A 57671-nucleotide genomic window follows, 5' to 3' on the forward strand; every position below is an offset into this window, starting at 1 on the left:
CCGTGCCAGCACCAGCACACCCACGCCCTCGGAGAAGCCGGTGCCGTCCGCCGCGGCCGCGAACGCCTTGCAGCGCCCGTCCGGAGCGAGCCCGCGCTGCCGGGAGAACTCCACGAAGCCGTCCGGCACCGGAATCACCATCGCCCCGCCGGCCAGGGCCAGCGAGCACTCGCCGTTGCGCAGCGCCGTCACGGCGTGGTGGATCGACACCAGCGACGACGAGCAGGCCGTGTCCATGCTGACCGTCGGCCCTTCCAGGCCGAGGACATAGGAGATCCGACCGGAGGCGACGCTGGTCAGCATCCCGGTCATCGCGTAGCCCTCGACGCCCGTCGACGAGGCGTCGACTGTGGAGGCGTAGCCGGTGTACATCACGCCGACGAACACCCCGGTGTCGCTGCCGCGCAACGAGCGCGGGTCCATGCGGGCCCGCTCGATGGCCTCCCACGTGGTCTCCAGCAGCAGTCGCTGCTGCGGGTCCATCGCCAGCGCCTCCCGCGGCGAGATCCCGAAGAACGCCGAGTCGAAACCCTTGACGTCGCTGAGGAACCCGCCCTCCCGCGCGTAGAACTTGCCCATCGCATCGGGGTCCGGGTCGTACATACCGGCCACGTCCCAGTCGCGGTCGGCGGGGAACTCGGTGATCGCGTCGACGCCGTCGGCGGCCACCCGCCACAACTCCTCGGGCGTGGACACGTCGCCGGGGTAGCGGCAGCCCATGCCCAGGATGGCGATGGGCTCGGACCGGCTCGATTCGAGCTCCTCGACCCGAGCGCGCGCCTTGTGCAGGTCGGCGGTGACCCACTTGAGGTAGTCGAGGAGCTTCTCGTCCTTGTTCGTCTGCCTGTCGCTCATGAGGACACCGCCCGAATCGAGTTCTCCAGTCCCGTGGCGGGACCCTGCTTGGCCAGCACCGACGAGCCGAGCCGTCCTGCCAGGTACAGCGCGAGGTGCAGGCGGAGGTGGTCCTCGCGCAGGGAACGCCCGAGCAGTTGCTCCGCCTTCTTCACCCGGTAGACCACGGTGTTCTTCGCGATGTGCAGGTGTTTGGCCGTGACGGCGACACCCCGCTCGTTGTCCAGCAGGCACCGTACGGTCTCGCGCAACGCGGCCATCGTCCTGTTGTCGGCGGCGAGCGGGCCCAGTTCGCGGCGAACGAAGTCGGCGGTGGCCTCGGCGTCGTTGCCGAGCAGGATCACCAACTCCAGGTTGCCGTAGTCGCACAGCCTGGACGGACCGGGCTCGGTGATGCGGCCGACCCGTTCCGCGGTGACCGCCTGTTCGTGGGAGCGCTGGAAACCGGCCACACCGTCTCCCGGCAATCCGGACGCGACGTGGATGTGCGCGGGCAGGTCCACCGGCTTGTCCGATCGCCCGAGCTCGCCCGGATGGTCGGTGGCGCGGCCACCCCACGCCCACAGCCGCCCCGGGCCCGCGGGGAGCAGCAACATCGACGAGCAGCCCACCTGGTCCAGCAGGCGCAGCGCCGTGGTCTCCAGTTCGCGTCTGCTGTCCGGGGTGACCTCGTCCTGCCACAGGACCAGCGCGACATGGTGCAGCGTCAGGTCGTATTGCAACCGACCCAGCGCCTTTCTCGTGTCGACGGGCTTGCCCTTCAGGATCGCCGACACCAACTCGAAGCGTTCGCCCACGGATCCGGCGAACCAGCGGTTGCGTTCGGCGGCGAATTTCTCGGTCACCGCGGCGGAGAGGGTCTCCATTCCCTCGAACAGGTCGGCCGAGATGGAGCGCATCATGGCCGGCTGGTCCTGGGCGGGGATCTGCGCCTCGCAGAACTCGAACAACTCGTGGGTGAACCGCGCATGCGTGGCCCGGACACAACGCAGCAGGAGATCGACCGTCGTGTTGTCCGCGATGCGTTCCCGAATGGCATTCGTGAGCTCTGCGGAAAGCAGACCGGTAATGGCTCGCACGCCGCTGAGCCGCAATACGACCCAGAGCGCTATCGCCTCGATCAGTCTCGTTTCGCCATACGGTCTTCGGTCGAAGCGGGCGAACGATTCCCCGGCCGGCTCGGCCGGCAGCAGGCGACTGTTTTCGATGGCCCAACCGGTCGCACCCGAACCGACGCGGACGACGACCTCCTCCACCAACTGCGCGTTGGTCGCCGGGAGGTGGAGTACGGAATCGTCGGTGGGGCGCAGCAGATGCAGCAGCGAATAGGTGGATGTGATCTGTCGTTGCGCAGGAATAGCAGCCTGCGATATCGGATAGGCCGACAACGAGTAGCCTCCGTACCGGAAAGCGAGCGCGACTGGTCGTCGGCAGCCTTACACGGTTCCATCCACGGTGGGTAATCGACCGGTAACCGCGCACCCGGGGCGAAATTACCGCCCGATGGGTGGCCGGGCCGGCGTGCGCGACCTGCGTGTCTTCGCGTTCGAGGCGGTATGCCCGGCCGATCGCCACCGGCGTGCCCCGGTCACCCCCGTCCCGCGCGGGTTCGGGCCGCGCAGGACGCGTGGCAGGCCGTGACGCTCCCCGCCGAGCCCTGCCGGCCGCCGGCGGGACGCGTCGTCCGTCAGTGTGTCGCGCGTCGGCCCTCGGCCATCACGGGCGCCGTCGCGGGGGGAGGAAGGTCCGCTCCGATCGACTTCGGTCGGTGTCGCCCGAATCGCCGTACCAGGGGCGTCTCCACGCACCGGTACAGGAGTGCGGAACACGCCAGTGCCACGCCGAGCACGGCGAGTATCAGGAGCACGCCGGTCCCCGACGAGAACGTGCGGGTGGGTCCGATCATGTCGGCGGCCTGCACGATGACGATCCAGTGGACCATGTAGAACGCGAAGGAGATCTCACCCAGGAAAACCATCGTCGGTCCGCGGAACACCGAGGCGGTGCGCTGCCGGTCCGCGACCGCGGCGGCGGCGATCAGGGGCGCGGTCCACACGGTCGCCACACCGGCCGTGCCCGCCAGGTACGGCTCGTACTGGGTGAGCACGTACCCGACGACGGCCAGGCCGAAGGCGGGGACCAGGCCGATGCGCGGCCATCGACCCGCCGCGACGATCCTGGCCAGCAGAATGCCCAGGACGAATTCGAGTGCCCGGGCCGGCGGGAAGAAGTACACGAACCACACCTGGTCGAACGACACTTCGCCGGACACGGAGAAGGCGGTGAGCCGCGGCTGGTCGTTCACCACGAAGGTGGCGACGAGGAACACGCCCACGATCAGCGCGAGTACCCCCGCGAGCGCCGGCCACAGCCACTCCTCGCGGATCCGGCGCAGGACGGGCAGCAGAGCCGGAAAGATCAGGTAGAAGAAGAACTCGCAGCACAACGACCAGCTCACCCCGTTGACCGCCGAGACGGTTCGGATGTCCGGGAACCACGACTGCTGCATGCTCGCGGAGGCGAGCCAGTCGACCATCCGGGTGGGCCGGTCCGTTTCGAGCACGAGCAGGGCCGCCAGGCCGAAGGTGATCAGGTGCATCGGGCCGATCTTCACCAGGCGACGGCGCCAGAACGAACCGGCCGTGTCGTCCGAGCGCGCGGTCCAGGTCAGGACGAAGCCGCTCAGGATGAAGAAGAAGCCGACGCCGTAGGAGCCCGACAGGGCGAATGTCTTCCTGAGTTCCGTTCCCGTGTCACCCGGGACGAGTCCGGTGTACCAGAGGATGTGCGTGGCGAAGACCATCATGGCCGCGAGGAATCGCAGTCCCGTCAACGACGGCAACCGTGCGGGCTCCGGATGTGTGGGCGCGTGCGTGCGGCCGACGCGGCTCGGGCCTGTTTCCCTGGTCACCATGTGATCGTCGGGGCTCGGAGTTCGTGAGCCGGTCCCGCGCCTCGCGGAGCGGGGCGCGTTGGATTCGATGGAAACCGGGTGGACGTGATCTGCGGACGCGCAGGAATAATAGCCTGCGATATCGGAAAGCCCGACAACGAGTGGCCTCCGTACTGGAAAACAGACGAGACTGGGAATCGGCAGCGTTGCACGATTTCTGCCGTACCGGGTAATCCTTCGGTAACCGCGTCCGTGCGGCGGAATTACCGCGCGGTGGGCGGAAAAACGGAGGCGCGCGCTATTCTGCGATTCGCAGTCCGCTGATTGGCGATGACGAGGAGTACTCGTGACCGAGCCGACCACACAAGACGTCCTGATCGGAGTCGGCACCGGAGCCGGAGCCGGCACGGTGCCGTGGGTGCTGTCCGGGCGAAGCGCGCAGGGCCTGCGTGGTCAGGCGGCACGGCTGCTGGCCCGGCTCGAGTCCGACTCGGCACTGAATGTCGTCGACGACGTCGCCGAGGTGGGCCGATCGCTGGTGGCGGCCGGCGCGGCCTTCGAGTACCGGGCCGTGGTGCTGGGGCGCGACCGGGCGGAACTGCTCGCCGGCCTGCGGGCGCTCGTCGAGGAGCGGGGCGCGCCGAACGTGATCGCCGGCCGGGCGACCCGGCAGGCGCAGGCCGATGCCCGGCCGGTGTTCGTCTTCCCGGGCCAGGGCACCCAGTGGGTCGGCATGGCGGTCGAGCTGTTGGACACCTCGCCCGCGTTCGCCCAGGAGATCGGGGCCTGCGAAAAGGCGCTGTCGCCGTACTTGGACTGGTCCCTGGAGGACGTGCTGCGGCAGGCGCCGGGAACACCGCCGCTGGACCGGGTGGACGTCGTGCAGCCCGTGCTGTTCTCGATGATGTTGTCACTGGCCCGGCTGTGGCGCAGGTTCGGCGTGGAGCCCAGGGCGACAGTCGGCCACTCACAGGGCGAGATCGTGGCCGCGCACGTCGCCGGTGCGTTGTCGCTGGAGGACGCGGCGCGGATCGTCGCCTTGCGCAGCAGGGCCCTGACGGCGATTCGCGGTCGTGGCGAGATGCTGACCGTGCTGGCACCCAACGAGCGGGTGCGAACGATGCTGGCCGACTGGGACGGCGCGCTGTCGGTGGCCGCGGTGAACGGCCCGGCCACCATGACCGTGTCGGGCGACGTGAGCGCGATGGCCGAGTTCGGCGCCGCGCTGTCCGCTGCTCGGATGATGCGCTGGCGGGTGCCGGGAGTCGACTTCGCCGCACACTCGGCGCACGTGGAGGACCTGCGGGAGACCCTGCTCGACCTGGCGGCCGGGATCCGACCGGCGCGCGGCGACGTGCCGTTCTACTCGACGGTGACCGGACAGCGCATCGACACCGACGAGCTGGACGCGGAGTACTGGTATCGCAACCTGCGCCAGACGGTGAGGTTCGACGAGGCCGTGCGTTCGCTGGTCACCGACGGCCACACGATCTTCGTCGAGTGCAGCGCCCAGCCGGTGCTCACGGTCGGGATGCAGGACATCGTCGAGGAACTGGGCCGTTCGGCCGTGCTGATGGCGACGCTGCGCAACGAGGACGGCGGGATGGGCCGCTTCCTGGCCGCGGTCGCGGAAGCGTACGTGAACGGCGTCACGGTGGACTGGACGGCGGCGTTCGCGTAACCGGTCCCCGACCCGGCCTGCCGTCTGATCCCGCGGCTGTGCCGGGCCGGGCGCGCCGACTTCGGCCCGGATCAGGTCGACGGCTCGCCGACGTGGGCCGGCAGGATCAGCCGGAAGGTGGCACCCTCGCCGGGCGCGGTACGCAGTTCCAGACGTCCGCCGTGCGCCTGGGCCAGGGACCGGGCGATGGCCGGGCCCAGGCCCAGGCCCGCGCCGGTTCCGGTTCCGCGTCCGCGCATGCTGCGCGGCGGGTCGGCTCCGTCCGGTGTGGACGAAGACGGCCCGCCGAGGTGGCGCGTGATCGGTCAGGCCGGCTCCGGGGTCACCGGGATCCGGCTGGTCATGCGTTCCATGCCGCTGACCCAGTTGTCGCGCAGCGCGGCCGTGGCGGCGGCCACGTCACCGGCGCGCAGGTGCTCGGCGATCCGGCAGTGCTCCTCCGCCTCGCGCTCCAGCAACGTGTCCTCACCGGCGATCAGGTGGGTGTAGCGGCGCATGCCCGCCTTCACGCTGGTCACCAGATCGAGCAACCGCTCGTTCGGGCATTTCCCGAGCAGCAGGTCGTGCCACTCGTCGTCGTGCCACTCGATCTCTGACTGCTCCGCCACCGGATCCGGGAAGCTGCGGGCAAGTCGTAGCAACTCCGGTGCCATCTCCCGCAGTTCATCCGGATCCGAGAGCTCCAGGGCGAGCGACTCCAGCCCCGCGACGATCTCGCACAGCTCGCGGAACTCCTTGCTGCTGACCGGCGCGAACCGGAAGCCACGCCCCTGATTGCTCTCCAGGACGCCTTCGCCGGCCAAGGTGATCAGGGCTTCGCGCAGGGGGGTGCGGCTGACGCCCAACTCGGCGGCGAGCACCACCTCGTTGATGTCCTTGCCTGCCGCGAAGTCGCCTCTGTCGAGGCGCAGAAGCAACTCCTCGCGGATCTGCTCCCGCAGAGGTCGCCGCTGGATGGCCATGTGTCGGTTACTCCTTGTGTCGATCGACGCCAATAACTGGTGCTTGACATGACGCACCGCACACACCTTGAATTATGAATACAGAATACATGAACGGGAGGTCGACGTGCGGTTGACGCGAGTGCCGGGATTGCTGTTCGGGGGTGACTACAACCCCGAGCAGTGGCCGGAGGAGGTCTGGGCCGAGGACGCCAAGCTGATGGTCGAGGCCGGCGTGAACATGGCGACCGTCGCGGTCTTCTCCTGGTCACGCCTGGAACCCCGGCCGGGGGAGTACGACTTCGGCTGGCTGGACCGGGTACTCGACCTGCTGCACGGGCACGGCATCGCCGCCGACCTGGCCACCGCGACCGCGACCCCACCGCCGTGGCTGGTCCGCGAGCACCCCGAGGTGTCGCCGGTCGACGCGAACGGCACCCGGCTCGAATTCGGCTCCCGCCAGGGCTACTGTCCCAGCTCGCCGATCTTCCGGGCGGCCGCCGTGCGACTGACCCGGGCGATGGCGCGGCGTTACGCCGAGCACCCGGCCCTGGCCATGTGGCATATCGGCAACGAGTACGCGGACCACACGCTCGAATGCTTCTGCGACGAGTCGGCCCGGCACTTCCGGCGTTGGCTGAGCGGGCGATACGAGCACATCGACGGCCTCAACGCCGCCTGGGGCACCTCCTGTTGGGGTCAGCACTACACCGACTTCGAGCAGATCGCCCCGCCGCGCAAGGCACCGGGCCCGGTCAACCCGACCCAGGTACTGGACTGGCGCCGGTTCTGCTCGGACGCGCTCCTGGAGTGCTTCGAGGCGGAGAAGAGCGTGCTGCGCGAGGTCACCCCCGACATCCCGGTGACCACGAACTTCATGAGCATCCTGCACGGCCTGGACTACTGGAAGTGGGCCGGCGCCGAGGACATCGTCAGCGACGACGCCTACCCCGACCCGGCCGACCCCACCTCGCACGTGGCCATCGCGCTCAGCTACGACCTGATGCGCTCGCTCAAGCGGCGCCCGTGGCTGCTCCTGGAACAGGCGCCGAGCGCGGTGAGCTGGCGCGAGGTCAACGTGCCCAAGCCGCCCGGCAAGATGCGCCTGGACAGCCTCCAGGCGCTCGCCCACGGCGCCGACGGAGTGATGTTCTTCCAATGGCGCCAGGCCCGCTACGGACCGGAGAAGTTCCACTCCGCCCTCCTGCCACACGGTGGTGTCCACACCCGGGGATGGCAGGACACGCTACGCCTGGGCGGCGAACTGGAAAAGCTCGCCGAGATCGCCGGTACCCACACCACCGCGGACGTCGCACTGCTTTTGGACTGGTCCTCGTGGTGGGGACTGGAGGCCCCCGAGTCGATGCCGTCCAAGCGGCTGGAGCTCAAGCGACTCCTGGACGCCTGGTACGCGCCGCTGCACGCCCGCGGCATCACCGTGGACCTGGCCCCGCCGGACCGCGACCTGTCCGCCTACCGCCTGGTCATCGCCCCCAACCTCTACCTGTGCACCGACGAACAGGCGGAGAACCTGCGGGCGTTCGACGGCGAGCTGATCGTCGGCCCGTTCAGCGGCGTGGTCGACTCGGCCGACCGGGTGCACCCCGGCGGCGCCCCCGGACCGCTGCGCGACCTGCTCGGCCTCAGCGTCGACGAGTTCTGGCCGCTGGCCGACGGAAGCACGCAGAGCGTGCGCCACGCCGACGGCACCCCGGGCACCGCGACCCGGTGGGCCGAGTGGCTGCGGCCCGAGGGGGCCACCCCGATCGCCGACTACGAGGGCGGCGACCTGGCCGGGCAGCCCGCGATCACCCGGCTCGGCCGGGCCACCTACGTGGGCTGCGCCCTCGACGACGTCACCCCGATCCTGGCCGACGTGCTGACCCGCGCCGGCGTGCGCTCCGTCGCGGACGTACCGCCGGCGGTCGAGGCATGCCGGCGGACCGGGCCCGACGCCGACTACCTGTTCCTGCTCAATCACGGCACGACCACCGCGGCACTGACCCTGCGCGCCCCCGGCACGGACCTGCTGACCGGGCGCGACCTGAACGGCTCGATCGAGATCGGGCCCAGGGACGCCGTGGTGCTGCGCACCGCTCACGAGGGAGAGAAGTGACCCACCCCTACATACCCAATGCCGAGCCGGCCGTGCGGGCCGAGATGCTGGCCGCGATCGGGGTCGAGTCCGTCGAGGACTTCTACACCGACATCCCCGCCGCGCTGCGCCTGAACCGGCCGCTCGACCTGCCCGCGCCGATGGCCTCGGAAACCGAACTGGTCCGGCACATGCGCGGGTTGCTCGGACGCAACACCGACACCACCGAGGTGCTCAGCTTCCTCGGCGGCGGCTGCTACCCGCACCACGTGCCCGCCGTGTGCGACGAGGTCAACTCGCGCGGCGAGTTCCTCACCGCCTACGCGGGCGAACCGTACGAGGACCACGGCCGTTTCCAGGCGCTCTTCGAGTACGTCAGCATGATGGGCGAACTCCTGGAGCTGGACGTCGTCAACGTCCCCACCTACGACGGCTTCCAGGCATCCGGCACCGCGCTGCGGATGGCCGCGCGCTACACCGGCCGGTCCAAGGTGCTGGTCACCGCCGCGATCGGCGCGGACAAGCTGAGCAAGCTGCACGACTTCCTCGCGCCCGACATCGAGATCACCATGATCCCGGTCACCGAGAACGGCGAGGCCGGCGCGTTCACCGTCGACGACACCGTCGCCGCGGTCTACCTGGAGAGCCCCAACCTCTACGGCGTGGTCGAGACCCGGACCGCCGAGATCGCCGAACTCGCGCACAACCAGGGCGCGTTGCTCGTGGTCAGCGCGGACCCGATCTCGCTGGGCGTACTCGCTCCGCCCGCCACGCTCGGCGCGGACATCGTCTGCGGCGACATCCAGTCGCTGGGCATGCACCAGAACTACGGCGGCGGCCACGCCGGCTACATCGCCACCCGCGACGAACCGCGCCTGGTCGCCGAGTTCCCCTCGCGCCTGTTCGGCATCGCACCGACCGCGGTGCCGGGCGAGTACGGCTTCGGCGACGTCTTCTACGACCGCACCTCCTTCGCGCTGCGCGAGGAGGGCAAGGAATGGGTGGGCACCGCCGCGTCGCTGTGGGGCATCACCGCCGGTGTCTACCTCGCGCTGATGGGCCCCGAGGGCATGCGCGAGCTGGGCGAGACGATCCTGGCCCGGACCCGCTACGCGATGGACGAGCTCGCCGCGGTCCCCGGTGTACGGGTGCGGCACGCCGCCGCCGTGCACTTCCGCGAGTTCGCGATCGAGGTGGCCGACACCGACGCGCTGCTCACCGCGCTGCGCGCACACGGCATCTACGCCGGCATCGCGCTGGATGCCACAACGCTGCTGGTCTGTGTGACCGAGCGGCACACCAAGGACGACATCGACACGCTGGTGCGAGCGGTACGAGAGGTGCAGGGCTGATGGGTGCCGTCGGAGAATCCTTCGCGAAGTTGCCGATCGAGGCCAAGCCGCCGCTGCGCCGGTTCCACCAGGCGCGCTGGGACGAGCCGATCATCTTCGACCAATCCAGCCCCGGCCGGCGCGGCATCGGGGTGCCCGAGGCGGGCGTGCCCGCCGTCGAACTGCCCGCCAGCATCCGGCGCGAGACGCCGCCCGCGCTGCCGCAGATGTCCCAGCTGCACGTGCTCCGGCACTACATGCGACTGTCCCAGGAGACCGTGGGCGTCGACCTCGGCATCGCCGTCGGCCAGGGCACCTGCACGATGAAGTACAGCCCCAAGATCAACGACCGGTTCGTCAGCGACCCGAAGATCGCCGAACTGCACCCGGCACAGCCCGAGGACAGCGTGCAGGGCGTGCTCGCGATCTACTGGCAGCTGGAGCAGATGCTCAAGGAGATCTCCGGCCTGGACCGGGTCAGCCTGCAACCGGGCTCCGGTTCGGCGGCGATCTACGCCAACATCGCGATGATCCGCGCCTACCACGCCTCCCGGGGCGAAGGCGAGCAGCGCGACCAGGTCATCACCACGATGTTCTCGCACCCCACGAACGCGGCCTCCCCCAAGACCGCCGGGTACGAGGTGATCACTTTGATGCCGGACGCCGACGGCTACCCGGACATCGAGGCGCTGCGCGCGGCCGTGGGCCCGCGTACCGCCGCGCTGATGATCACCAACCCGGAGGACACCGGGATCTACAACCCCCGGATCGCCGAGTTCGTCGAACTCGTGCACGAGGTCGGCGGGTTGGCCTGCTACGACCAGGCCAACGCGAACGGCATCCTGGGCATCACCCGGGCCGCCGACGCCGGGTTCGACCTGTGCCACTTCAACCTGCACAAGACCTTCTCCACGCCGCACGCGTCCGGCGGTCCGGCCGCGGGTGCCTGCGGAGTCGCGGAGAAGCTGGTGCCGTTCATGCCCGGCCCGACCATCGAGTTCGACGGCGAGCGCTACTTCCTGGACTCCGACCGGCCGCAGTCGATCGGCAAGAACCGGCCCTACCTGGGGGTCACCCAGAACGTGGTGCGCGCCTACGCATGGATCATGGCGCTGGGCGCCGAGGGCCTGCGGCAGGTGGCCGAGACGGCGGTGCTGAACAACAACTACCTGATGCACAAGGTGTTGCAGATCCCGGGCGCCTCCGCCCACTGGGACAAGCGCCGGCTGGAGCAGGTCCGCTACTCGTGGCAGGGCCTGTACGAGGACACCGGCGTGCACTCGGAGGAGATCGGCGTGCGCGCGTCCGACTTCGGGGTGCACTACTGGACCAGCCACCACCCGTACCTGGTGCCCGAGCCGTTCACCCTGGAGCCGACCGAGTCGTACTCCAAGGAGGACCTGGACGAGTACGCCGCGATCCTGGCGCACGTCGCGGACGAGGCGCGCAGCGATCCGGAGTTCGTCAAGGGCGCGCCGTACAACCAGACCGTGCACAAGATCGACCCGACCTGCCTGGACGACCCGGAGCAGTGGGCGACGACCTGGCGGGCGTACGTCCGCAAGCACCTGTCGTGAGAGTCGGCCTGATCGTCAACCCGGTGGCCGGCCTCGGCGGCGCGGCCGGGCTCAAGGGCAGCGACGGCGCCGACGTGCAGCGCGAGGCGCTGGCGCGAGGTGCGATCGCCCGGGCGGGGGAGCGCGCGGCGGTGGCCGTCCGCGCGCTCCTGGCCGCCCGCCCGGACGCCACCGTGGTCACCGTGCCCGGCGCGATGGGCGAGAGCTCCGTGCGCGCCGCCGGTGCGGTGCCCGAACTGGTGGCGTGCGCACCGGGGGAGCCGTCCTCCTCCGCCGACACCCGGGCCGGTGTCCGGGCGCTGGCGGCGGTGGACCTGCTGCTGTTCGCGGGCGGCGACGGCACCGCGCGGGACGTGCTCGACGCCGGGCCGACCGCTCCGGTGCTCGGCATCCCGGCGGGCGTCAAGGTCTACTCCGGCTGCTTCGCGGTCGGCCCGGCGGCGGCCGGACTGGCCGCCGCCGAGTTCACCGGGGACACCGCCGAGGCCGAGGTGGTGGACCTGGACGAACAGGCCTATCGCGAGGGCCGGGTCAGCCCCCGGCTCTACGGCACGCTGACCGTGCCTGCGGCCCGGGTGCGGCTGTCCGGCCGCAAGACCGGCTCCTCGGGCGCCGCGCCGGAGACCGTCGAGGGCATCGCCCGCGAGGTGGTCGCCCGGATGCGCCCGGGCGTGCGCTACATCCTGGGTCCGGGCACCACCACGCGCGCGGTCGGCCGCGCGCTGGGCGCCCGATCCACGCTGCTCGGCGTGGACGTGGTCGCCGACGGCGTGCCGATCGGGGTGGACCTGAGCGAGCGCGCGCTGCTCGACCTGGTGGACGGCCACGAGGTGGAGGCGGTCGTATCGGTGATCGGCGGCCAAGGCTTCGTGCTCGGTCGCGGGAACCAGCAGATCAGCCCGTCGGTGCTGGCCCGCGTACACGGTCTGACCGTGCTCGCCACCCGCACCAAGCTGGCCGCGCTGGGCGGCCGGCCGCTGTTGGCGGACACCGGGGACCCGGCCACGGACGCGCGGTTGAGCGGCTTCGTCAAGGTGGTCACCGGCTACCGCGAGAGCGTCCCCTATCGAATTGTTCCTGCGAGCGAGGAGTGCTCTGGATGAACGGGATGACTGGATCCCTGCACGGCAAGGTCGCCATCGTCACCGGCGGCGGCTCGGGCATCGGCCGGGCAACCGCGCTGATGTTCGCCGCGGAGGGCGCGGACGTGGTGATCGCCGACATCGACGCGGCGGCCGCCACCCGCACCGCCGAGGAGATCACGGCGCGGGGCGCCCGGGCGGTCGCGGTCAAGGCGGACGTCTCCGCCGAGGCGGACTGCGTGTCCGTGGTGTCCACCGCGGTGCAGACCTTCGGCGGGCTGCACGTGCTGTTCAACAACGCGGGCATCATCCGGCGCGCGGACGCGATCGGCACCACGGTCGAGGAGTGGGACCGGGTGATGGCGGTCAACGTGCGCTCGGTCTTCCTGATGTGCAAGCACGCCGTCCCGGCGATGAGCGACGGCGGGTCCATCGTCAACACCGGCTCCGGCTGGGGCCTCAAGGGTGGCGGCAACGCGATCTCCTACTGCGCGTCCAAGGCCGCAGTGGTCAACATGACCCGGGCCCTGGCGATCGACCACGCGGCGGCCGGAATCCGGGTCAACTCGGTCAACCCCGGCGACACGGACACCCCGATGCTGCGCGAGGAGGCCCGGCAACTGGCCGAGGACTGGACGGCCTTCGCGGCCGACGCGGCGGACCGCCCGATGGGCCGGTCCGGCACCCCCGACGAGATCGCCCGCGCGGTCCTGTTCCTGGCCTCGGACGCGGCGAGCTACATCACCGGCACCGCCCTGGTCGTCGACGGCGGCGGCCTCGCCTAGCAATTCCGGCCCCGCTCCCGCCGCCACCGTCGGCGACGGGCGCGGGCCCGGTCCCAGCACGTGCACGTCCCGCACCGATCCCCCCGGAGGCACATCGTGTCATTTTCCCGCGCAGCGAAGACCGTCGCCGTGCTGGCCGTCGGCGCCGCGATCGCCGCAACCACCGGTTGCGGCGGGAGCAGCGGCTCCGGCTCCGGCTCCGGCAAGACCACCGTCACCTGGTCGACCTGGGGCAACCCGGAAGAGCTCGCCCGCTTCAAGGACTTCGAGAAGGACTTCGGCAAGCGCCACCCCGACATCAAGCTGAAGCTCCAGGCGGTGCCCTCCTACAGCGACTACCACTCCAAGCTGCTCACCCAGCTCTCCTCCAAGACCGCGCCCGACGTGTTCTACGTCGGTGACGACTTCATCGGCAAATTCGTCTCCGCCGGAGTGGTCTCGCCGCTCAACGACAAGATGGCGGCCCCCGACAGCAAGGCCAAGCCGGAGGACTTCTTCGACGGCCTGTACGGCGGCGCCAAGAAGGACGGGCAGATCTACGGCATACCCAACGACGCCAACCCCGAGGTGCTCTGGTACGACAAGCAGGCGCTCAAGGACGCCGGCATCACCGAGGACCCGGCCGCGCTGAACGCCCAGGGCAAGTGGACGATGGCCACCTACCTGGAGATGAACCGCAAGCTCAAGGCGGCGGACAAGGCCGGCTCGATCTTCTACAACTGGTACGGCTCGACCTACAGCATGATCAACGGCTTCGGCGGCAAGGTCTACGACGGCGGCAAGTTCGTCGGCAACACCGACGCCAAGTCGCGCGAGGCATTGAAGACCTTGGCGGACGGCTACCAGAACGGGACCTTCCTGGTCGCCGACAACCTGCCCGAGGGCAATGGCTCGGACGTGCAGTTCATCAAGCACAAGGCCGGCTTCTCCGCGGGCGGTCGCTGGATGATCGACACCGTCAAGAAGGGACAGCAGGACAACTACGACATCGTGCCGTTCCCGTCCCAGACCGGCCAGCTGATGCCGCAGACGGTGGCCACCTCCTTCCTGGCGCTGAACAAGAACGCCAAGAACGCACAGGCGGCCTGGACGTTCCTGTCCGAGTTCGTCTCCAAGGACGGCCAGACCGTGCGCCTGAAGGGCGGCGGCAACGCGGTGCCCTCGGTCAAGGGCGCGGACAGCGTGGTGATGGAGGGCTACCCCGCGCACGCGCAGACCTTCGTCGACGCCCGTGACGGTGGCTTCGCCAACTACCCGGAGGAGGCCGGCGTCCCGGAGCTGACGGCGAGCATCAACGATCTGCTGATGAAGTTGTGGACCGGCAAGGTCGGCTTCGACCAGGCGATGAACGACCTCGGCTCGCTCGTCTCCGCCAAACTGCGCTGACCGGGGGCCGCCGTGACCACGTCCACGCTCAGCCGCACCACCGACGCACGGCGCCCGGCCACCGAAACGCCCGAACGCCGCCGGTCCCTTCGGGGCCGGCGGCGCCGGGAACGGTGGTGGGCCGCCCTCTTCCTCGGGCCGCAACTGCTCGTCCTGCTGGCCTTCACGCTGGGACCGCTGGGCTTCGCGGTCGTACTGGCCTTCATGAAGTGGGACGGCCTGGGGGAAAAGTCCTGGGTCGGCTTCGACAACTTCCAGACCCAGCTCTCCGATCCCACCTTCCGCGACGCGGTGCTGAACACGCTGACCCTGGGCCTGATCACGGTGCCGGTGGGTCTGGCGCTCGCCCTGCTGATCGCGATGGCGCTGAACAACGTGCGCGGCAAGACCATCTATCGGGTGATCTACTTCCTGCCGGTGGTGACCAGCTCGGTGGCCGTCGCGGTGATCTGGCAGATGTTGCTGGCCAGTGGTGACCTGGGGATGCTCAACAACACCGTGCACGACTGGTTCGGCATCACCCTGCCGGACTGGCTCAACGATCCGGACTGGGTGATGGTCGCGATCGCCGCGGTGACCATCTGGTCCTCACTGGGCCTGAACGTGGTGATCTTCCTGGCCGGCCTCCAGTCCATCCCGGCGCACCTGACCGAGGTGGCCCGGATCGACGGCGCGGGGCCGGTCCGCGTCTTTCGGCACGTCACGCTGCCGCTGCTGTCCCCGACCATCTTCTTCTCCTTCGTGGTCGCGGTGATCAGCTCGTTCCAGGCATTCGACCAGATCTACGTGCTGGTCGACCCGGATCACAACGAGGGTGCCCGCACGATCGTCTACCAGGTCTACGACCTGGGCTTCAAGAAGTTCGAATTCGGCGCCAGCAGCGCCGCCGCCCTGCTCCTGACGCTGATGACGATCGTGGTGACCGTCGCCCAATTCGGCATGCAGAAGCGCTTCGTCCACTACGAGTCGTAAGAGAGGAGGGTCGTGATGGTCACTGCCATCCGCCGCCGTTTCGGCACCGTCGCACTGCACACCCTGCTCATCGTGGGCGGGCTGCTGATGATGTTCCCGTTCGTGTGGATGCTGCTCACCGCGTTCAAGAGCGAGGGGCAGATGATCCAGGATCCGCTGGCCTGGCTGCCGGACCCCTGGCGCACGGACAACTTCCCCGACGCCTTCGACGCGATGCCCTTCGGCCGTGCCTACTGGAACAGCTTTTACATCGCGGTGATCACGGTCGTGGTCACCCTGCTCACCGCATCGATGGCGGCCTACGCCTTCACCCGGATCGAATTCCCCTTCTCCCGCTCGCTGTTCGTGGTCTTCCTGCTCACCCAGATGGTGCCCACCCAGGTCACTCTGGTGCCGCTGTACGTGATGTTGTCGAAGCTCGGCTGGATCGACACCCACCTGGCGCTGATCCTGCCCGCCATCGCCAACCCGTTCGCGGTGTTCATGATGCGCCAGTTCATCCGGGCGGTGCCGATCGAGCTGGAGGAGGCCGCCCGGCTGGACGGCGCGAACCGCTGGACGATCTTCACCCGGATCGTGCTGCCCAACATCAAGCCCGGCATGGCCGCGCTGGGCATCATCGTGTTCCTGAGCAGCTGGAACAGCTTCATCTACCCGTTGATCTTCCTCAACTCCGAGGACAAGTTCACCGTTCCGATGCTGCTCGCCTCGTTCAAGGGCCAGCACGGCGGACTGGACTACGGCATGCTCCTCGCCGCTTCGACGATCTCCGTGGTGCCGATGCTGATCGCGTTCGTGATCGGGCAGCGGAAGATCATCAGCAGCATGGCGGCATCCGGCATGGGAGGGCGGTAGATGTCCGCGCACGACCGCGACCCGATCGACTCGGTCGCGCTGGATCTACGCGAACGGCCGTTCACCGACCGGGGTTCACGGCTTCTGGTGTTGGCAGGGCAGGACGGCGACCTGTGGGTCGCCCGGTCCGAGTACGAGACCCGGCTCACCGACACGAGCGTGCTCACCGCGCTGCGGATCGAGTCGGCCGGCGGCGACCCGCTGCCGATCCGGGCCGCGCACCCGGACCGGATCTCCTTCGCGGGCGGCGTACACCTGGCCTTCGCCGACTCGGACACCCTGGTGCTGACCGGCACCGGCGCCCGGGCCCGGTGGACGGCCGCGGACGGCACCGAGCACGAGGCCGCGATCGAGGGCTGCCGGGTACTGGTCGGCGAGGCCGCCCCGGCGGACGGGCCGGCCGTCCTGGCCGCGGCTCGCGCGCGCTGGAGCGCCTGGTTCGACCGGATGCCGGCGGTCCGCGCGGACCTGTACGAACGGGCCGCGATGGCGTGGTGGACGCTCGGGGTGAACCTGCTGCCGATCGGCTTCGCGGGCGGCCGGGAGGGCCTGGTCCCGTCCCGGTTCGGCTACGTCGGCGTGTGGAACTGGGACTCCTACTTCCACGCCATCGCACTGCGGCACGGTGATCCCGAACTGGCCCGGGACCAGATCCGGATCCTGCTCGCACACCAGCGCGCCGACGGGTTGATCCCCGACGTCGTGCACGACGAGGGCGTGTTGGCGGAGACGACCGACCTGCCGCGCTCGGACCGGGCCCGGCTGGCCGAGCACGTCGGCCAGGCGCTGGGCGACGAAGCGGCACAGTCCGCCGCGGCGGGCGACGTGGTACCGGTGACCAAGCCGCCGCTGACCGCGTGGGCGGTCTGGAAGATCCATCGGGCGGCTCCCGACCTCGCCTTCCTGGCCGAGGTCTACGAGCCGATCGCCCGCTCCCAGGAGTGGTGGCTGACCCACTCCGACCCGGACGGCGACGGCCTGGCCGAATACCTGCACCCGTACTCCAGCGGGCTGGACGACAGCCCGGTGTGGGACTACGGCCCGCGCGCCGAGCCGCCGGACCTGAACGCTTATCTGGCGCTCCAGTTCGACGTGCTGGGCGACATCGCACAGGCCCTGGGCCGGGACCAGGACGCCGCGACGTGGCGGGAACGGGCCGCCGCGCACACCGAACTCCTGGTGTCCCGGCGGTGGGACGGCAAACGGTTCACCACCGTCTCGGCGGGCCGTGCGGTCCCGGTCCGCACACCGCTGGAACTGCTGCCGCTGCTCACCGGCCGACTGCCGCGCGAGATCGCCGACCGACTGGTCGAGGACCTGCGCTCGCCGAGCTTTTGGGGCGAACGCCCGGTGCCGACCGTGGCGTTCGACGATCCGACCTTCGACCCCGAGGCGATGTGGCGCGGGCCGGTCTGGCTCAACGTCAACTACCTGCTGATCGAGGGCCTGCGCCGATCCGGATACCCGGACGTGGCCGCGGAGTTGACCGAACGCACGGTACGGATGGTGGCCGAGGGCGGCGGGTTGTACGAGTACTGGAACCCGCTCACCGGCGGCCGGGCCGGGCGCGCGACGACCGGATTCGGCTGGTCCAGCGCGCTGTTCGTGGACCTGGCCCGGAGCTGAGCACACCGCCCGCCGTCGTCGCCGGTTCCGGCGATGACGGCGGGCGGTGTGCGCGGTTCAGCGGGTGCCGAGCACGTCGGCCAGGTCGTAGCGGGCCGGTTCGGCGAGTTGTTCGTACGTGCACTCGGCCGGGTCCTTGTCGGTACGCCACCGGCGGAACCGGGTCGTGTGCCGGAACCGGTCGCCCTGGACGTGGTCGTAGGCCACCTCGCAGACCGACTCGGGCCGCAGCGGCACCCAGTCCGAGAGCCGGCCGCCCGACCAGCGGGTCACCGCACCGGGCAGCCGATCGGCCTCGTGCGCCTCGGCCTCGGCCCAGTGCGCCCACGGGTGCCCGGTCGGATCCGCCATCCGGTAGGGCGCCAACTCCTCGATCAGTTCGGCCCGCCGTGCCGCGGTGAACGCCGCGCTGACGCCCACGTGTTGCAGCCGACCCCGGTCGTCGTACAGACCCAGCAGCAGCGAGCCCACCACCGGGCCCGACTTGTGCTCGCGGTAGCCCGCCACCACACAATCCGCGGTGCGTTCGTGCTTGACCTTGACCATCGCCCGCTCGTCCGGCAGATACGGCCCGGCCGGGTCCTTGGCCACGATGCCGTCCAGACCCGCGCCCTCGAACCGGTCGAACCAATCCTGTGCCGTCGCCTGATCGGTGGTGGCCGGCGCCAGGTGGATCGGCGCCGGCACCTCGGCCAGCGCCCGCTCCAGCGCGGCTCGGCGCTCGGTCAGCGGACGGGCCGGATACGACTCGTCGCCCAGCGCCAGCAGGTCGAATACGACGAGGGACGCCGGGGTGGTCTCGGCCAGGTGCCGCACCCGCGAGGCCGCCGGGTGGATCCGGTCCTGGAGCCGGTCGAAGTCGAGCCGGCCGTCGCGCGCGATGACCAGTTCGCCGTCCAATACGCAGCGCGGCGGGAGCAGCCGCAACACCGCGTCCACCACATCCGGAAAGTAACGATCCAGCGGCTTGGTGTTGCGGCTGCCGATCAACACCTCGTCGCCGTCCCGGAAGACGATGGCCCGGAACCCGTCCCATTTGGCCTCGTAGTGCATGCCGGCGGGAATCCGCGCGGCCGCCTTGGCGAGCATCGGCTTGACCGGGGGCATCACGGGAAGGCGCATGCGCCTCAGTGTGCGCGGGCACCGCACCGGTCGCCTCCGCAGCGGCCGAACGGCCGCACGCCATCGGGACGAAATCGCTCGAATCTGCCTACCCTGAGGAATGAGCGCTGCCGAGGAATTCGAGGTCGACGGCAGGTCCGTCCGGGTGAGCAACGTCGACAAGGTCTACTACCCCGCACGCGGCTTCACCAAGGGTGACGTGGTCCGCTACCTGATCTCGGTCGGCGACGGTCTGTTGCGCGGCCTGCGGGATCGACCCACCACTCTGCAGCGCTTCCCGGACGGCGTGGGCGGCGAATCGTTCTTTCAGAAGCGGGTGCCCAAGTCCCTGCCGGACTGGATTCCCACCGCCCGGATCACCTTCCCGAGCGGGCGGCACGCCGACGAGATGGCCCCGGACAGTGTGGCCGCCCTGGTGTGGGCGGGCAACCTCGGCTGCCTGACCTTCCACCCCTGGCCGGTCCGGCGCGCGGCCACCGAGCACCCCGACGAACTGCGCATCGACCTCGATCCGCAGCCGGGCACCGACTTCGCCGACGCGGTCCGTGCCGCACACGCGATGCGCGAGGTGCTGGCCGGCTACGGACTGACCGCGTGGCCCAAGACCTCCGGCGGACGCGGCCTGCACCTGTACGTGCCGGTCCGGCCCGAGTGGGAGTTCACCGACGTGCGGCGCGCGGTGATCGCACTGGCCCGCGAACTGGAGGCGCGGATGCCCGACCGGGTGACCACCGCCTGGTGGAAGGAGGAGCGCGGCGAACGCATCTTCGTCGACTACAACCAGATGGCCCGCGACCGCACCATCGCCGCCGCCTACTCGCCGCGCCCCACCGCCCGCGCCACCGTCTCGGCGCCGCTGACCTGGGACGAGGTCGACGACGCGCACCCCGACGATTTCGACCTCGCCAGCATGCCCGAACGCTACGCCCGGGTGGGCGACGTGCACGCGGACATGCCGGAGCATGCCTTCGACCTGCGCCCGGCGCTGGAGTTGGCCGAGCGGCAGGCCCGCGACCACGGCGTGGGTGACATGCCGTACCCGCCGGACCACCCCAAGATGCCCGGCGAACCACCTCGGGTCCAACCCAGCCGCGCCCGCGAGCACTGAACGGAAACGGAAGCAGTAACAGCAACCGGAACAGCAACGGAATCCAAGCCGGAACAGCAACGGAAAGAGCTTCTTATGTATCTGCCGCTCCGCGCCCCCGTGGCGTTTCACATCCCCGTGACGATCCGCAACCCGCTGTCCCCGCGCGCCCGATTGTCCGTACGCAAGGACGTTGGCCTGCTCGCCATGCGGGTCGGCACGGGAGGCGTGCTGTTCGCGCACGGTGCGCAGAAGTTGTTCGGCTGGTTCGGCGGACACGGCCTGGCCGGCACCGGTTCGGCGATGGAGCACATGGGCTTCCGACCCGGCCGGCAGAGCGCGATCGCCGCCGGCCTCGGCGAGGCGGGCGGCGGCGTGCTGCTCGCGCTCGGCCTGGCCACGCCCGCTGCGGGCGCGGCGGCGGCCGGCGCGATGGCGGGCGCGGTCGCGGTGCACGCGCCGGCCGGCTTCTTCGCGCAGTCGGGCGGCTTCGAATACCCGGCGTTCCTCGGCTTCGTCGCGGCCGGGCTCGGCCTCGCGGGGCCCGGGCGGTTCTCGGTGGACCACGTGACCTGCCATGCGCTGGACCGCCCGTGGGTGGTCGGCCTGGCGTTCACCAGCAGCGCCGCCGCGGCCGCCGCGGTGATCGGGCGGCGCCGGGCCGCGACCGCCGAGGCGGCGCGCGACGCGTCGGACTCGGCCTGAGCGCCGTCAACGGGACATACCACTCCAGGCGAGCAGTCGGTCGACCGGCCACGTGGTGATCACCCGGTCCGCCGGCACCTCGCATTCCTCGGCCCGGGCGCAGCCGTAGCCCTGCCAATCGAGTTGGCCGGGCGCGTGCGCGTCGGTGTCGATCGAGAAGTACACGCCGGCGGCCAGCGCCCTGCGCAGCAGCCGGGACGGCGGATCCCGGCGCTCGGGGCGGCAGTTGATCTCCACGGCGGTGTTCGACTCGGCACATGCGGCGAACACCGCGTCGGCGTCGAACGCGGACTCCGGGCGCGGCTTGCCGTTGATCAATCGACCGGTGCAGTGGCCCAGTACGTTCACACGCGGGTTGCCCACGGCGGCCAGCAGTCGGCGGGTCATCGCCGGCTCCTCCATCCGCAACTTGGAGTGCACCGAGGCGACCACGACGTCCAGGCGGGCCAAGAGGTCCGGGTCCTGGTCCAGCGAGCCGTCGTCGAGGATGTCGCACTCGATGCCGGTCAACAGCCGGAACGGGGCCAATTCGGCCGCGAGTTCGGCCACCACGTCCAACTGCGCGCGGAGCCGCTCGGCGGTCAGGCCGCGGGCCACGGTCAACCGCGGCGAGTGGTCGGTGAGGACGACCCATTCGTGCCCCAGGTCCCGCGCGGTGCGCGCCATCGCGTCGATCGGACTGCCTCCGTCGGACCAGTCGGAATGCATGTGGCAATCGCCGCGCTGGGCGTCGAGCAGCGCCGCGCCGTCGGTGGGCACGGGTGACGGGCGGGCTTCCAGATCGGCGAGATAGCCCGGCACCCGGCCGGCGTACGCCTGCTCGACGACGTCCGCCGTCTTGGGGCCGACCCCCTTGAGTTCGCCGAGCGTGCGCTGCTCGATCCGGCGGCGCAGGTCCTCGGGGGCCAGCCCGGCCACCACGGCGGACGCGGTGCGGAACGCCTTGACCCGGTACGTGGGTGCCTGGTCGCGTTCGAGCAGGAACGCGATCCGGTCCAGTGCGGCCACCGGGTCGGGGGTGGGCGGAGCGGGCGTGGGTCGTCGGGCCATGGGGGGACTGTGGCCGCGCCGGGGAAAGGTAAACCGCGCGGAGGAGCCGAGCGGCGCCCGCAGATGGATCGCCGTGTGTGGGCGCGGTCCGGCGTCGGGCGGGTGTGGTGAGCGACTTACCGATGAAACCTGGATGTGTATGTGAACAGCCCTAGCGACCGGGCTCCTCGTCCTTCAGGTACTTGCGGATCTCTTCGCGGAATTCGGGCGAGTCGGTGTGCCCGTGCACCGCCACGGCGTGCTGGGTGGCGGCCGCGACGACCTCGTCCTCGGACCCGGCGATGGTGAGGGTGCACCCGGATTCACTGGGCATGTCCCGGCAATCGGCGACCTTGCGCATGATGTCCTCCCGGACTGGGCTCTCGTCCCCGAGGGGCACGGCCCCGGACCGGACGGCGCGAGGCCATGGTCACAGTTTAGTGCGCTTTGCGCCCGGGTTCGGGGTCTGTCTCAGGGCCCTGCGCTCGGCCTCCGGGCCGCTGCGGGCGGTGCGGCGGGGCGCCTTCGGGTGCCGTCGCCGGTGCGGGTGTCGGGTGGCCGGGCGGCCCGGTCCCGATGCCGCGACCCGTGTTCGTTCGGGTCGCCGTCGGTGACCGGGCCGCCGGAGCGCGATCGGATCGGCGGGCAGCCGGGCTCAGCCGTTGGCGAACTCGTGGACGCCCCACCAGCCGGTTTCGTCGCGGTAGATGCCGATGCCCGCCTCGGTGTGGGTCGGGTCGGTCTGGTTGCGGTAGTGGCCGGGGCTGTGTCGCCACATGTCCTGGAACTTCTCGGCCGCCTGCCGGGCCGTCATCGCCGGGTCGCCCCACCACACGATGTTCTCGGACACACCGGTGCGGGCGCCGGTGACCAGGACGTCGACCTCGGCGCCGGAGTGGGCGAAGCCGGTGCGCCGCATGTGCTCGGCCCACGAGCGGGCGAAGTCGCCCAGGTCGGTGCTCGCCCGGAGCGGCCGCAGGCCGACCTTCGCGCGTTCGGCGTTGAGCAGTTCCAGGGACATCGCCTCGGCGTCGGCGATCGACTGGGACGCGGGCCGATTGCCACGCACGGTGGGATTGGCCCCGGGCGGCCCGTCCGCCGCCGACGCGGTGGTGGGGCGGGCGCTCTTCGTCGCCGAGGGCCTGCCGTCCGTGCCGGTGCCGTTCGCGCCGGCGGCCGGGGTCGGCTTGTGCGTCGCGGGCGCCGTGCCGGTGCTCGGGCTCGTACCGGTGCCGGACGGCTGCCCGGGTGCGGCCGAAGTCGGTGCCGCCGACGTGCTCGCCGCCGCCGACGCGGTGGCCGGCGCGGTGTCGGTCGGGGCCGCCGGGCGGGCCGCGCCGTCGTGCCGCTCGGCGGGCGAGCCGCAGCCGGCCAGCACGAACGCGGCCAGTGCGGCGGCCAGGGTGGTGGACACGGCCCGGTGGTGTCGGATCTGCCGGTGGTGTCGGTACTGCACGATGCGCAACTCCTCGAAAGGTACGGCTCGTCGACCGGCACGAGCGCCGGGGACACCTGGGAGAGCCGTGGGGCGCGGGTGGATAACGGAAAACGGCGCGGGATCTCGTCGGAGTCGGGCCGGCCGATCGGGCGGGCCGCGGTCGAGTGTTCGGGCCGGGGACGTGGGCCGGGCACGCGGACCGAGTGCGCGGGCCCGCGCGCGTTACGCCGGCGTCGCGAACACCTGGGTCCACCAGGTCGTTCCGCCCGGGCCGACCGTGGCGCCGACGCCGATGTCGGTGTAGCCGCAATCGAGGATGTTGTCCCGATGGATCGGACTGGCCAGCCACTGCGCGACCACGTGCGAGGCGTCCGACCGACCCCGATCGAGGTTCTCGCCCCACTGTCGCCACCGGTAGCCGGCTGCGGTGATGCGGCCGTCGGCGCGTACCCCATCCGGGTTCAGGTGGTCGTAGAACCGCCGGGCGAGCATGTCGTCGGAGTGTTTGCGAGCGGCGCTGCGCAGCCGGTCGTCGACCCGGACCGGGGCGCACCCGTGCTCGGCCCGGGCGGCGTTGACCAGGTCCACGACCGCGCGTTCGAGCCGGGGCCGGGGGTCGGCGGAGGCGGTCGAGCGGGTGGCCGCGGGCTCCGTCGAGGGCGGCGGGGCGGTGGATGGCGCGGTGGCCGGTGGCGGCTCGGTGGCGGGCGATACGGAGGGCGCCGAGGCGGCGTCCGCGACCGGCGGCTTCGCGGCGGGCGTGCTTCGGGTCGGTGGATCGTGGTGGGGGCGGACGACGATGACGACCGCGGCGAGGACGACCAGGCCGATCGCGGCGGCGCCGGTCGCGAGCCGACGGGGCCGGCGGGCCGGACGCGGCGCGGCATGGCCGGACGGGGCCGAGTCGGCTGTGGGCGGCGCGGCGGCCGAATCGGTGACGCCGGCCGGGCCGGGGTCGTCGGGCGGCCCCGGCGCGCCGCCCGGGCCAGGGTCCATCGCCGGGCCCGGGCCGCTCATCGAGCTTGCTTCGCCCAACGGGCCCGGGCCGCTCATCGAGCCCGGTCCACTCGTCGGATCCGGCCCGCCCATCGGACCCGCATGGGCGACCGCGCTCGGGTCGGCGAGCACAGTCGTGGCTCCGCTCGCCGACCATGGACCCCGGGCGAGCAGGTGCAGCAGGACGGCGGTGGGTGGCAGCAGGGCCAGGCCCGCGAGCAGGCCCTCGACCGGCGCCAGGCCGTACCGGTGGGCGCCGCACGCGCCGCATGCGCGGGCGTGGCGGGAGATGCGCTTGCGCCACAGCGGGGTCGGCCGCCCGTCCCAGGTCGCGAGCAGTGTGGTCGCCTGCGCGCAGCGGGGGTCGGCGGCGAGCGCGCGGACCACCACGCGGGCCGCCTCCAACTGCTCCTTCATGCGCTGGACCCGGACCGCCACGTGCGTCGCGGGCAGGTCCAGGGCGGCGGCGAGTTCGGCTCGGGTCAGGGTGCCGCCGGCCTCCAGCCACCACAGGGCGAGCAGTTCGCGGGTGTCCGGGTCCAGCCAGCGGGTCGCCTCGGCGACATCGCGGCGCTGTCCGGACAGGCCCAGCCGCAGGATGGTCAGGTCGGCGAAGTCGGCGGTCGGGTCCGGGTATTCGGCGATCTCGTCGAGCGGTGTGGTGGTCGCGCGGCGGGCGTGCCGGCGACGCACCTGATTGATCGCGATGGCCACCAGCCAGGACCGAAAGCGCTCCGGATCGCGCAGGCCGTCGAGGCCGGACACCGCGCAGAGCATGGTCTCCTGCACCACGTCGTCGACGTCCGCGTGCCCGTTCAGCGCCCGGCCGACGATGTTGTACACCAGCGGCAACCAGGCGGCCACGAGCCGGTCGCGGGCACGCAGATCACCGCCCTGGGCCGCGACGACCAGAGCGGTGTTGTGCTCGTTGTCCACGTACATCCACTTTCCTCGACCGGCGTGACGGGCCCGCTCCCGTCCATCCGCCACTCGGGAGAGCACTCGGGTCGGCGCGGATAACGGAAATCGCCGGACGAGTTCGCCGGACGAGTTCAGAACGTACCGACCAGGCGTCGCCGGCCGGACGGCCCCCCCGAGAACCGCCCCCGAATCCGCCCCGGGCCGCCGGTCGCGGCGCCGGTCCGGGGGCGGTCGGGCGACCCGTGCGTCAGTTCGGCCCGGCGGCCAGCAGGCTCTCCACCCGGGAACGCACCTCGGGGGTGTCCAGCCCGCGAATGGTCACCGTGGTCCGGCGCCGCAGCACGTCGTCCACCGTCATCGCCCACTCGTGGTCGCGCGCGTAGGCGACCTGGGCCCAGATGTCCGGACCGTCCGGGTGGATGCGCTCGCCGAGTTCACGGTCGGTGCGCACCAGCGCGGCCAGGTCGTAGGCGAGGTTGCCGTAGTGCGAAGCGAGGTGGCGGGCCACCACCGGATCCACGCCGTCCTCGGCGGTGGCCTCGCCGAGCAGTCGGTGCGCCACTGCCTCGGGGTTCGCCGAGCCCGGCAGCGCCACCCGACGGAGGGGCGTCGCCATGTCCTCCTCCAGGGCCACGACGCCGGCCTTGGCCAGCTTGTCCAGCACGGTGCGGCCGATGTGCCGGTAGGTGGTCCACTTGCCGCCCGCCACCGACAACATGCCGCCGCGCCCCTCGGTGACCACGGTCTCCCGCTTGGCCTCGCTCGTGGCGCCCGCGCCGCCGGGCAGGACGCGCAGGCCGGCGAACGCGTAGGTGATGTCCTCGCGGCGCAGTTGCGCCGGGTCGACCGCGCTGCCCGCCTCGTCCAGGATCTGCGCGATGTCGGCCTCGGTGGGCGAGACCTTGCCGGGGTCGCCCTCGTACGCCTCGTCGGTGGTGCCGAGCAGCAGGTGCTCCTCCCACGGAATCGCGAAGGACACCCGGTACTTGTCGATCGGGATGGTCAACGCGGCCCGCCACGGCTGCTGTTGGCGCAGCACCAGGTGCACGCCCTTGGACAGCCGGATGCTCGGCTCGGCCGTCGGGTCCTCCATCCGGCGCAGGTGGTCCACCCACGGGCCGGTCGCGTTCAGCACGACGCGCGCGTTGACGCCGAACTCGGCGCCGTCGAGCCGGTCGCGCAGTTCGGCGCCGGTGACCCGGCCGCCGGCGTCCTTGCGCAGGCCGACCACCTCGGCGTGGTTGAGCACCACCGCGCCGGCCTCGACCGCCGCGCGTACGGTGGTCACCGCCACCCGGCTGTCGTTCATCTGGTGGTCGCCGTACACGGCGGCGCGGCGCAGGCCCTCCTGGCGCAGGGCCGGGACGAGTTCGAGCGCGTGCTCGGGGCCGATCACCTTGCCCATGCCGTCGCCGAAGGCGGACAGGGCCGAGTACAGGAACACGCCGGCGCCGAGCTTGGCCGAGCCGTGCGGGCCGTCCTTGTAGACCGGGACCAGGAAGGACAGCGGCCGGACCAGGTGCGGGGCCACGTCGCGGGCCAGCGTGCGGCGTTCGCGGTGATTCTCCGCGACCAGCTTGAGATTGCCGGTCTGGAGGTAGCGCAGGCCGCCGTGCACGAGCTTGGACGACGCGGACGAGGTGGCGCCGGCGAAGTCGCCGGCGTCGACCATGGCCACCCGCAGTCCGGTCTGGGCCGCGGTCCAGGCCACCGCCGTGCCGAGGATGCCGCCGCCGATGACGAGCAGGTCGTGGGTGCCGCGCGAAAGTTCGGCACGGCTGTGGGCACGAACGGGAACGGTCGGATCCGTGGCGGTGCTCATCACGCGTCTTCTTTCCACTGGGCCGGTAGCGAAGCGGTGGGACGGCGTCCCGATCCGAATCTACGCGGTCGGCATTGTCGAACGACGAACGACAGTTTTCATTGTCGGTCGGGCAACGGTCAAGTGCCGCCGGTCCGAGTGGGGGTCCGGTTGTGCCGCAAACCGGTCCGCACCCGGCACCGGACTCCGGGGCGGGTGTCCGAGATGAGGCTATATCGGGGCCTCAGTACGGGAAAGTCGCACCCAGGTCGCGCGAGATGGCGCGCGCCGCGTCGCGGACCGAGGCCACCAGCGTGGCGCGCGGCGCGCCGTCGGCGACGATCCGCTCCACCGCGCCGCTGATGCCCACCGCACCCAGCGGCGTGCCGCGCCGGTCGCGGATCGGCGCGGCGATGCCCGCCAGACCCAGGACCGACTCCTCGATGTCGCACGCCCAGCCGCGTTCGCGCACCGTCACACTCTCCGCGTCCATCGCGGCCGGGTCGGTCAGCGTGCGGGCGGTGAAGGCGACCGGGTCGCTCTCGTTCAACTCGGCGCGCGCGGCCGGGTCCACCGCGAGCAGCACCTTGCCCCACGCGGTGGAGTGCAGCGGCAACATCGCGCCGATCTCCAGCACCTGACGGCTGTCGTCCGGCCGGAAGACGTGGTGGATGACCAGTACGCCACCCTTGTGCAGAACCCCGATGCGCACGCTCTCGCCGCTCGCGCGGGCCAGGTCGTCCGCCCAGACCAGCGCCCGGGCGCGCAACTCGTGCACGTCGAGGTAGGAACTGCTCAGCCGGAGCAACTCGGCGCCGAGCTGGTACTTGCCGCTCTTGGCGTCCTGTTCGACGAACCCCTCCTGGTGGAGCGTGCGCAGGATGCCGTGCGCGGTGCCCTTCGCCAGACCCAGGGTGGTGGCCACCTCGCTCAGGCCGAAGCGCCGCTCGCCGCCGGCGAGCAGCCGCAGGATCGCCGCTGCGCGTTCGAGCGACTGGATGGGACCGGGCATACCAACTCCTCCATCGAAGATCAGGTTGGCAATGAAGATCGGGTTGGCAATGTAGAACAGCGGTCGTACCCATGCCGATCGGGTCCACGGCCCGCCCGCCGGGCCCGGCGCTCGCGGGAAGGGTCGGGAAACGAGATGTTCACGGACTCTTGACGGCGGCGCAACCCGCAGAGAACACTGCCGGACAGCGGTCGTCAATGTCGAATGCCAGTCAGAATCATCCGCCGGATCGAATGGACCGGCCCAACGGTTTCGATCCGCGTGCGATCGGATCCGCCCGGCGTGCGCACTCCACGGCACCGCAGCGGCGGTCTCCCCCGCGCCGCCCCGATGCGGCGGATTCCCGCATTCCCGCACGGCGCGTCGGTCCCGGCGCGCCATGCGTCCGTCCGGCGCCGAATCCCGGCGCCGTCCCACCCGTGCAGTCAAGAAGGGGCCGTGTTGTTGTGACGAGCGACAAGATCTTCATCGGCGAGACCCTGGGTACGGCCATCCTGCTGCTCCTGGGCGTCGGCGTGTGTGCGGCGGTCACACTGAACCGGTCCAAGGCGCAGAACGCGGGCTGGCTGGCGATCACCTTCGGCTGGGGCTTCGCGGTCCTGGCCGGGGCATACGCGAGCGTGTCGCTGTCCGGCGCACATCTCAATCCCGCCGTCACGTTCGGCATAGCCGTCAAGACGGGAGAATGGGACAAGGTGCCCGTCTACCTCGCCGGGCAGTTCACCGGCGCGGTGATCGGCGCCGTGCTGGCCTGGGCCACCTACCTGGGTCAGTTCAAGGAGCACGGTGAACCGGTGCTCGGGGTGTTCGCCACCTCGCCGGAGATCCGCAATCCGGTGCAGAACGTGATCACCGAGACGATCGCCACCACCGTGCTGGTCATCGTGATCCTCACCCAGGGCCTGACCGACGGGCTCGCCCTGTCCGGCACCGGCATCCTGATGACCGCGCTTTTGGTGGTGGGCATCGGCCTGTCGCTGGGCGGTCCGACCGGCTACGCCATCAACCCGGTCCGCGACCTCGGGCCGCGCCTGGCACACTCGCTGCTGCCCATCCCCAAGAAGGGCGGCTCGGACTGGGCCTACGCGTGGGTCCCCGTGGTCGGTCCCACCCTGGGCGGGCTGGCGGCCGGCGGGCTGTACCGGCTCGCGTTCTGAAGTCCGCGCCCGCACCCGACGACCCCGACCTTTCCCTCGGATCCTTCGGAAGAGGAGCCATGTCCGACACCTACATCGCCGCGATCGACCAGGGCACCACGTCCAGCCGCTGCATCATCTTCGGCGCGGACGGGCGCATCGTCGCCGTCGACCAGCGTGAGCACCGGCAGATCTTCCCGCGCCCGGGGTGGGTCGAGCACGACGCCGCCGAGATCTGGAGCGTGGTGCAGGCGGTGGTCGCCGGCGCGCTCGCCCAGGCGGGCATCCGTCGTGAGCAGATCCGCGCGCTGGGCATCACCAACCAGCGCGAGACCACCGTGCTGTGGGACCGCCACACCGGGGTGCCGGTGCACAACGCGATCGTGTGGCAGGACACCCGCACCGACGCGCTGTGCCGAGAACTGGGCGGCAACGTCGGCCAGGACCGCTTCCGGGTGGAGACCGGGCTGCCGCTCGCCAGCTACTTCGCCGGACCCAAGATCCGCTGGCTGCTCGACAACGTCGAGGGGTTGCGCGAGCGGGCCGACCGGGGCGACATCCTGTTCGGCACGATGGAGTCGTGGGTGGTGTGGAACCTCACCGGCGGCCCGGACGGCGGCGTGCACGTCACCGACGTCACCAACGCCTCGCGCACGATGCTGATGAACCTGGAGACGCTGGACTGGGACGACCGGATCCTGCGCGCGATGGACGTGCCGCGTTCGGTGCTGGCCGAGATCCGCTCCTCCTCCGAGGTGTACGGCACCGCCCGCGGCATCCTGGAGGGCGTCCCGGTCGCCTCCGCGCTGGGTGACCAGCAGGCCGCGCTGTTCGGGCAGACGTGCTTCGAGGAAGGCGAGGCCAAGAGCACCTACGGCACCGGCAGCTTCCTGCTGATCAACACCGGATCGCGGATCGTGCAGTCGCACCACGGCCTGCTCAGCACGGTCGGCTACCGGCTCGGCAAGGACGCGCCGGTCTACGCGCTGGAAGGCTCGATCGCGGTGACCGGGTCGCTGGTGCAGTGGATGCGCGACCAGATGGGACTGATCAGCACCGCGGCCGAGATCGAGACCCTCGCGCTGACCGTCGAGGACAACGGCGGCGCCTACTTCGTGCCGGCCTTCTCCGGACTGTTCGCGCCCTACTGGCGCTCGGACGCACGTGGTGTGATCGCGGGCCTGACCGCGTACGTGAACAAGGGGCACATCGCGCGGGCCGTCCTGGAGGCCACCGCGTGGCAGACCCGCGAGGTGGTGGACGCGATGGAGCGCGACTCCGGCGTCAAGCTCGCCACACTCAAGGTGGACGGCGGGATGACCGCCAACAACCTGCTCATGCAGACCATCGCCGACGTGTTGGACGCCCCGGTGGCCCGCCCGTTCGTGGCCGAGACCACCGCACTGGGCGCGGCGTACGCGGCCGGACTCGCGGTCGGCTACTGGCCCGACCTGGACTCGCTGCGGGCGAACTGGCACCGCGCCGCCGAGTGGACCGCGCGGATGGACGACGCCACCCGTGACCTGGGCTACCGCAACTGGCGCAAGGCGGTGGCGCGCACGATGGACTGGGTCGAGGAGGGCGACCCCGCACCCGAGCCCGCCTGACCCGCGTCGATGCCGGCCACGCGCGTGGGCGCCGAGGGATTCCCCGGTGCCCACGCGCGGGCGTCGCCACCGAGCCGGCCCGGCCGCTCAGTGTGTGGGCAGGTGCCGGGCGAAGAACGCGTGGATGTACCGGCGCACCGTGGGCACCGATACGGCCGGGTCGATCGGGCCGATCAGGGCGATCCGGTCGGCGGCGGACATCAGGCCGGCGGCCTGGAGCCGGGGTGCGAAGACGGCGTGGTCGGTGAACACGTGGTGTGCGGCGGGCTCGACGCGGCGCAGGGGGACGGGCCGGCGGGAATGGGCGCGCAGCGCGGACCACGAGCGGTCCAGGTTCCGCCGGTCGGTGAAGCCGTCGGTGCCCAGCAGGAGCAGCGGCCGATCGGTGCCGTCGCGGGCGATCGCGTACAACTCGCCGTCCCGGCCGGGCCCGGGCGACGGGTGGTCCAGATAGCCTTCGAGGTTGATCGCGGCGGCGATCCGGCGATCCTCGTACATCGTCTCGGCCGCGGTCGTGCCGCCCGCGGAGTGACCGTAGACGCCCACCCGCCGCAGATCCAGCGCCCGGTGCAGGCCGTCGGGCAGCGGCGCGCCGGTCGGATCCGGGTTCCCACCGCCGGCCAGGACCGTCAACCGGTCGAGCACGAACCGGGTGTCCGCGATCCGGGTGTCGATCATGGTGCGGAACATCCCGGGATCGGTGCGCGGGTCGAAGCGCAAGACGGTCCAGCGGACCCGGTCGTCGCGACCCTGCGTGTCGACCGGGAACTCGACCACGGCGCCGTCGCCCGAGTGGTCGATGCTCACCACCACGTAGCCGCGGCTCGCCAATTCCTCGGCGACGCCGGTACCCATGCCGCGCGGGTCGCCGCCGCCGGGGCTGTACAGCAGCACCGGGCGCCGCTCGGTCCGCGCGGGCGCGTTCGTGTACGCATGGGTGGCCGTGGCCGCCCAGTCCACCCCCGCCGCGGGCAGTTGCGGGTGGGTCAGCGGAGCGGCCGTCACGAACGCCTGCCCGGCTCCGGCGCTCAGTTGCGGTGCGACCGGGCAGCCGCGCACGGTGCGGGCCGGGTAGAACACCGTGACCATCACCTCCCGCACCGGGATCGGCTCCCACGGGTCCGGTCGGGAGCGGTCGACCAGGTACAACGTGGTGGTTCCGACCGCATACGGGCCGGTCGGCGGCGTGAGCCGCAGCATGCCGTCGGTCGCCGGCCCGGGCTCGTCGGATCGGGCGGGCACGGGGCGGGCGGACGCGGGGCGGGCGCGGGCGATGCCGCCCGCGAGGAGCAGTGCCGCCGCCGGCACGGCCGAGGCGATGACCCGCCGCCGGTCGATCCCGGCGGGCCCGTCGGCTTCTTCGCGAACCATGGATACTCCTCGTGTCGTGGCGGGCGAACCGGCCGCGAGACCTCTGTGACCCGCGCCCTTGTGGCGTTCGATGCCTCCTGGGTGAATGCCGGGGGCATGTCCCGAAGGCTGGCATCCGACGGGGACGACACGCGAAGGTTGAGGCTCGGGCCGAAAGGATGGCGCCGGGCCGGCAGGGAGAGTAGTGATCCGGATCCACTTCACCGCCGCCGACTTCGCCCGGATCCGGTTCGCCCCCCGACCGGCCCCGCTCCAGGAACTCAACGCGGCGCTGATGCGGATGGTCCGCCCGGACGACGCGCTGCTCTTCGGCCGCTGGCGGCAAGGGCTGCTCCGGACCCTGCCGGCGGCCGTCGAACCGCTCGGGGACCTCGTCCCCGGCGGGCGGCCGCCCATGTTCATCGACGTCTTCGACGATTCGCTGACCGAGGGCCTGGACACGGTCCGCGCCACCCGCCCGGAGATGGTGCGCACCGAGATCGAACGGGTGTACGCCGGGCATCCCGCGCCGCGCTGGATCCGCGACCTGCACCGCGGCGACGCGGACGCCTGGCAGGTGGTACGCCGCGCCCAGCACGCGGCCTTCGAAACGGTCCTGGGTCCGGTGTGGTCCCTGGTGCAGGACCTGCATCACACGGAATTCACCCGACATGCGCTGACCATGGCCGAACACGGGCTCGGCACGACCCTCGCCGAACTGGTTCCGGGCAGCCGACTGCACGACGGGGTCTGGGAGTTCGCCGGTGCGATCGACGCGGACATCGAACTGCGCGGGCGCGGCCTGCTGCTCCTGCCCACCTTCCACTGGAGTGCGCACCCGCTGGTGTCGAACCTGCCGGAACGGCCCGTGACCGTCACCTACCCGGCGGGGCCGGGCCTGCCGCTCACGCTCGCCGGGCCCGGCGGCACCGAGGACGCACTGGCCGCGGTGATCGGTCGGACCCGGCTCGACATCCTGCACCTGCTCGCCGCCGGGCACACCACCGGCGGCCTCGCCCGCCGGCTCCGGGTCGGCAACGCCACGATCTCCGCGCACACCGCCGCGCTGCGTGGCGCGGGGCTGATCACCACCACCCGGACCGGTCGGTCGGTCCGGCACGAACGCACCGCCCTGGGCGCCCTGTTGGTCGGACGGCACACGTGAGCGCGCCGGTCCCGGCGTAGGGTCCCGGCGCGCGACGTGCGGTGGCGGAACGGGGGTCAGCGCACGATCGTCGGCGAGGCCGCCTTCGCCGCGAGCAGGCGGGGCGTACCCGATCCGTCGGCGGGGGTCGCGTAGACGTCGCGGCCCCGGCCGTACATCACGGTGTGGTCGTCCAGCCAGGCCGCCTGATCGTCGATGCTCTCCCGTTCGGCCAGTGGCGTCTCGCGCATCGTCGCCAGGTCCAGCACATGCAGTCGCCACGTGGTGGGGCCGGAGCGCTTCTTGAACGCGATCCGGGTCCCGTCCGGCGACAACGACGGGCACTCCAGGTTCTCCCGCACCGTGTGCGCCTCCCAGTTCGCGTAGTCGCCCTCGACCAGGTAGGTGCGGCCGTTGGTGGACACGGTGGCGTAGAAGCGGTTGTCGTCGGCGGCGAACGTGACGCCCCAGTAGTTGACGTCGGCGGATCGGTGGCGCTTGCCGTCGATGGTCAGCGGGATGGCCTCGATGTTTTGCAGCGTGTAGTCGGTGCGGGTGTCCAGGATGCCGGTCCAGGTGGAGAATCCGGTCTTGTTGTACGACTCGCCGGTGACGAAGACGGTCCAGGACACCATCCGTCCGCTGGCCGAGACCCGGGCCCGGCTCGGGGTGCCGGCGAGTTCGATCCGGCGCCGGACGTTCATCGCCCCGTCCACGATCAGCGCGTCGGTGCCGGGCAGCGGGCCGCCGCGGGTCTGGAGGCAGACGCCGGTGGCCGCGCCGACGGCGAAGCGTTCACAGCGCAACCCGCTGTCGGTGCGGGCCGGGCCGGTGGTGCCGGCCGGATCGATCGCGGTCGCGGCCACGGTGCGGTGGCCGCCCTTGCGGGCGGTGTCCACGAATACCAACTGCCCACCGGCGGCCAGGTCCAGTGGCCGGCGCTCGACCGCCGAATCGTCCTCGCGGTCGGCCGCGAAGGTCGAGTAGCCGACCGCCACGCCGATCAGCACCAGCAGGCCGAGCAGCAGGCCGAGGGCGCGCTTCATCCGGTCACCTCCGGCAGTGGGGACCGCGACGGCAGCAACCGCCGGGCCACGACGAGAGCGCCGGTCAACCCGGCGCCCATGACGAGCAGCGCGGGGCCCGAGCCCCAGAGCGTCCAGGCCGCGCCGAAGAGCACCGAGGAGAACAGCCGGGCGCCGGCCTGGCCGGTCTGGAGCAGGGCCAGGCCACTGGTGCGCAGGTGTACCGGGAGCAGCGGCCCGGCGGCGGCCATCAGCACACCGTCCGTGGCGGCGTAGAACAGGCCCTGGAGCACGAGCACGCCGAGCAGCACGGTCCACATCAGCAGCGGGCCCGGCGCCCGGCCGCCGTTGGGTGCGGCGGCCACCGCGTAGGCCGCGAGCAGTGCGAGGTGGCCGCCCAGGAACACCCGGAACCGACCGACTCGATCGGCGAGTCGACCGAGCGGCACCGCGAGCAGCAGATACGCGCCGGCGGTGCCCAGCGGCAGCAGCGGGAAGTAGCGGAGCGGGATGTCGAAGCCGTGTTGCAGCACCAGATACACGAACGTGTCGCCCACGGTGAGCAGTCCGAGCATCGTCGCGGCCACGCAGGTGCGCCGGAACGGGCGCAGCCGCAGCAGCGCGAACGCGGCCCGCAGCGACGATTCGCGCCGCGGTCCGGCCGGTTCGTGGTGGTCGCGCACGTACAGCGCCATCAGCAGTACCGCGAAGACGGCCACGCAGAAGCTCACCACGAACACGGCGTCGTACGCGTCGTGGGTGGCCCACAACACGGCGAACGCGGCGAGCGGTCCGAGGAAGGCGCCGATCGTGTCCATCGCCCGGTGCACGCCGAAGGCCCGACCCAGGTCGGGCGCGGGGGTGCTGAGCGTGATCAGCGCGTCGCGTGGCGCGGTGCGCAATCCCTTGCCGGTGCGGTCCGCCGCGAGCACCAGGCCCAGCCCGGTGACCGAGGAACCCGCCAGCGGGAGGCCGAGTTTGCACACGGCGGACAACCCGTAACCGGTGCCCGCGACCAGCTTGCGCCGGCGGGTGCGGTCGGCCACCTGGCCGCCGAGCAGACGCACGAAGGCGGTGACGCCGAAGTAGGTGCCGTCCAGGAGCCCGTACTGCAACGGGCTCAGCCCCAGGGTGAGCACGAAGTAGGTGGGCAGCACAGCGGTGACCATCTCCGAGGAGATGTCGGTGACCAGGCTGACGGCGCCGAGCGCGAGCACGTTGGCCGGGACGTTGCGCGCGAATCTGCGCGGTGCCTTGGCCGAGGCGATCCCACCGGCCTGATCCGCGCGCCGGGTGGCGGCGATGTACACGAGCGGTCCTCCCTCGATCCGTCCGGGGACGGTGGACTCGGGTCGGGTCGGAGCGGTGCGAGTCGGAGCGGGGTGAGTCTGTATGGCATGAGTCGGTGGGGGATGGGTCGGAATCGCAAAAGGGGCGGGTCGGAAGCGGACGGGACGGAACGAGGTGGGTGGCAACAGCGGGACGCGCGGCGGTGGTTCGGGCCCGGTGCGGGCCGGCCGGGGAAGTGGTCGCCGGCCGGCCCGCACGATCGATGGGCTCAGTGGCAGCCGACCGGCCCGAAGGAGTCGAGCTGCTTGCCGTCGTAGCGCACGAGCTGTCCGGAGTAGCTGCCGGCGGAGAGGGTCAGCTTGAGCACGGCCGGCGAACCGGTCACCCGCTTCTCGCTGTTGGGTTGCGGACTTTCGAAGTCGTACGGGTCCGCGCCACCGGTGCCCACGAGCAACTCGCGGATGCCGGCGGGGTCCGCCTTGGCCTTGGGGTTCTGCGGCGCGTAGCGCTCGTAGAGGTGGTCGTGCCCGTTGAGGATCAGATCGGTGTGCGCGTCGTAGAGCACCTGCCACGCCGTCTGACTGACCTTGTCCGCCTGCGGCCCCGAGCTGTACAGGGGCTTGTGCCAGTAGGCGGCCACGCAGCCCTGGGAGTTGTTCGCCAGGTCCGCCTTGAGCCACTGGATCTGCGCCGAGCTCGCCGACATCGACTGCTCGGAGTCGAGCGCGATGAAGTGCCAGCCGCCGCGGTCCCAGCTGTACCAGGTGGTGCCGTTGGGGGTGGCCCGGTCGCCGAAGTAGGCCTTGTAGCCGGCCTCGGACGGGTTGTCGTCGGCCTCGTGATTGCCGGGCGCGGGACGGGTCTTGGCCTTGAACCGGCCCCAGGTGGTGTCGTAGTACTTGCGGTAGTCGGAGAGGCTGCCGGTGTCGTACTGGTTGTCCCCGAGCGTGATCACCTCGTCCGGATTGATCGCCTCGACCCGCCGCGCGGTCTGCTCGGCCCCGCACTCCTGGGCCGATGTGCAGCCCGGGTCGGAGATGTCGCCCGCCGCGACGACGGTGAACGAGGAGCCGCCGGCCTGCGGCGTGCCGACCACCGAGGCGCTGGGCGCGGACAGGTTGCCCGCCGCGTCGCGGGCGCGGACGGTGTAGGTGTAGCCGACTCCGGTGGTCAGGCCGGTGTCGGCGTAGGAGGTGCCGGCGCTCGTGCCGACCGTGACGCCGTCGCGCAGCACGTCGTAGCCGGTCACCCCGACGTTGTCGGTGGAGGCGGTCCAGCCCAGCGAGACGCCGGTGGGCGTGGTGCCGGTCACCCGCAACGCGGTGGGCGCGGTGGGTGCGGTGGTGTCCGGGCCGCCTTCGCCGAACACCTCGAACTCCCAGAGCGAGTAGCCGTATTCGGTGCCGCGTGTGGTCGCGTACACGCGCACGTGGCGACCGTGGGTGGACAGTGCGCCCAGGTCGTCGGTGCCGCCGTCGCCGGCGGAGGTGTTGTAGACCTTGGTCCAGGACGCGCCGTCGGGCGAGACCTCGATCCGGTACGCCTTGGCGTAGGCGGCCTCCCAGGTCAGCTTGACCCGGGAGATGGAGACGTCGGAGCCGAGGTCGACGCTCAGCCACTGGGCGCCGGACCCCTCCTTGCTCGCCCACCGGGTGGTGGTCTTGCCGTCCACGGCCTTGGCCGGGCCGAGCGTGGAGTCCTCGCTGGAGGAGGCGGTGGCGGGTTTGCCGCGAGAGAGCAACACCTCCGCGGCGGAGGCGGTCTGGCCGAAGGTCAGCACGGTCGCCAGCATGGCGATCACGGCGATGACGGCGGGAAATCTGGGCAGTCGGGACACGGCGCGCCGAGCGGTACGGAACGGGGTACTTCGGCGGGTCGGGCGCGGGGGCAGGGACAGGTGCACGTCGTCCTCCAACGTTGAGGAGCCGATCGTCGTGCCTGAGCCGGGCAGGATGGTGCGCTCGAGTGGGCCGGAGAAGTGCCGTCGCGTGACTGACACCACCGCGGTCGGGTGGCCCGCGGTGCCCCAACAGGAGCCTCCGGTCCGGTTGTTGGCCCTGACGATCCCAAGGCGCCGCGCGCGCCGTCAAGACTTGTTAGGAAAGTTTACTAACAGGACTTCGGGTCGTCGCACATCGGTGGCGGGCCGTCTCGGCCCGCGCCGCGAAGGCGTTACAGGAAGGGGGTCACGGGGAGGACGGGTGGTCGAGGATCGGGCCGGGGTCGGCGGGCGCGTGATTGAGGACCAGGACGCCGATCACCGTGGCCAGGGTGAAGACCAGCACGATCAGCGCGGCCAGGATCAGCCGGCGGCGGCGTTCGCGCCGTTGCCAGTCGCCGTGCGCGGTGCGGTACGCGTCGGGGGCCGGGTGGATGCCGGCGGCCAGCGTTTCCAGCGCCTCGCGCAGTTGTTGCTCGGTGCCGGCGGGGTTGCTCGTCGCCTCGGTGTCGGGCGGGTTGTTCATCGCCGTACCTCCATCGCGTGCGTGAGAGCGGCGATCCCACGCGCGGTGTGCGTCTTGACGGAGCCGACCGAGATGCCCATGGTCGACGCGATCTCCTTCTCCTTCAGTCCCAGCCAGTGGCGCAGCACGAGCGCCTCGCGCTGGCGCGCCGGCAACTCGCGCAGCGCGCGAATGAGCGCCTGCTGGTCGTCGCGCAACAGGGCCGAGGTCTCGGCCGAGGCCACCGTGTCCACGGGTTCCTCGACGTGTCGGCGGGCGACCTGGAGATGGCGTATTCGCATCCGGACCAGATTGCACACCACCGACCGCAGATACGCCGCGGCGGCCTCGGGTGTGCGCAGTTTGCGGAATTTGCGGTAGATCTCGTAGTAGGCCTCGGCGACGATGTTCTCCGGATCGTCGGCGCCGAGCAGGGTGGCGAGCCGGAGCATCGAGGGATAGTGCAGATCGAACAGCCGCGCGACCTGCACCTCGCGGTCGTATTCGGCCACACCGGCGGCGAGTTGCGGCGCCGACGGCGCGACGTGCGGGGTCGGGCCCGGGATCTGTGCCGGGTCGGGCGCCTGCGCCGTGCCCGGGACCTGCGCCGTGGCCGGTGCGGGCCGCGCCGGGGCCGGCACGGCGCGCGGCTCCGGCGGCGCATCGGCATCGCGTCGCAGGCGTTTCACGAGCCGTTCGCCTCCTTCCCCACGGTACCGCGGCCGGTCAGCCGGGACGGCAGGGCCGTGGTGTCCGTGCCGCGCGCCGCGCCGACCCGGTCGAACACCTCGGTCAGCGCCAGGGTGACCGTCAGGTTGAGGAGCAGCGCGGCGAGCCCCGCGTACATCTGCACGCCGTGACCTCCCAGTTCGACCCGGATCAGCGAGACGAAGCCCTCCCGTACGACCGCGACCGTACCGGCCAGCATGCCCACCGCCCAGCCCACCAGCAACGCCCGATGGTGCAGTCGCCGGGTGAACAGTCCGATCACCACGGCCGGGAAAATTTGCAGGATCCACACCCCGCCCAGCAGTTGCAGGTTGATCGCGGCCTGGTCGCGCAGCCCGAAGACGAACGCCACCGCGCCCACCTTCGCGGTCAGCGACACCAGTTGGGCGACCCGCATCTGCCGCTTCGGAGTGGCCGTCGGATGGAAGTACTCGACGTAGACGTTGCGCACGAACGAGGTCGCGGCGGCGATCGACATCACCGCCGCCGGCACCAGCGCGCCGACGATGATCGCGCCGAACACCAGGCCCGCCGGGAAGGCCGGCAACAGCCGGTCGACGAGCAGCGGTACGGCCGCCTCGGCGGTGCCCGAGGGCGCGTCGACGCCGATCGCCAGCGCAGCGATGCCGAGTACGCCGAACATCGCCAGCACCGAGGTCCACGCGGGCAGCGCGACCGAAACCCGGCGCAGCGTGTCGGGGCCGGCGGCGGCGAACCCGGCGGTCAGGACATGCGGGTACATCAACAGCGCCAGTGCCGAACCGAGGGCCAGGGTGGCGAACCCGGCCTGCTGATGCGGGCCGAGCACCAACGACGCGCCGCCCGGCCCGCGCCCGGCGAGCCGCCGATCCGCGGCCTCGAACATCGGACCCGGCCCACCGAAGCGGCGCAGCACGAACGCGACCGCCACCGCGGCGGAGCCGAAGATGGCCACCCCCTTCAGCGCCGAGATCACCGTCGGCGCACGCAGACCGTGCCGATACGTGGCGATCGCGAGCCCGGCGAACAGCGCGACCATGCCCACGTCGCCGGCCGCGCCGCGCGGATGCAGCCCTGCGGCGGCCAGCACGGCACGGATGCCGAGCACCTGAAGCGCCAGGTAGGGCATCGTGGCCAGGATCCCGGTCAACGCGACCACCAGGGCCAGCGCCGGCGAACCGTAGCGGCCCCGGACGAAGTCCCCGACGGTCAGGTAGCCGTGCCGACGGGCCACCGACCACAGCCGGGGGAGCAGGACGAAGGCCATCGGACAGACGATCACCGTGTACGGGAGGGCGAAGAACGCCGACGCACCTCGCCCGTACACCTGGCCCGGCACCGCGGTGAAGGTGTACGCGGTGAAGATCGTGCCGCCGAGCAGGAACCAGGTCCAGACCGGGCCCAGGCCGCGATCGGCCAGCGCCCAGTTCTCCAACGAAGGCAGGTCGTGACTGCGGTGCAGCCGCGGCGCGGTAACGGCCAGTAGCGAGGCACCGCCGACGACGATCACAAAGGCCGCGGTCATGGCCCCGTCGGTCATCCGTCACCGTCCGGATCGGCGTGCGAGCGCACTCGGGCACGGATTGCCGCGAGCGTACCGACTTTAGTGGCGTGGCCGAAAACATTCGCGATACCGGCCGGGCAACCTCCCCGAGATCCGCCCGACATCGCTTGTCAACCAAAAGGCGAGCCCGCGCAACTCTTCCACAGGGGCGGCGAACCGGCGGCCCCAACCATCGAACCGGAGGAGGCGCGATGACCGGGGATCGCCCCCCGCCCGCCGCCGCACGGGCCCGTGCGGCACGCCGGATCGCGGCCGGCGGCTGCCTCGTCGCACCCGTCGCGGCACTGCTGTGGGTGCCCGCGTACACGCGTCGAGAGCCGGAGTTGGCCGGCATCCCGTTCTTCTACTGGTACCAGCTCGCCTGGGTGCCGGGGTGTGCCGCCGCCATGTTCGTCGCCTACCTGCTGCTGCGCCGCCCTGACCGGCGACATCCCTGACCGAAGCCGTCCGTGGCTCGATCGACGCCGTCCTCGGATCGGCCCGACCCGCCCCGCCCCGATCGCCCCGGATCGGCCGTCGCCCCCGGCCGATCCGATCCCGCTGTTTCCGTCCGTCGCTCTTTCGTCCCCTGCCCGATGAGGAGTACGCGTGCCCACCACGACCGGCACCCGCAGCCCCCGTTCGTACAACCCGAGAACGATTCTGATCTGGACGGTCGTCGCGCTGCTCGGCGCGGCCGGCTGGGGCGTGGTCGCCCTGGCCCGAGGCGAGGAGATCTCGGCCGTCTGGCTGATCTTCGCGGCCGTCGCCTCCTACGCGATCGCCTACCGCTTCTACTCCCGCTTCATCACCCAACGAGTGTTGGAACCGGACGACACCCGGGCCACCCCGGCCGAGCGGCTGGACGACGGCGTCGACTTCCAACCGACCGACCGCCGGGTGCTGTTCGGTCACCACTTCGCCGCGATCGCCGGCGCCGGACCGCTGGTGGGACCGGTGCTGGCCGCGCAGATGGGTTATCTGCCGGGCACCATCTGGATCGTGGTGGGGGTGATCTTCGCCGGGGCCGTGCAGGACATGGTGATCCTCTTCCTGTCCATGCGCCGGGACGGCAAGAGCCTGGGGCAGATGGCCCGCGAGGAGATCGGCCGGGTCGGCGGGATCGCGGCGCTGATCGCGGTGTTCGTGATCATGATCATCCTGCTCGCGGTGCTCGCCCTGGTCGTGGTCAACGCGCTGGCGAACTCGCCGTGGGGGACCTTCTCGGTGACGCTGACCATCCCGATCGCCCTGTTCATGGGCGTCTACCTGCGCTTCCTGCGGCCCGGGCGGGTGCTGGAGACCAGCGTGATCGGAGTGGCGCTGCTCCTGGCCGCGATCGTCGCCGGCGGGCGGATCGAGGACACCGCGCTGGGTGACGCGTTCACCTGGAGTCCGACGACACTGGTGTTCTGTCTGGTCGGGTACGGCTTCGTCGCGTCGGTGCTGCCGGTGTGGCTGCTGCTGGCCCCGCGCGACTACCTGTCCACCTTCATGAAGGTCGGCACCATCGTGCTGCTGGCCGTCGGTGTGCTGGTGGCCGCGCCGAACCTGAAGACCGAGGCGATCAGTTCCTTCGCGGGCTCCGGCTCCGGGCCGGTGTTCGCCGGGTCGATGTTCCCGTTCCTGTTCATCACCATCGCGTGCGGCGCCCTCTCCGGCTTCCATGCCCTGGTCGCCTCCGGCACCACGCCGAAGCTGATCCAGAAGGAATCGCAGGTCCGGATGATCGGCTACGGCGCCATGCTGATGGAGTCGTTCGTGGCGATCATGGCACTGGTCGCGGCGTGTGTGATCGACCCCGGCCTGTACTACGCGATGAACGCCCCGGCCGGCGTGCTCGGCGCCACCGCGGAGAGCGCCTCGCACGCGGTGGCCGGCCTCGGCTTCACGATCACCCCCGACGACCTGCGTGCGGCGGCCTCGGCGGTCGAGGAGAAGACGCTGATCGCCCGCTCCGGCGGAGCACCCACGCTGGCCGTGGGCATGTCGGAGATCTTCGCCGACGTGTTCGGCGGTTCCGGGATGAAGGCGTTCTGGTACCACTTCGCGATCATGTTCGAGGCGCTGTTCATCCTGACCACCGTGGACGCGGGAACCCGGGTGGGCCGCTTCATGCTCCAGGACATGCTGGGCAACGTGTGGAAGCCGATCGGCCGGGTCAACTGGAAGCCGGGTATCTGGTTCACCAGCGCCGTCGTGGTCGGCCTGTGGGGCTACTTCCTCTACGCCGGGGCCACCGACCCGCTGGGCGGGATCAACCAGCTCTTCCCGCTGTTCGGCATCGCCAACCAGCTGCTCGCCGCGGTCGCGCTCACCGTGGCCACCACCGTGCTGATCAAGTCGGGCAAGCTGCGCTGGGCCTGGGTCACCGGTGTCCCGCTGGCCTGGGACGTGGCGGTGACCTACTCCGCCGGATGGCAGAAGATCTTCTCCGACGACCCGCGGGTCGGCTTCTTCGCCCAACGCGACCGCTACGCCGACGCGATCGACGCGGGCAAGGTGCTGGGCCCGGCGAAGAGCATGGACGACATGCACACGGTGGTGCTGAACTCCACCGTGGACGGCGTGCTGATCGCACTGTTCCTGGTGCTGATCGCCCTGGTGATGGGCAACGCGGCCGTCGTGTGCGTGCGGGCGATCCGCACCGGCGGGCCGGTGCCCACCACCGAAACGCCCTACGTCGCGTCGACGCTGGTGCTCGAACCGGTGGGCGCTCCCCAAGAGAAGGAACTCGCCCGAATGGGGGCCGGCGGCGGTGACGGCTCCGGTGACGAAGTGGGTCGGTTGTGACGGGGCCGACCGCGGGCGCCGGTGATCGGGTTGCTCCGGCGGCCGTGACCGGGCCGACCGCGAGCGCCGGGCATCGGAGCGCTTCGGCCCGGCTGCTCCGGTGGATCCGGTGGTATCTACGGGAGATCTCCGGCGCGGCGGACTACGACCGGCACTGCCTGCGGCACCTGCGCGAGCACCCGGATCGGCCGGTTCCGTCCCGCCGGGCCTACGAATCCTGGCGGACCGGACGGCGTGAGGAGCACCCACAAACCCGCTGCTGCTGACCCTCGGCCACACCTCGGCGGAGGGAACCGACCGGGGAGTGGACGCAGCGGCCCGCGAACGCGTTCCCCCGAACGGGTGGCCGCGCTCGTGCACGGCGGGATCGCGGCGTTGCGCGTGTGTGCGGCCGACCGTGGTCGCGCCGCGTTGGATGGGGGCGTTCCGACGAGGGGGTCGGCCCGTCAGCCCGTCGACGGCGGGCCGTTGGCGCCGGTCGGTCACCCGGCTTCGAACGGGTGACCGACCCCGGACGCCGGCCGACCGTGACCGGAGCCGTTCGGGCACCGGAAGTCGTCGGCTACTCGGCCGCCGCGATCAGTTCCGCGCCCAGTTCGCCCAGTGCGGTCGCGAGCAGGTGGGTGTTGGCGCGTGGCACGGCCGGTACGACGGAGGCGTCCACGATGTGCAGGCCGGCCAGTCCGTGCACTCGCAGGTTCGCGTCGACGACGCTGGATCCGGGGTCGGTGCCGATCCGGCAGGTGCCGACGCCGTGGTAGAAGGCGTAGTGGGATCCGGCGAACGAGGCGCACAGTTCGTCGTCGGGCGTGTCCGACACGGCTCGGGCGGCGTTCGGGTCGAGGGCGAGGCCGGAGGCGGCCACCACGCGTGCGGCCAGGCGTACACCGATCGCGAGCCGTTCCAGGTTGTCGCGGTCGGCGGTGAACGGCCAGGAGATCCGGGCCGGTGCGTCGGGCGCCGCGCTCGTGGGGACGACCGATCCGCGGCCTTCGGGCAGTTGCAGGGCGACGCTGATCTCGATCTCGCGCGTGCCGTCGGGGTTGCGCCGTGCGACGGGGGTGAGTTGGAGGTCGTGCGTGCGTCCGGTGCCCGGGTGGGCCGTGGCGCGGGCGATGGTCTGGAGCGTGGGTCCGCCGTCGGGCACCGCGTCCGGGTGGACCGCCGCCCGGTACGACACGACCATGTGGTCGCTCAGATCGCGGCCCACCGCGGGCAGTTCGTGGACCGGTTCCAGGCCCAGCGCGGCGATGTCGCGGGCGGGGCCCACGCCGGAGCGCCACAGCAGCAGCGGGTTCTGCACGACGCCCGCGGACAGCACGACGCGGCCCGCGTACAGGCGTTCGCCGTCGGCCAGTTCGATGCCCACCGCCTGTCCGTCGGCCAGCAGGACGCGGCGCACGTGGGCGTCGCCGCGTACGGTCAGGTTCGGCCGTGCGCGCGCGGCGTCGAGGTAGGCGACGGTGTTCGACACCCGCTGCGTGCCGCGCCGGTTCATCGGGATCGGGCCCACGCCGGTGGACCCGGGGAGGCTGTGGTCGGGGCAGAACGGCAGCCCCGCGGCCACGCATCCGTCGACGAAGCCGCGTTGCAACGGCGTCCAGTCCGCCTGCGGGTGTCGCAGGATCGGGATCGGCCCGCGGTCACCGTGGTGGGGTTGGTCGCCGAAGTCCAGGTCCTGCTCGATGCGGTTGAGGTACGGCAACATCCGTTCCCAGCGCATCCCCTCCGGCCACGACGCGAAGTCCTCCGGCTCCGGGCGCATCGCCACCGCGCCGTTGGTCGCGGACGAGCCCCCGACGCCGCGCCCGCGCGCGTAGTTGAGCATGCGTCCGCCAGTGGAGGCGACCTTGTCGCCCCAGTTGTACGGCCACGCCACCGGCCGCGACAGGTGCCGCAGTTCGTCCGGCAACGCGTCGGCCCGGTGATCGGGGCCGGCCTCGACCAGCAGAACCGAGCGGTCCGCCCGCTCCGACAACCGGGCGGCCAGCACACACCCGGCCGAGCCCGCGCCGATCACGACGACATCGAAGGTGCCCGGTCCGCCGCTCGGGGCCGCACCGGTATGGGGGTTTGCCTGGATGGCTGACATGCGCGATTCCTCTACTTCCACTTTCCCGACCAAGGATTGACCACGGAGAGCACGGACCGACCACGGATGACCACGGTGTGCCGTGCGAGGAGCCTCGCCCCGGCTACCCGAAGCGCGTCGTCGCCGATTCCCAGACCGAGCGCGACGATGCGAGGGTGGCGTCGGCGAACTCGTGGAGGTCGGCGGTGCGCCATGACTCGGAGAGGAGTTCCACGCTGACCACCCCGTCGTAACCCTTCGCCACGAGCGTCGCGCAGAATCGGTCGAGGTCCAGGACACCTCTGCCGGGCAGGACGCGTCGGTGCATGGACTCGTGGTGCGCGTCGTCCGACATCGGTGCGGGCGCGTCCGCGAACTGCACGAAGCCGACGCGATCCAACGGCAGCGCGGCCAGATCCGCCCATGTGCTCGGGCCGCGGAAGAAGTGCCAACTCTCCACGACCAGGCGCAGGCCGGGGTGCGCCACACGATCCAGCAGGCGCAGCGCCTCGGGGATCGAGTCGACGTGCCGGGTGGGCAGGAACTCCAGGGACAGGCCGATGTGTTCCTCGGCAAGGGACCGGACACAGGTGGCGGTGTTCGCCACCACGTCGTCGTCGATCTCACCGGTGACCACACACAGGACCTGTGCCGGGCGCAGCACCCTCGCCACCCGCAGTATCTGTTCCAGGCCGCGCAGCGTGCTCGCCTTGTTTGCGGAGATCGACAGCGAGACCAGTTCGTGGCAGGGCAGGCCGTGGTGCTCCAGGCGCGCGGCGAGGTCGCGCGGGGACAGGCCGTCGCGTTCGTGCGCGAGGACGGAGAGGATGTCGAGCCCCACGTGGTCGTAGCCGGCGGACGCCGCCGCCTCGATCTGCCGCGGGAGGGTGGGCGGCAGCCCGTAGTAGGTCGAATGGTTGAAGGTGTTGAAGCTGTAGCGCATCGATCTCCTCGCGGGTGGTGGGGGAGCCGGGGCCGGACGCGCGTGGTGGCCGACATGTCCCGCCCCGATCGGGCGAGATGACCGGGTAGCGGTCGTGCGGGCATGAGGGTCCGCATTCGCGACGCTCCAACACATCCAACATAGCCATGTTGAGCGTTGCCGGCTATCTTCCTGCTCGGATCCGCGAAGGACGAGACTCCCTTGACGGCCTTACATAGCTAAGATCGCGCGCATGACGAGCGATTCGGATGCCATCAGGACGGAGCCCCTCGCGGTGCGCGAGGGGCCGGACCGGGTCCGCTACGCGGCCATCGCCGAGGTCGTCGCCGACGCGTTGCGGCGCCGCATTCTCGAAGGCGATCTGGCGGACGGCGACGTGCTGCCCAAGCAGGACGAGTTGATGGCGGAGTTCGACGTGGGTCGGACCACGCTGCGTCAGGCCATTCGCATCCTGGAGACCGAGGGGCTGCTCACCGTCCGGCGCGGCAACATGGGCGGTTCGGTGGTGCACCGGCCCACGCCCGAGGACGCCGCGCGCATGTTCGGCATGGTCATGCACGCCCGAAAGGTGTCGCTGGAGGATTTGGCCCGGGCCCTGCGGCGTCTGGAACCGGTGTGCGTGGCGCTGTGCGCCCAGCGGGAGGACAGGCTGGAGGCCGTGGTACCGCGGTTGCGCGAGATCCACGCGCGGATGGCGCCGACCGTCGACGACGGGCTCGCCTACATCCGGGCGAGCCGCGAGTTCCACGAGGCGATCGTGGCGGCCTGCGGGAACCGGACGATGCAGATCCTGCTGGGCATGGTGGAAACGCTCTGGGCGCGCCAGGAGCAGATGTGGGCCGAGCGCTCGGCGAGCGAGGTGGGCACCGACACGCGCCTGCTCGGCGTCCGCGAACATCAGCACCTGATCGACCTGATCGCCGACGGCGACGACACCTTGGCCTACCGGTACGCGGTGCGCCATCTGGAGAGCGCGCACGCCTATCCGCTGCAGGAGTACGCGGTACGCCCGGTGCAGTCGGGGCCGTTCCCGGGCTGAGCCCTGCGATGCGCGGCGGCCTGGGCCGCCGCCGTCGCGCAGACCGTGGACCGCTTCGGCGGCATCGACATCCGCCCCGCCGCCCCGATGACCTTCCACTGAACGCCCACCCACCCGCCCACCCGTCCACCACCCGGAGGACAACACCGTGAGCGAGCAACAGCGCGTCGTCTACCGAGCCCTCACCCGGTCGCGCGGACGGGCGGGCTTTCGCGCGATCCGGTTCGGGAGGGCGTCAATCGGCGACGCGGGCTGCCCGGCGGCTGGAGTCGCGGACGACCAGCTCGGGCCGGAGCACGATGCGCTGATGGATGTGGTCGTCGTCGGCGGTTGCCTCGGTCTCGGCGAGCAGCAACTCGGCGGCCGTGCGACCGATGCGGGCCGCGGGCTGGCGTACCGAGGTCAGCGGGACGGCGGCCGCCGCCGCGAACTCGATGTCGTCGTAGCCGACCAGGGCGATGTCGTGGGGCACCCGGACGCCGGCGGCGTACAGGGATTGCAGCACGCCGAGCGCCAGCAGGTCGTTCGCGCAGAACACGGCCGTCGGACGCGGTGACATGCCCAGGAGTCGGGCCCCGGCGTCGCGGCCGGCGGCCACGTCCGGGCGGTCGGATTCGATGGTGATCAGCGCGTCGTCGGCGAGCCCGCCCTCGCGGACGGCATCGAGTCCGCCGGTGAACCGGTCGCGGACCTGGGCAAGGTGGGCGGGGCCGCCGACGTAGGCGATCCGCCGGTGCCCGGAGGAGACGAGGTGGCGAACCGCCATGGCTCCGCCGAGGACGTCGTCGACCGAGACGGAACAGCCCTGATCGGCGGGCAGCGAACGGTCGACCAGGACGAAGGGAATGCCCCTGGCCCGGAGGAGTTCGACGGTACGTCCACTGGTGTCCGCGGGAGTCACCAGGACGCCGCGGACCCTCTGCTCGGCGAAGAGCGACAGGTAGTCGGCTTCGTCGGCTGTGCTGCCCGCGCTGTTGCAGACCATGACGCCGAGACCGACGTCGCGCAGCGTGCGTTCGGCGCCCTTGGCCACATCGGCGAAGAACGGGTTGGCCAGGTCCAGGACGAGCATGGCGACGATGCGGCTGTGCCCGGCGCGGAGCTGCCGCGCGGTCTCGCTGCGGACGTAACCCAACTGCGCTATCGCCGCGCGTACCCGGCCCCGGGTGTCGTCGGAGACGAGTTCGGGGTTGTTGATGACGTTCGAGACGGTCCCGACGGAGACGCCGGCCACACGCGCGACGTCCTTGATACCCGCTTTGCCGCTCACGTGCGCCGCCTCCGTCATCGTTTCAAGTCGGTTGTTGACTGTTCGTTCATGGTAGGCGCAGCGCCGGCCGCCCCTGGGCATCCCGGGGTTGGCGCTTTCCGGCGCGGGCAACGCGCCCGTTGACAGCGGGCTGATTCGTGGATAGCTTACGCCGAAATTGAAACGTTTCAGTGTATGCCCCGAGGTTGCCCGAAGGCTGCCCACAACGTTTCGGGACTGCTCACACCATGGAGTCGAGATGGCATCCACGACCGCGGTGCGTGCCGCGCTGAAGACTCAGCGGATCGAGACGCCCTCGTGGGCGTACGGGAACTCCGGGACGCGGTTCAAGGTGTTCGCACAGCAGGGGGTGCCGCGGGACCCGTTCGAGAAGCTGGCCGACGCGGCCCGGGTGCACGCGTTCACCGGAATCGCCCCCTCGGTGTCGCTGCACATTCCCTGGGACAGGGTCGACGACTTCACGGCCCTGGCCGAGCACGCGGACGACCACGGGGTGACCGTCGGGGCGATAAACAGCAACGTGTTCCAGGACGACGACTACATGCTGGGATCGGTGACCAACCCGGACCCGCGCATCCGCCGCAAGGCGATCGATCACCTGCTGGAATGCGTCGACATCATGGACGCGACGGGCTCCCGGGATCTGAAGCTGTGGTTCTCGGACGGTACGAACTACCCCGGTCAGGACGACATCCGAGCACGTCAGGACCGGCTGGCGGAGGCCCTGGCACAGGTGTACGCGCGGTTGAGCGGCGAGCAGCGGATGATTTTGGAGTACAAGTTCTTCGAGCCCGCGTTCTACACGACCGACGTGCCGGACTGGGGCACGGCGTACGCGCACTGCCTCAAGCTGGGCGAGCGGGCCAAGGTCGTCGTCGACACCGGGCACCACGCGCCGGGAACGAACATCGAGTTCATCGTCGCGCTGCTGCTGCGCGAGGACAAGCTCGGTGCGTTCGACTTCAACTCGCGGTTCTACGCCGACGACGACCTGATGGTGGGGGCGGCCGACCCGTTTCAGCTGTTCCGCATCATGCACGAGGTCGTGCGCGGCGGCGGGCTCGACGCGGACACCGAGGTCGCGTTCATGCTCGACCAGTGTCACAACATCGAGCCGAAGATCCCGGGCCAGATCCGCTCGGTGATGAACGTCCAGGAAGCGACCGCCAAGGCGCTGCTCGTCGACGCCGAGGCGCTGGAGGCCGCACAGCGGGCCGGCGACGTGCTCGGCGCGAACGCGGTGCTGATGGACGCGTACAACACCGACGTACGCCCGCTGCTCGCCGACCTGCGCGGCGAACTGGGCCTGGCGCCGGACCCGATGGCCGCCTACGCGGCATCCGGCTACGCGGAGCGGATCAGGGCCGAGCGCGCCGGCGGTACGCAGGCCGGTTGGGGAGCCTGATCGCCGCGATCGACCGACCACCTCCGTACCGACCCAAGGGGCACACCTCATGAAGCCACCGACGAACCCGGCGGTGGAAACACTGCTGAACCGCTCCCACGCCCTGGGCGCCGACCCGCGCAACACCAACTACGCCGGAGGCAACACCTCCGCCAAGGGCACCGCACTCGACCCGGTCGCCGGCCACGCGGTCGAACTGATGTGGGTCAAGGGCTCGGGCGGCGACCTGGGCACCCTGACCGAGGGCGGCCTGGCCGTCCTGCGCCTGGACCGGCTGCGCGCGCTCGTCGACGTCTACCCGGGCGTCGACCGCGAGGACGAGATGGTCGCCGCGTTCGACTTCTGCGCGCACGGCAACGGCGGCGCCGCGCCCTCGATCGACACCGCGATGCACGGTCTGGTCGACGCCGCGCACGTGGACCATCTGCACCCCGACTCGGGGATCGCGCTCGCCACCGCGGCGGACGGCGAGAAACTGACCGCCGAATGCTTCGGCGACACCGTGGCGTGGGTGCCGTGGCGCCGTCCCGGCTTCCAACTGGGCCTGGACATCGCGGCGATCAAGGCGGCGAATCCGCGGGCGATCGGCTGCGTTCTCGGCGGCCACGGGATCACCGCCTGGGGCGAGACCTCCGACGAGTGCCAGGCCAATTCGCTGCACATCATCCGCACCGCCGAGGCGTTCATCGCGCAGCGGTTCGACGCCGCCCGACACCCGTTCGGAGAACCGCTGCCCCGATATGCGCCGCTCCCCGAGGCGCGGCGTCACGCCCGGGCCGCGGAACTCGCGCCGCTGCTGCGCGGGTTGGCGTCCACCGACCGGCCGCAGGTGGGGCACTTCACCGACGCCGACGTGGTGCTGGACTTCCTCGCCCGCGCCGAACACCCGCGCCTGGCCGCGTTGGGCACCTCGTGCCCCGACCACTTCCTGCGCACCAAGGTGCGTCCGCTCGTCCTCGACACCGCGCCCGAGGCTCCGCTCGACGAGGTGGCCGCGCGCCTGCGTGAGTTGCACGCCGCCTACCGCCGGGAGTACGCGGCGTACTACGCCCGCCACGCCGGCGAGGATTCGCCCGCGATGCGTGGTGCCGACCCGGCGATCGTGCTGGTGCCCGGCATCGGGATGTTCTCGTACGGCAAGGACAAACAGACCGCCCGGGTGGCCGGAGAGTTCTACGTCAACGCGATCGACGTGATGCGTGGCGCGGAGACCGTCTCGACGTACGCTCCCATCGAGGAGGCCGAGAAGTTCCGCATCGAGTACTGGGCGTTGGAAGAGGCCAAGCTCGCCCGGCTGCCCGAGCCCAGGCCGCTCGCCACCCGGGTGGCGCTGGTCACCGGCGCCGGCTCCGGCATCGGTAGGGCGATCGCGAAACGCCTCGCCGCCGAGGGCGCGTGCGTGGTGGTCGCGGACCTGAACGCCGAGAACGCGGCTGCCGTCGCGGCCGAACTGGGCGGAGCGGACCGGGCGGTGGCGGTCACCGTGGATGTGACCGACGAGGAGCGGATCAAGGCCGCGTTCGCCGAGGCCGCCCTCGCCTACGGCGGTGTGGACCTGGTCGTCAACAACGCGGGCATCTCGATCTCCAAGCCGCTGCTGGAGACCACCGCCCGCGACTGGGACCTCCAGCACGACATCATGGCCCGCGGCTCGTTCCTGGTCTCCCGCGAGGCCGCCCGGTTGATGATCGACCAGCGCCTGGGCGGCGACATCGTCTACATCGCCTCCAAGAACGCCGTGTTCGCCGGGCCGAACAACATCGCCTACAGCGCCACCAAGGCCGACCAGGCCCACCAGGTACGCCTGTTGGCCGCCGAACTCGGTGAGCACGGCATCCGCGTCAACGGCGTCAACCCGGACGGCGTCGTGCGCGGATCCGGCATCTTCGCCGCGGGCTGGGGTGCTCGGCGGGCTGCCGTCTACGGCGTCGAAGAGGACAAGCTCGGCGAGTTCTACGCCCAACGCACCCTCCTCAAGCGCGAAGTACTGCCCGAACACGTCGCCAACGCGGTCTTCGCCCTGACCGGGGGCGACCTCTCGCACACCACGGGGCTGCACATCCCCGTCGACGGGGGAGTCACCGCGGCCTTCCTGCGCTGAGCACGCCGAAGCGCAGCGGCGACACGGAAGGCCGGCCGTGCCGCTCCCCGCCGGATGAGGGTTCGCCGGGAGAGCGGCACGGCCACGCCACACGCCAGACCCCAACCGAAACGATTGCCGAGGCCGCCATGTCCCATCCCGATCAGCTCGCAGGCTTCGCCGCAGTGGACCTCGGAGCGTCCAGCGGACGAGTGATCGTCGGCAGAGTCGGGCGCGAGGCCATCGACCTGAGCGAGGTCCACCGCTTCGCCAACACGCCGGTGAGTGTCGGCGGCGTGTTGCACTGGGACATTCTGAATCTGTACGCGGGGGTGCTCGACGGCCTGCGCGCGGCCGGACGGGTGGCCGGGCAGACGGCCGGGCGGATACGCAGCGTCGGCATCGACTCCTGGGCGGTGGACTACGGCCTGCTGGACGCCTCCGGCGCGCTCCTCGGCAACCCCGTGCACTACCGCGACGCACGCACCGACGGAGTCCCGGAAAGGGCGTACGCGACGGTGCCACCCGACGAGCTCTACGCCAGGACCGGCATCCAGCACGCCCCGTTCAACACCATCCACCAGTTCCTCGCCGCCCGCGGCACACCCCAGTTCGCCGCAGCGCGCCGCGCGCTGCTGATTCCCGACCTGCTCGCGTACTGGCTGACCGGCCAGGCCGGGACCGAACTCACCAACGCTTCCACCACCCAGCTTCTCGACCCGGCCACGGGGCAGTGGGCCGACGACGTGGCCAGGCGCCTCGGCATCGACACCACACTGTTCCCGGCACTGCGCGAACCCGGCGACCACGGGGGCTTCCTGCGCGACGACGTGCTGATCGAGACCGGCCTGACCGGCCCGGTCGCGCTGACGGCGGTCGGCTCGCACGACACCGCGTCCGCCGTCGTCGGCGTACCGGCCCGGGACGCGCGTTTCGCCTACATCTCCAGCGGCACCTGGTCGCTCGTCGGTCTCGAACTGGACGAGCCCGTCCGCACCGAGGACAGCCGCCGCGCCAACTTCACCAACGAACTCGGCGTCGACGGCACGATTCGCTATCTGCGCAACATCATGGGCCACTGGCTGCTCCAGGAGTGCATGCGCCAATGGACCCATGAAGGACGACCCCAAGACCTGACGACCCTGCTCGCCGCGGCGGCCGACGTGCCCCCGCTCGGATCGATCATCGACGCCGGCGACCCGGGCTTCCTCGCTCCGGGGGACATGCCCCGGCGCATCGCAAAGGCGTGCGCGGCCGCGGGTGACCCCGCGCCCGGCACGCCCGCCGAACTCGCCCGGTGCATCTTCGACAGCCTGGCGCTGGCCCACCGCGAGGCGATCACCGACGCGCAGCGCCTGTCCGGACGCGGCGTCGACACGGTGCACATCGTCGGCGGCGGCGCACGCAACGCACTGCTGTGCCAGGCCACGGCCGACGCCTGCGGCCTGCCGGTGGTGGCGGGACCGGTGGAGGCCGCCGCACTGGGCAACATCCTGGTGCAGGCCAGGTCGCACGGAGCCGTGCGCGGCTCACTCGCCGAGTTGCGCTCGCTGATCCGCCACACCCAAGCTCTGCGCACGTACTCGCCCCGTGGCACGCGGGCTTGGGACGCCGCGGCACAACGCCTGGCCGCGCGCCGCGCCCGCCGACCCGCCGCGATCACCGGGAAGCCCGCGACCCCCTCCTGAACAGGTGATGTCGCCCCCCCGCGGCATCCGCCGCGGACGGTCCCGGGACGGGGCCGGTTGCGTACCATCACCGAGGGTCGACGGCCCGACGCCGTCGCGGGAACGACAGGGGTGCACCGGACATGCACGGACCGGCGGGGGACTCGAAGGCACCCACGGGCCTGCGCGAGCGCAAGAAGGCGCGGACCCGGCAGGTGATCTCCTCGGTCGCGTTCGACCTGTTCGAGGAGCAGGGTTTCGAGCAGACCACGATCGAGCAGATCTGCCGTCGGTCCGAGGTGGCTCACCGCACCTTCTTCCGCTACTTCCCGACCAAGGAATCCCTGCTGTTCGGCTGGGACTTCGGCAACCTCATCCTGGACGGGTTCGCCGCCGCGCCCGCCGACCTGGACCTGGTGTCCGCGCTGGAGTACGCGATGACGGTCAGTCAGGGCAACCTCGAGGAACAGGCCGAGCAGACCACCCGCCGGCAGGCCCTGCGCCGCCGCTTCATGGACATCCGCGCGGTGCACGACCACGGCGTGGCGTTGATCGACCTCGTCAACCAGCGGATGGTGTCCACCGCCGCCGCCCGGCTGGGCGTGGACCCGCGCGAGGACCTGCGCCCGCACGCGCTGGGCGCGCTCGTGGCGGCGATGACCCGACGCCGGGTGATCGACGGCGTCGACCCCGGGTCGATGGCCCTGTGGGCCGACGCCTTCCGGACGCTGCTGCCGGCGCCGACGGACGGCTGAGCGCTGCCCCTCGGGTTCGCCTCAGGTGACCACTCGTGGGCGGGGCCGGCGCGGTGGGTCGGCCGTCGGCTCCGGGGGGAACGCGCCGGGCCGATGCAGATCCGCGATCAACTCGTCCACCAGCTCCCTGCTCAGGTGCCGCATCACATACAGGTGCACGTACGTGCGCGGCACGCCGTTCACCGGCACGGTCTCGCCGGCGAGCGAGTAGCGGTGGACGATCTCCGCGCGCGGTTGCCGAAAGCGCACCGTCAACGCCTGTGGGCTGCGCGCCACCCACAGGTCCCGGCCGAGCCGGTGCTGGAGGTCGAGCAGGCGCTCGTGCGCGTACCCGGCCAGACGATCGCAGCCCGCCGCCAGCCGGACCTGATCGTCGTAGGAGTGCCGGGCCAGGTGGTCCCACATCAACAGCGCGGAGAAGCCGTTGCGCGAGCCCGCGAACGTGGTGTCGGCGGCGCCGATGTACTCCGAGGACTTGGGCGGGGTCATCTGCAGGCCGGTGCGGGTCATGAACACGCCGCAGGCCCACGGCGTACCGAACCACTTGTGCCCGCTCATCGTCAGCGAGTGCACGTCGGCGATCCGGAAGTCGAACACGGGCGGCGCCTGGTCCACCATGCCCACGTTCCGGGCCATCTCCAGAAACGGCGCGTACCCGGCCCCCAGCGCACCGTCGATGTGCAGCCAGTACCCCGAGCGCTCGTCGTGGTCGTCGGTCGCGGCCCGCCGGATCCGCCGCCGGTGCAGCCCGTATTCGGTGCAGATCCCGCGCACGGTGCGAGCCACCGCCGCGACGTCGTCGTAGGCGCCCTTGAACGTGGAGCCGTAGTTCAGGCTGACCAGGATCGGATACCCGCGGCAGGCGAAGAAGCGCACCAGGGTGGCCAGCCGCTCGATGTCGATCGCGCCGTCCGCGGTGCTGGGCACCTCGGTCGGCCAGGGAGCCCCGGGCCGAAGCGGGTTCTCGTTCGGGTAGCGGGTGCTGCCGACCGCATGGAAGGTGTCGATGGCCAGCGCCCGCACGGCCTTGGTCAGCGAGTAGTGGGTGTCCTCGGAGAAGAACGCGATCGGATGGAAGGCGTTGGGGCCGTGCTCCTCACCCTTCGGAGCCTGTTCGTAGGTGAGCACTCCCGTGCCGCGGTCGTGCGCGCGCAGCCGCTTGCCGGCGAGGTAGTCGCGCGCGTTCCACAGACCGTAGAGGTTGCCCTCGCTGGAGCCCATGGTGAGCAGATAGCCCCAGTACGACTCCGGGTCGCGCTCGTCGTGCGGCCACTTGGCGTGCCACAACGATGCGAAGTAGTCCAGCACCGCCCGCTCCAGCACCTTGGAGTTGAGCGTGTACGAACTGGACTGGAACGGATCGCCGACGTTGTTGAGGTGCCGGTCGAGATAGTGGGCCAGGCGCGGCCGGTAGTCCAGGTCGCTGGTGACCTGGTAGCCGGCGAAGTTGCGAGTCTGCGTGTCGATGTGGCTGCGGAACAGCGCCTCGGCCTCCTCGTACTGTCCGGGATCCAGTCCGCCCGGCGGCAACTGCACCTTGGCGTGCGGCACTTCCGGAACGCCGATGTAGGCGTCCCGGGGATCGGCGGACGGGGGAGTGCCGTACGGTAGGCCGCCGACGAGCCGCAGGTCGCTGAAGGTCTTCTGCCACGGGGCGTCCTCGGGCCCGAAGGGGATGTCCGAGGGGGCTTCGGCGTCGTGTGCCATCAGGGCCGGTCCTTTCGCTTCGCTACACGATGTCCGGTGCGTCGACCGGGTCACTGCACCGTCGGGGTGAGGTTGCCGGCGGCATCCGTCGGCCGCGGATCCGCCGTCGTGGCCGGATCGGGGGTCGGCCGGGCCGGGTCGGGCATGCCGCCCAGGCGCGCGTACCGCTCCGGTCGGGCCACGCGCATCCGGTACGCGAACCCGACGCCGGCAGCGGTGACCGCGGGCAACAACCAGGGCAGCGCGGTGACCACCGGATTCGTGGTCCCGGTCAGCACGTCGAAGTTGCACACCACGAGTACGGCCGCGACGGTCAGTCCCACGGCACCCGACACGGGCGCGACCAGGGTCTGCCACCGACTCTCGTGGCGACGCCGGAAGTAGCCCACCACGGCCACCGACGCCAGCGCCTGGAGCAGGATGATGCCGAGCGTGCCCAACCCCAGCATGCTCGTCGACATGTTCACGTACGGATCCAGGCCGGCGCCGGCGAACGCGACCACCAGCACCGCACTGAAACCGCTCTGCACCAGGCTCGCCCGATGCACCGAGCCGTGCCGCCCGTGCGCCGCGCACAACCGGGCCGGCAACAACCCGTCCCGGCTCAGCGCGTACATGTAGCGGTTGGCGGCGTTGTGCAGCGCCAACCACGCGGCGAACAGGCTCGTGCACAGCAGCACCTGCATGGTGATGGTGGCCGGGTGGCCGAGATAGTCGTCGCCGAGCCGGAAGAACAGGTCGCCCAGGTGCTGTTCGGCCTCGGCCCGAACCCGGCCCGGGCCCACCGCGCCGACCGCGACCCAACTGGTGAGCGCGTAGAAGGAGGCGACCACCACCACGGCGATCACGGTGGCCCGCGGCACGCTGCGCCGTGGCGCCTTGGCCTCCTCGCCGTACAGCGCTGCGGATTCGAAGCCGAGGAACGACGCGAATCCGAACATCACCGACACACCCAGCCCCGGGGCGACCACATGGTCCGGGGCGAAGGACGTCAGCGGCAACGACGCCGTGCCGTGCCGGCTCAGGACGGCGATGTCCAGCGCGAGCAACATGGCGATCTCGCAGATCATGCACGCGGACAACAACCGCGCGCTGAACTCCGCCTCGCGGTAGCCCAGCGCGCCCACCACGAGCAGACCGACGAACGCCCAGACCTCCCACGGCAGATCCAGACCGTGACCCGCGGCCACGTCCTGGGTGAAGTAGGCGAAGGCGCCCAGGACCCCGACGGTTGCCGCGTTGTACGCCAGCACCGCCAACAGCCCCGCGCCGGCCGCGATCGGGCGGCCGAGACCGTGCGCGATATGCGCGTAGAAGCCACCCATGTTGCTCATCCGCCGGGCGATCGCGGCGTAGCCCACGGAAAAGCAGAGCAGGGTCAGCCCGGCGAAGACGAACATGGCCGGAACCCCGGGACCGGTGCCGATGGCGAAGGACAGCGGGACGGTGAACACCATCGCGGCCAGCGGCGCGGCGGCCGCGATGATGATGAACACGATCTTCG

General features: G+C 71.2%; 47 protein-coding genes (1 of these 47 running past the window's edge). 23 read left to right on the forward strand and 24 right to left on the reverse strand.

Features of this window, described 5'->3' with window-relative positions:
• From A3IC_RS0112230 to A3IC_RS53960, 3 genes are all read right to left on the reverse strand, one after another.
• The coding region (locus A3IC_RS0112230; protein ID WP_020550340.1) for a beta-ketoacyl synthase N-terminal-like domain-containing protein at nt 1–855 on the reverse strand (855 nt) is incomplete at its 3' end.
• Nucleotides 852–2243 (reverse strand): helix-turn-helix domain-containing protein, encoded by a 1392-nt coding sequence (locus tag A3IC_RS62190; RefSeq protein WP_020550341.1) that lies wholly within the window; start codon nt 2241–2243, stop codon nt 852–854. The genes A3IC_RS0112230 and A3IC_RS62190, both read right to left, overlap by 4 nt.
• Before the next feature lie 299 nt (nt 2244–2542).
• A complete protein-coding gene (locus A3IC_RS53960) occupies nt 2543–3688 on the reverse strand; it encodes an acyltransferase family protein (RefSeq protein ID WP_191864110.1) in 1146 nt (381 codons plus the stop codon).
• 406 nt (nt 3689–4094) lie between these two features.
• Here A3IC_RS53960 and A3IC_RS0112245 point away from each other — a divergent pair, with 406 nt between their 5' ends.
• Nucleotides 4095–5429, forward strand: a complete 1335-nt coding sequence (locus tag A3IC_RS0112245) for an acyltransferase domain-containing protein (RefSeq protein ID WP_020550343.1) — start codon at nt 4095–4097, stop codon at nt 5427–5429.
• A 71-nt stretch (nt 5430–5500) separates the two neighbouring features.
• Here A3IC_RS0112245 and A3IC_RS68575 read toward each other — a convergent pair whose 3' ends face one another.
• Together A3IC_RS68575 and A3IC_RS53965 are read right to left on the reverse strand one after the other, a co-directional pair.
• Nucleotides 5501–5668, reverse strand: coding sequence for an ATP-binding protein (locus A3IC_RS68575; protein ID WP_020550344.1), 168 nt, complete (start codon nt 5666–5668; stop codon nt 5501–5503).
• A 66-nt stretch (nt 5669–5734) separates the two neighbouring features.
• Nucleotides 5735–6391, reverse strand: a complete 657-nt coding sequence (locus A3IC_RS53965; protein WP_020550345.1) for a GntR family transcriptional regulator — start codon at nt 6389–6391, stop codon at nt 5735–5737.
• A 106-nt stretch (nt 6392–6497) separates the two neighbouring features.
• On the opposite strand from A3IC_RS53965, the gene A3IC_RS0112265 reads away from it, so the two are divergent.
• The 9 genes from A3IC_RS0112265 to A3IC_RS0112305 all read left to right on the forward strand — a co-directional run bounded on the left by A3IC_RS0112265 (nt 6498) and on the right by A3IC_RS0112305 (nt 18079).
• Entirely contained in the window at nt 6498–8486 is a 1989-nt protein-coding gene (locus A3IC_RS0112265; protein ID WP_026218170.1) for a beta-galactosidase, read from the forward strand.
• Nucleotides 8483–9817, forward strand: coding sequence for an aminomethyl-transferring glycine dehydrogenase subunit GcvPA (gcvPA, locus tag A3IC_RS0112270; RefSeq protein WP_020550347.1), 1335 nt, complete (start codon nt 8483–8485; stop codon nt 9815–9817). Before A3IC_RS0112265 ends, gcvPA begins: the two co-directional genes overlap by 4 nt.
• The gene (gene gcvPB / locus A3IC_RS0112275) at nt 9817–11373 is read left to right on the forward strand and encodes an aminomethyl-transferring glycine dehydrogenase subunit GcvPB (protein WP_020550348.1); all 1557 of its coding nucleotides are present in this window, start codon (nt 9817–9819) and stop codon (nt 11371–11373) included. The genes gcvPA and gcvPB overlap by 1 nt, the downstream gene beginning before the upstream one ends.
• Nucleotides 11370–12476 carry an ATP-NAD kinase family protein gene (locus A3IC_RS0112280; protein ID WP_211232280.1) on the forward strand — a complete coding sequence of 369 codons (1107 nt, stop codon included), beginning with the start codon at nt 11370–11372 and terminating at the stop codon, nt 12474–12476. Before gcvPB ends, A3IC_RS0112280 begins: the two co-directional genes overlap by 4 nt.
• Entirely contained in the window at nt 12473–13240 is a 768-nt protein-coding gene (locus A3IC_RS0112285) for an SDR family NAD(P)-dependent oxidoreductase (RefSeq protein ID WP_020550350.1), read from the forward strand. Before A3IC_RS0112280 ends, A3IC_RS0112285 begins: the two co-directional genes overlap by 4 nt.
• Before the next feature lie 96 nt (nt 13241–13336).
• Nucleotides 13337–14626: an ABC transporter substrate-binding protein gene (locus tag A3IC_RS0112290; RefSeq protein ID WP_026218172.1), complete on the forward strand. Its 1290-nt coding sequence runs from the start codon at nt 13337–13339 to the stop codon at nt 14624–14626.
• A 12-nt stretch (nt 14627–14638) separates the two neighbouring features.
• Entirely contained in the window at nt 14639–15598 is a 960-nt protein-coding gene (locus A3IC_RS0112295) for a carbohydrate ABC transporter permease (protein WP_020550352.1), read from the forward strand.
• A gap of 15 nt (nt 15599–15613) precedes the next feature.
• Nucleotides 15614–16453: a carbohydrate ABC transporter permease gene (locus tag A3IC_RS0112300; protein WP_020550353.1), complete on the forward strand. Its 840-nt coding sequence runs from the start codon at nt 15614–15616 to the stop codon at nt 16451–16453.
• Nucleotides 16454–18079 (forward strand): amylo-alpha-1,6-glucosidase, encoded by a 1626-nt coding sequence (locus A3IC_RS0112305; RefSeq protein ID WP_020550354.1) that lies wholly within the window; start codon nt 16454–16456, stop codon nt 18077–18079. It abuts the gene before it with no gap.
• Between the two features lie 57 nt (nt 18080–18136).
• Here the strand turns inward: A3IC_RS0112305 and A3IC_RS0112310 are convergent, their stop codons facing one another.
• Nucleotides 18137–19201, reverse strand: a complete 1065-nt coding sequence (locus tag A3IC_RS0112310) for an ATP-dependent DNA ligase (RefSeq protein ID WP_020550355.1) — start codon at nt 19199–19201, stop codon at nt 18137–18139.
• Nucleotides 19202–19301: 100 nt separating this feature from the next.
• Here A3IC_RS0112310 and ligD point away from each other — a divergent pair, with 100 nt between their 5' ends.
• Together ligD and A3IC_RS0112320 are read left to right on the forward strand one after the other, a co-directional pair.
• Nucleotides 19302–20309, forward strand: a complete 1008-nt coding sequence (ligD, locus tag A3IC_RS0112315) for a non-homologous end-joining DNA ligase (RefSeq protein WP_020550356.1) — start codon at nt 19302–19304, stop codon at nt 20307–20309.
• A 186-nt stretch (nt 20310–20495) separates the two neighbouring features.
• Nucleotides 20496–20993, forward strand: a complete 498-nt coding sequence (locus A3IC_RS0112320; protein WP_052173447.1) for a DoxX family membrane protein — start codon at nt 20496–20498, stop codon at nt 20991–20993.
• Between the two features lie 6 nt (nt 20994–20999).
• On the opposite strand, the gene A3IC_RS0112325 is transcribed toward A3IC_RS0112320, so the two are convergent.
• The 6 genes from A3IC_RS0112325 to A3IC_RS0112350 form a co-directional block, all read right to left on the reverse strand.
• Nucleotides 21000–22043, reverse strand: a complete 1044-nt coding sequence (locus A3IC_RS0112325) for a PHP domain-containing protein (RefSeq protein ID WP_052173428.1) — start codon at nt 22041–22043, stop codon at nt 21000–21002.
• Between the two features lie 151 nt (nt 22044–22194).
• Nucleotides 22195–22383: a DUF1059 domain-containing protein gene (locus A3IC_RS0112330; RefSeq protein WP_020550359.1), complete on the reverse strand. Its 189-nt coding sequence runs from the start codon at nt 22381–22383 to the stop codon at nt 22195–22197.
• A gap of 294 nt (nt 22384–22677) precedes the next feature.
• Complete coding sequence (locus A3IC_RS0112335) at nt 22678–23478, reverse strand: CAP domain-containing protein (protein WP_158695930.1); 801 nt, start codon at nt 23476–23478, stop codon at nt 22678–22680.
• Between the two features lie 204 nt (nt 23479–23682).
• Nucleotides 23683–25398 (reverse strand): sigma-70 family RNA polymerase sigma factor, encoded by a 1716-nt coding sequence (locus A3IC_RS0112340; protein ID WP_020550361.1) that lies wholly within the window; start codon nt 25396–25398, stop codon nt 23683–23685.
• Between the two features lie 226 nt (nt 25399–25624).
• Nucleotides 25625–27199, reverse strand: coding sequence for a glycerol-3-phosphate dehydrogenase/oxidase (locus tag A3IC_RS0112345; protein WP_020550362.1), 1575 nt, complete (start codon nt 27197–27199; stop codon nt 25625–25627).
• 223 nt (nt 27200–27422) lie between these two features.
• Nucleotides 27423–28190: an IclR family transcriptional regulator gene (locus tag A3IC_RS0112350; protein WP_020550363.1), complete on the reverse strand. Its 768-nt coding sequence runs from the start codon at nt 28188–28190 to the stop codon at nt 27423–27425.
• A gap of 446 nt (nt 28191–28636) precedes the next feature.
• Between A3IC_RS0112350 and A3IC_RS0112355 the strand changes: the two genes are divergently transcribed.
• Both A3IC_RS0112355 and glpK read left to right on the forward strand, forming a co-directional pair.
• Nucleotides 28637–29347, forward strand: a complete 711-nt coding sequence (locus tag A3IC_RS0112355) for an MIP/aquaporin family protein (RefSeq protein ID WP_020550364.1) — start codon at nt 28637–28639, stop codon at nt 29345–29347.
• 59 nt (nt 29348–29406) lie between these two features.
• On the forward strand, nt 29407–30933 hold the full coding sequence (glpK, locus tag A3IC_RS0112360) for a glycerol kinase GlpK (RefSeq protein ID WP_020550365.1): 1527 nt from the start codon (nt 29407–29409) through the stop codon (nt 30931–30933).
• An 87-nt stretch (nt 30934–31020) separates the two neighbouring features.
• Here the strand turns inward: glpK and A3IC_RS0112365 are convergent, their stop codons facing one another.
• Entirely contained in the window at nt 31021–32304 is a 1284-nt protein-coding gene (locus tag A3IC_RS0112365) for an alpha/beta hydrolase (RefSeq protein WP_020550366.1), read from the reverse strand.
• Nucleotides 32305–32488: 184 nt separating this feature from the next.
• Between A3IC_RS0112365 and A3IC_RS0112370 the strand changes: the two genes are divergently transcribed.
• Complete coding sequence (locus tag A3IC_RS0112370) at nt 32489–33448, forward strand: ArsR/SmtB family transcription factor (protein WP_020550367.1); 960 nt, start codon at nt 32489–32491, stop codon at nt 33446–33448.
• 56 nt (nt 33449–33504) lie between these two features.
• Here A3IC_RS0112370 and A3IC_RS0112375 read toward each other — a convergent pair whose 3' ends face one another.
• The 6 genes from A3IC_RS0112375 to A3IC_RS0112400 all read right to left on the reverse strand — a co-directional run bounded on the left by A3IC_RS0112375 (nt 33505) and on the right by A3IC_RS0112400 (nt 40434).
• On the reverse strand, nt 33505–34473 hold the full coding sequence (locus tag A3IC_RS0112375; RefSeq protein ID WP_020550368.1) for a TolB-like translocation protein: 969 nt from the start codon (nt 34471–34473) through the stop codon (nt 33505–33507).
• Nucleotides 34470–35762 (reverse strand): MFS transporter, encoded by a 1293-nt coding sequence (locus A3IC_RS0112380; protein ID WP_020550369.1) that lies wholly within the window; start codon nt 35760–35762, stop codon nt 34470–34472. The genes A3IC_RS0112375 and A3IC_RS0112380 overlap by 4 nt, the downstream gene beginning before the upstream one ends.
• Before the next feature lie 248 nt (nt 35763–36010).
• On the reverse strand, nt 36011–37741 hold the full coding sequence (locus A3IC_RS0112385) for a discoidin domain-containing protein (protein WP_205353857.1): 1731 nt from the start codon (nt 37739–37741) through the stop codon (nt 36011–36013).
• Nucleotides 37742–37928: 187 nt separating this feature from the next.
• On the reverse strand, nt 37929–38207 hold the full coding sequence (locus tag A3IC_RS0112390) for a hypothetical protein (RefSeq protein WP_020550371.1): 279 nt from the start codon (nt 38205–38207) through the stop codon (nt 37929–37931).
• Nucleotides 38204–38875 carry a SigE family RNA polymerase sigma factor gene (locus A3IC_RS66730; protein WP_020550372.1) on the reverse strand — a complete coding sequence of 224 codons (672 nt, stop codon included), beginning with the start codon at nt 38873–38875 and terminating at the stop codon, nt 38204–38206. The genes A3IC_RS0112390 and A3IC_RS66730 overlap by 4 nt, the downstream gene beginning before the upstream one ends.
• The gene (locus tag A3IC_RS0112400) at nt 38872–40434 is read right to left on the reverse strand and encodes a sodium:solute symporter family protein (RefSeq protein WP_020550373.1); all 1563 of its coding nucleotides are present in this window, start codon (nt 40432–40434) and stop codon (nt 38872–38874) included. Before A3IC_RS0112400 ends, A3IC_RS66730 begins: the two co-directional genes overlap by 4 nt.
• A 215-nt stretch (nt 40435–40649) precedes the next feature.
• Between A3IC_RS0112400 and A3IC_RS0112405 the strand changes: the two genes are divergently transcribed.
• From A3IC_RS0112405 to A3IC_RS64700, 3 genes are all read left to right on the forward strand, one after another.
• The gene (locus A3IC_RS0112405) at nt 40650–40895 is read left to right on the forward strand and encodes a DUF3311 domain-containing protein (RefSeq protein WP_020550374.1); all 246 of its coding nucleotides are present in this window, start codon (nt 40650–40652) and stop codon (nt 40893–40895) included.
• A 151-nt stretch (nt 40896–41046) separates the two neighbouring features.
• Nucleotides 41047–43230: a carbon starvation CstA family protein gene (locus tag A3IC_RS0112410; RefSeq protein WP_020550375.1), complete on the forward strand. Its 2184-nt coding sequence runs from the start codon at nt 41047–41049 to the stop codon at nt 43228–43230.
• A gap of 44 nt (nt 43231–43274) precedes the next feature.
• The gene (locus A3IC_RS64700; RefSeq protein WP_245599241.1) at nt 43275–43496 is read left to right on the forward strand and encodes a CstA-like transporter-associated (seleno)protein; all 222 of its coding nucleotides are present in this window, start codon (nt 43275–43277) and stop codon (nt 43494–43496) included.
• Nucleotides 43497–43792: 296 nt separating this feature from the next.
• On the opposite strand, the gene A3IC_RS0112420 is transcribed toward A3IC_RS64700, so the two are convergent.
• Both A3IC_RS0112420 and A3IC_RS62195 read right to left on the reverse strand, forming a co-directional pair.
• On the reverse strand, nt 43793–45322 hold the full coding sequence (locus tag A3IC_RS0112420) for a GMC family oxidoreductase (protein ID WP_052173431.1): 1530 nt from the start codon (nt 45320–45322) through the stop codon (nt 43793–43795).
• 103 nt (nt 45323–45425) lie between these two features.
• Nucleotides 45426–46244, reverse strand: a complete 819-nt coding sequence (locus A3IC_RS62195) for a sugar phosphate isomerase/epimerase family protein (RefSeq protein ID WP_020550378.1) — start codon at nt 46242–46244, stop codon at nt 45426–45428.
• Nucleotides 46245–46476: 232 nt separating this feature from the next.
• On the opposite strand from A3IC_RS62195, the gene A3IC_RS53980 reads away from it, so the two are divergent.
• Nucleotides 46477–47283: a FadR/GntR family transcriptional regulator gene (locus tag A3IC_RS53980; RefSeq protein WP_106668874.1), complete on the forward strand. Its 807-nt coding sequence runs from the start codon at nt 46477–46479 to the stop codon at nt 47281–47283.
• A 235-nt stretch (nt 47284–47518) separates the two neighbouring features.
• On the opposite strand, the gene A3IC_RS0112435 is transcribed toward A3IC_RS53980, so the two are convergent.
• Nucleotides 47519–48571 carry a LacI family DNA-binding transcriptional regulator gene (locus tag A3IC_RS0112435; RefSeq protein ID WP_020550380.1) on the reverse strand — a complete coding sequence of 351 codons (1053 nt, stop codon included), beginning with the start codon at nt 48569–48571 and terminating at the stop codon, nt 47519–47521.
• Nucleotides 48572–48791: 220 nt separating this feature from the next.
• On the opposite strand from A3IC_RS0112435, the gene rhaI reads away from it, so the two are divergent.
• The 4 genes from rhaI to A3IC_RS53985 all read left to right on the forward strand — a co-directional run bounded on the left by rhaI (nt 48792) and on the right by A3IC_RS53985 (nt 54460).
• Nucleotides 48792–49958 carry an L-rhamnose isomerase gene (rhaI, locus tag A3IC_RS0112440; protein ID WP_020550381.1) on the forward strand — a complete coding sequence of 389 codons (1167 nt, stop codon included), beginning with the start codon at nt 48792–48794 and terminating at the stop codon, nt 49956–49958.
• A gap of 49 nt (nt 49959–50007) precedes the next feature.
• Nucleotides 50008–52059: a bifunctional rhamnulose-1-phosphate aldolase/short-chain dehydrogenase gene (locus tag A3IC_RS0112445; protein ID WP_020550382.1), complete on the forward strand. Its 2052-nt coding sequence runs from the start codon at nt 50008–50010 to the stop codon at nt 52057–52059.
• Between the two features lie 128 nt (nt 52060–52187).
• Entirely contained in the window at nt 52188–53726 is a 1539-nt protein-coding gene (locus A3IC_RS0112450) for a rhamnulokinase (protein WP_020550383.1), read from the forward strand.
• 122 nt (nt 53727–53848) lie between these two features.
• Nucleotides 53849–54460, forward strand: a complete 612-nt coding sequence (locus A3IC_RS53985; protein WP_020550384.1) for a TetR family transcriptional regulator — start codon at nt 53849–53851, stop codon at nt 54458–54460.
• Nucleotides 54461–54481: 21 nt separating this feature from the next.
• Here A3IC_RS53985 and A3IC_RS0112460 read toward each other — a convergent pair whose 3' ends face one another.
• Both A3IC_RS0112460 and A3IC_RS53990 read right to left on the reverse strand, forming a co-directional pair.
• Entirely contained in the window at nt 54482–56167 is a 1686-nt protein-coding gene (locus A3IC_RS0112460) for a pyridoxal-dependent decarboxylase (RefSeq protein ID WP_020550385.1), read from the reverse strand.
• Nucleotides 56168–56217: 50 nt separating this feature from the next.
• Nucleotides 56218–57671, reverse strand: the 3' portion of a protein-coding gene (locus tag A3IC_RS53990; RefSeq protein ID WP_020550386.1) for an APC family permease. Its footprint extends 58 nt past the window's final position; only the last 1454 of its 1512 coding nucleotides appear in the window; its start codon lies off the right edge, out of view — the gene reads right to left on this strand; it ends in the stop codon at nt 56218–56220.

The organism is Embleya scabrispora DSM 41855, assembly GCF_000372745.1.
Lineage (GTDB): Bacteria > Actinomycetota > Actinomycetes > Streptomycetales > Streptomycetaceae > Embleya > Embleya scabrispora.

Coding starts and splice junctions, on each gene's coding strand:
- A3IC_RS0112390 (WP_020550371.1), bottom strand. CDS start 38,207: ATGAACAACCCGCCCGACACCGAGGCGACGAGCAACCCCGCCGGCACC.
- A3IC_RS0112330 (WP_020550359.1), bottom strand. CDS start 22,383: ATGCGCAAGGTCGCCGATTGCCGGGACATGCCCAGTGAATCCGGGTGC.
- A3IC_RS0112375 (WP_020550368.1), bottom strand. CDS start 34,473: ATGAAGCGCGCCCTCGGCCTGCTGCTCGGCCTGCTGGTGCTGATCGGC.
- A3IC_RS53965 (WP_020550345.1), bottom strand. CDS start 6,391: ATGGCCATCCAGCGGCGACCTCTGCGGGAGCAGATCCGCGAGGAGTTG.
- A3IC_RS0112285 (WP_020550350.1), top strand. CDS start 12,473: ATGAACGGGATGACTGGATCCCTGCACGGCAAGGTCGCCATCGTCACC.
- A3IC_RS68575 (WP_020550344.1), bottom strand. CDS start 5,668: ATGCGCGGACGCGGAACCGGAACCGGCGCGGGCCTGGGCCTGGGCCCG.
- A3IC_RS0112435 (WP_020550380.1), bottom strand. CDS start 48,571: ATGACGGAGGCGGCGCACGTGAGCGGCAAAGCGGGTATCAAGGACGTC.
- A3IC_RS0112320 (WP_052173447.1), top strand. CDS start 20,496: ATGCGGGTCGGCACGGGAGGCGTGCTGTTCGCGCACGGTGCGCAGAAG.
- A3IC_RS62195 (WP_020550378.1), bottom strand. CDS start 46,244: ATGCGCTACAGCTTCAACACCTTCAACCATTCGACCTACTACGGGCTG.
- A3IC_RS0112400 (WP_020550373.1), bottom strand. CDS start 40,434: ATGACCGACGGGGCCATGACCGCGGCCTTTGTGATCGTCGTCGGCGGT.
- A3IC_RS0112460 (WP_020550385.1), bottom strand. CDS start 56,167: ATGGCACACGACGCCGAAGCCCCCTCGGACATCCCCTTCGGGCCCGAG.
- A3IC_RS0112325 (WP_052173428.1), bottom strand. CDS start 22,043: ATGGCCCGACGACCCACGCCCGCTCCGCCCACCCCCGACCCGGTGGCC.
- glpK (WP_020550365.1), top strand. CDS start 29,407: ATGTCCGACACCTACATCGCCGCGATCGACCAGGGCACCACGTCCAGC.
- ligD (WP_020550356.1), top strand. CDS start 19,302: ATGAGCGCTGCCGAGGAATTCGAGGTCGACGGCAGGTCCGTCCGGGTG.
- A3IC_RS0112445 (WP_020550382.1), top strand. CDS start 50,008: ATGAAGCCACCGACGAACCCGGCGGTGGAAACACTGCTGAACCGCTCC.
- A3IC_RS0112450 (WP_020550383.1), top strand. CDS start 52,188: ATGTCCCATCCCGATCAGCTCGCAGGCTTCGCCGCAGTGGACCTCGGA.
- A3IC_RS53980 (WP_106668874.1), top strand. CDS start 46,477: ATGACGAGCGATTCGGATGCCATCAGGACGGAGCCCCTCGCGGTGCGC.
- A3IC_RS53985 (WP_020550384.1), top strand. CDS start 53,849: ATGCACGGACCGGCGGGGGACTCGAAGGCACCCACGGGCCTGCGCGAG.
- A3IC_RS0112340 (WP_020550361.1), bottom strand. CDS start 25,398: ATGTACGTGGACAACGAGCACAACACCGCTCTGGTCGTCGCGGCCCAG.
- rhaI (WP_020550381.1), top strand. CDS start 48,792: ATGGCATCCACGACCGCGGTGCGTGCCGCGCTGAAGACTCAGCGGATC.
- A3IC_RS0112420 (WP_052173431.1), bottom strand. CDS start 45,322: ATGTCAGCCATCCAGGCAAACCCCCATACCGGTGCGGCCCCGAGCGGC.
- A3IC_RS0112405 (WP_020550374.1), top strand. CDS start 40,650: ATGACCGGGGATCGCCCCCCGCCCGCCGCCGCACGGGCCCGTGCGGCA.
- A3IC_RS0112300 (WP_020550353.1), top strand. CDS start 15,614: ATGGTCACTGCCATCCGCCGCCGTTTCGGCACCGTCGCACTGCACACC.
- gcvPB (WP_020550348.1), top strand. CDS start 9,817: ATGGGTGCCGTCGGAGAATCCTTCGCGAAGTTGCCGATCGAGGCCAAG.
- A3IC_RS0112350 (WP_020550363.1), bottom strand. CDS start 28,190: ATGCCCGGTCCCATCCAGTCGCTCGAACGCGCAGCGGCGATCCTGCGG.
- A3IC_RS0112365 (WP_020550366.1), bottom strand. CDS start 32,304: ATGGTTCGCGAAGAAGCCGACGGGCCCGCCGGGATCGACCGGCGGCGG.
- A3IC_RS0112345 (WP_020550362.1), bottom strand. CDS start 27,199: ATGAGCACCGCCACGGATCCGACCGTTCCCGTTCGTGCCCACAGCCGT.
- A3IC_RS0112310 (WP_020550355.1), bottom strand. CDS start 19,201: ATGCGCCTTCCCGTGATGCCCCCGGTCAAGCCGATGCTCGCCAAGGCG.
- A3IC_RS0112305 (WP_020550354.1), top strand. CDS start 16,454: ATGTCCGCGCACGACCGCGACCCGATCGACTCGGTCGCGCTGGATCTA.